Here is a 57,671-nt window from a genome sequence, read left to right on the forward strand (position 1 = left end):
ATGCGCTTTTCGGTGGTAACGCTAGTCCATCGGGGATATCCGAACTGGTCGTATTCCGCGACTCTCTTTATTACCTGTTTTGTCTTCATTGGCACTACTCCTGCTTTTTTGAGTAGTGTCAACTTTTTTCAGTATAAGACACCGCCCTTTCATGGGCAACTTGTAAGTATCCCTTACAAGTTGATGTGTTCATCTCGGCTGCTGTTCCAGCTCAATCCGTTTTTCTTCCGATTTTTTCAGCACCTCTTCTAGTGTGAAATCCTCTTTCGTGAAGAAGAACGTGTTCGTGCCCAGGTCTTTCAGGGATGCCCCGAAATGGTAGGCCGTATCGTCGACAAACAGGAAGCGGTCGTGCATGCCGTAGCTCGGCAAAACCTTGAGCGGGCAGTCGGCATACTGCGCATTGTATGTCGCCAGGTCCACCTCGAAGACCTTGCTCTTGTCGTAAGTGTAGATGGTCGCCGACACGCCCTCGGCGCGTTTGAGCATCATCGCGAGAACCTTCTCGTCCACGTAGCGGTCCACCAAGACAATCCGTCTTTTTGCCTGCTTGATTAACCCGCATACGAACACATAGGCGTCAAACATCTGGTTGTTGTAATAGAGCCCCTTCGACTTGAGCTCGTTGCGGTCCATCGTCTCGAAAATTGTGTCGAATTTATGGTCGTGTTCCAGCAAGCGTGCGTCCTGCTCAAGCATTTTGGACTCCACGTTGGACAGGCGGTTGACCAGACCGCCATTTTGCATCAGGATTTGCCGTGCTGCAACAAAAGCACGCATGATGGCAATGTTCACTCTGATGGCTGTTTCACTTTTTAGAACAGACGAGAGCATCGCGATGCCTTGTTCAGTGAACGCGAAGGATCTAGACGAAGAATGCTTCAGTTTGTTGAACCGGTCGCAATTTGCGACCAGTTCCTTAAATTCAGATTTGTCTATCTGAAAGCAAAAATCCTCAGGAAATCGCTCTTTATTGCGTTTGACCTGCTCGTTGATACGCTTCGTTTCCACCCCGTAGAGCGTTGCCAAATCGCGGTCCAACATGACCTGTTTATCCCGGATGACAAGTATTTGCCGAGCAATCGGCATGTCCTCGGCAGTGGGTTCTAGCGGTTTTTCGCCATTTTTCATCAAAAATCTCCTATTCATCGTTCAAAGTCACAATTTGTGACTTTGAAGCCATTTGGAAATCGCAATCTGCGACCTCCATTTCTCGTATTTCTATATGGGATGCTCTTGCAATATTGTTGGCGGGGGCCTTCCCCGGCGTTACCTGGTGCGGCTTTCGCCACACACTCGAGCAGGCTGCTTCTCCTGCCAGCTATCCAACAACATCAACAAGAAGGTTGATGAACCCCACCGCGGATGCACGTACGGGCGCATGGCCTATGCCGACTGTCGCAGGGATTGTCGTAATCTCAGGTTGGGTGCGCAGAAAGAGGTCTGCACACCCGTTCACTAAATATACATCCTCGCGCGGCACCTGTCAAGAGATTTCTCGAAAATTAATCGTACCGAATTCGGTATAATTAACATGTCATTTTCTGTCACGAACATTATCTATCTTTCGGGGCGGAGGCACTATGGAAAACGACACGTTCGGCGGCGCGATACTCGCATGGGTCAAGAGCGCGAAAGCGTTCCTGAAAGTCCAGGCCGGCACGGGCGACAACCTGCTCGAAGAAGACATTCGGGAAGGGTTCACCGACTATTGCCTATGGTCCACGTTCCGGCCGGAAAGCATCGACACCGACGGCGAGCTTGACATGGAATGCCTGGACAGCGGCATGGTCCTGTTCAGTGAAAACTGCACCCCCGGAGAGGCGCTGGAATCGAGCTACCGGCAAGCCTTCGGCACCGACTTCGACAAGGACAACATCGCGGTACTGATGGAAGAATGACGCCGCCTTTTTACTTGGTGGGGGAAGCCTCCCCCTGCCTGCAGCCGCTTTGTCCGCGGGTTCCGCAGACTGTCATCCCCGCGAAGGCGGGGATCTCCTTTCCAATCCGCGTCCAAACCGTCTTCCGGACACCCCCTCTCCTAGGAGCTCCGCCCCTAAAACCCTGGATGCTGGAGCCGAGCCGCGGAAATTTCTGCATTACAACTATATTTCAGAATATGAGAAGAAATACAAAAATAAACCACTCCTTTCCACAATGCTTAATTAAACAGTGGATAAATAACTCCGTTGATAAATATCCGAATGCATTGCAAATATGTGACAAAGAGCTCAATTTCAGAAGAAAAGAAGCACATAACATCTTCTTTGAGAAAAATCAGTATACGCAAAATACAGAAACACAAACAAGCAAGGATGACGATCTGCTTTTCAAATATATAAGGGAAATCGAAACTGCTGACAACATCAACGAGAAAGCCAAAATCTTTCAGGATATTAGTTTTTTGCAATTGACTTACAAACTCCTCTGCAGGACAAAAACCATAAACAATCTTTTTGTTAAAGAAACTTACGAGAACTTAACTTTTGCAAAGGATCTATATTCGCCCGAGAAAACTTTGCCAAACGGCTTTACTGCTTATAAGCTTTTGAGGCAGACCGTAAACTTCCATTTGCTGGTAGAGGGCAATGACGATTGGGCGAAAATAGATTACCATTTTATGGTTAACCGCACAAACAAAAGGTTTGTCCACGCCGACAATATTAAGAATAAATTAATTATAAGCCTTTCTCCAAATCTCTGTGTCGGTTATTCCTCAAATAGGCGAAATGGCGGCAGAATCTCTGTTTTTACTCACGAAATTGAAGATGAAGGTCTTATTGTAAAACTGAACAAAAGCATGCTGGATGGATGTGATAAATTTGTTGTTTTTTATCAAAAAAGCGATTTAGGGATTGTTTAAGGTTCTTCCACCTTAGACCTAGACCCGAAGCTGGACGTTGATTGAAACAGCGAAAGTAAGAAAAAAAAGATGTAACGGTTTACCTAGAAAGACGAAATATGTATATTAAATTCGGGAAAATATAGGTTAACGACAATATGAGAGCAATTGACTTTTTTTGCGGTGGTGGCGGAATGACCTGTGGTCTGCGTCAAGCTGGTATTGATGTTGTGGCTGGTGTTGATTTTGACGAAGACGCAAAAGAAACGTATGAAGCGAACAACGAAGGCGCTAAATTTGTTCCCGCGGACATAAGTAAACTTGAATTAGACTATTTTGAAAAGGAATTGGGCGTTCGTCGAAATGACGATGAATTGATTCTTGTCGGTTGCAGTCCATGCCAATTTTATAGCATCATTCGATCTTCAAAAGAGAAATCAAAAGCGTCAAAAGACTTACTTTTACAATTTCAAAAATTCATTGGATATTATAACCCAGGATACGTCCTTGTTGAAAATGTTCCTGGGATTATTTCAAATAAGGAAACGGTCCTTTATGATTTTTTAGATTTTTTGAAAGATCACGGATATGGAGCTCCAAAATCAAAGACTTGCAAATATGCTATTATCAATATGAAAGATTACGGTGTTCCGCAAAACCGTCGTCGTTTTTCACTCATAGCTACTAGGCTGGATAGAGAAGTTCACTTGCCAGAAAAAGAGACGGAAGAAATTACAGTAAGAGATGCAATAGGCGACAGAAGAGTATATAGGCGCATAGAAGCGGGACATCGCGATGTTGACAAAAAAAGATTCCACTCTGCAATACAGCTGTCTGAAATTAACCTAGAACGCATTCGAAACACCTCTCATGACGGAGGGAATCGTTTAGAGTGGAGTAAAAATAGACACTTGCAATTAAAGTGTTATCGAGGCAAAGATCACTCTTTTTGTGATGTTTACGGACGAATTTTCTGGGATAGACCGTCTCCGACGATCACAACTAAATTTTTGAGTTATTCAAACGGACGTTTTGGGCATCCTGAAGATGATCGGGGACTTTCTGTTCGGGAAGGGGCGACCTTACAGTCGTTTCCTTGGGATTATGAGTTTAAGACGACAAGATTAGAAGTGGCTGCAAAGCTAATTGGAAATGCTGTGCCACCTGAATACGCCAAGCGGTTGGGCCAGGTGATTTTGGAGGATTATTAATATGAATTCGTCATTTACAATTAATCCTCGGGTGATAGCTCATTTAGGCGAAGCATTGATAAAAAACGAAAGTATCGCCTTGCTAGAATTGATAAAAAATTCATATGATGCTATGGCGTCAACATGTGATGTATTTTTTTATCATGAAAAAAATATTTTGTCTGCAATAACAATAACGGATGATGGCGAGGGAATGGATTTTGACACAATTACAAAAAAATGGCTAGTTATAGGAACAGACAACAAAAAAAGACTTCTAAATGAAGGTATTGAAAAAAAATACAACCGTCTGCCTCTCGGGGAAAAGGGAATAGGACGGTTAGGGGTACATAAACTTGGTAATAAAATAAGGCTGATTACAAGAAAACAAAATGCGGAAGAAATTGAGTTGTCTATAAATTGGTCTGAATTAGACAAAGTTAGCGCAATTGAAGAATTTAAAATTGAAATAAACCGTCATAAGGAACCAAGTTTTTTCAAAGAGAATGCACACGGGACAAGAATAGAAATAAACGATCTTAAACCAGGATGGGATAGACGAAAAATAAGGGATGTTTATAGAAACATTTTATCATTGAATAGTCCTGTTTTTTTTGATGCTAAAGAGAATGTTTCGGAATCATTTTCTGTTCAAACAACCAGTAACGACGAAAGCCTTTTCGAAGGTTTGCCAACATTCGATGAAATAAAATCTGTTGGGATGTATTTTGCACATTGTGAGATGTCTGGGAGTCGTATCACACAATTTGATTATTCCTTCGTACCATGGAAAACACTGGATAGGGTAAAAGGAGGAAGATCTATAAAGGTTGAAGACCTGTCTAAAACAGATTTTTTGACATTAAAGAAAAAAATAGTTATTGAAGAGAATGGTCGAGAAAAACAGAAAGATGTTGATGTTGATTTGAACAAAAATAAAGTGGGAACAATACAATTTGATGTTATTATTTTTGAACCAGACACGCAAATTATCAGTTTAATGAATTTGGAAAAAACAACATTCCGTTCGTATATGAGGGCGAACGGAGGTGTTCGAGTTTATAGAGATAATGTTCGTGTATATGATTATGGCGAGGCGGGGAACGATTGGTTGGGAATAGATGCTGCTAGAATTCATAAACTAGGCGGCAACATTAGTAATCAAATCGTGCTTGGGGCCGTACGAATTCGTAGAGACCAAAGTCTTGGCCTTGTAGAAAAAACAAATCGAGAAGGATTTGTAGAAAATGAGGCTTATGAGGATTTTGTCGCAGCTGTTCAGCATGCATTAAAGTTAATTGTTATTCAGAGAAATATAGACAAAGCTTCTTTATCAATTCTTTATAAAGAAAAAAAAGTTATTGAGCCTGTGTTATCCGATTTAGATGAAGTCATTCAATTGGTTCATGACAAGGTAAAGAATGAACAAGACAAGAATGAAATTTTGAAATCGATTCGTAAGGTAAGTGATCAGTACAAAAGTGTTAGGGAGATTCTTTTACGCAGCGCTAATGCAGGATTGAATTTGGGAGCCATTATTCATGAAATAGAAAAACAAATTTCAATTTTGAAGGGATGTGTCGAGCGAAAAGACACTCAAGGCGTTAGTGAAGTATCTGGCAGATTGGATGTTGTCGTTAGAAATGCAATGTCATTGCTAAGGAAAACGGATGTTAAGCAAAATAATTTAAATGATATTGCAAACGCTGTGTTAAATGGATTTAAATACAGATTTTCTGACCACCATATAACGGTTTTACAGAAAGCAGATTCGACGGATATTACGGCATTTGTCTCGGAATCTAGAGTAAAAAGCATCCTGAGCAATTTGTTTGACAACTCTATTTTTTGGCTTTCTCATGCAAATAATGATGGTGAAAAAATATTATCCATATATGTTACTGACCAAATGAATGATTTTAACAGTATTATAGTTTCAGATAATGGTCCAGGATTCACAATTCCAGAGTCATTAGCGGTAGAACCGTTTGTAAGTGGCAAGCCTGATAATATGGGAACGGGTTTGGGTTTGTATGTTTGTCACGAATTTGTTAAATCAATGGATGGAAAAATGGAATTCTGCAATATAAATGACTATAAACTTCCTGCGGAAATAAAGAAAAGCAATGCAACAAGAGCAATAATTGCTCTTTCTTTCCCCAAAAATAATCCGAAGAAGAAATGATAAGAAGTTTTTTAAATTTTTTAAGAGAGAAGATTGTCTATTTGCTAGATCTGGTAATTTCGCCCCTTAAGAAAAAAACTGCGGAGAATCACTCAATGTTAGAAACAATAAAAAATGTTTTAATAATAGATGACAATTATGACGAAGTTAAAGGTTTGGAAGATGAACTGAAGAAACAAGATGTTGGCGTCATTTGTTTAAATGCAGATGAAGCAATGACAGTAAATTTGAGACCCAAAGATTTATTATTCTTGGATTTTATGTTAGATGATATGGAAGACAAGTTTAAGTCTATTATGTCTGCGAAAATTAGGCCTCTTCTTAACAAGCATTTTTGTAAGAAATCTCCATACGGCATAGTGGTTTGGTCGAAACATGAGGAAAAATTAGATGTTTTTTATGAAAAGTTATACATAGACGCATTAAAAAATAAGGAGTACGATGCCCCTCTATTTGTAATTGTTTTGGATAAAAAACAATATTTACAATCAGGAAATTTCCAAAATATCATGTCCGATATAGAGGAGAAAATAAAACAATCTGCATCAGCCTCTTTTTTCATTAATTGGAACGCAGGTATTTCGAAAGCCTCATACGATTCTATTTCGGATATATATGGCTTAGCATCAAGTTTTGCAGACCATGATGACGAAATAAAAAAAATCCTTTTTAAATTAGCCAAAAGTCAAACAGAAATTCCTAAAAAAGAATTAGAAAAATACATTACAGACAATCTGTTGTCAGATGATGCTTATAAAACTATGGACGAAATACTTTGTTCAAATCTAAAATTGAACGACAGAACGTTCCATGATAATTTGTTTTCTTCGATAATGCCGTCCAAAGAGTCTTTTGAAGAAAAAATAAAAATAGCCTCTCACCTTAATACAAAATTGTTTATAAGTGAAATTCCGCATAATATGACCAATATTGTTCCTGGAAATGTGTATGAAATTTTAGATCCAGCATCCATGCTTAAACTGGACAATGTTCCTTCTAAATGTAAAAAAATTGCCATTGAACTGTCTCCGCCATGTGATGTTGTTAATAAAAGAAAAAATAATAGATTAGTTGGAGGTATTCTACTTCCTGCACCATTGAATGAGGCTGATTACATAAACAAATTTAAGGGCCACTATAACCAGGAAGAACATGTGTATAAACCTGGAACGTATTCAAATGCGTACTATTATGTGTTGCATGCGATGCATCTTCCAAAAAACGAAAGCAAAGCGTTCACGATGATTTTTGATTTTCGTTATTTTTCAAGCGTGCCGGATGCTGATATACAAAACACTTCAAAATATAAACTCCTATTTAAAGCAAAAAATGATTTGTTTGCAGACATCCTACAAAAATTTTCTTCTCATGGAGCAAGGCTTGGCTTGGCAGAAATGAGTCTTGATTAAATAAGATGAGTATTGGTATTTTTTCTTTCTTCGCTGGATCTGGCTTCCTTGACCTCGGTTTTGAAAAATCGGGTTATGACATTAAATTTGTTAACGAGTATTTGCCCGCTTTTATGAGCGCCTATAAGTATTCTCGAGAACAAATGAAATTGGACTGTCCTGAATTTGGTTATCAGAATAACGATATTAATGATTTTCTTAACAATCGAAAAAAAGAATTAAAAGACTTTGTAAGCGTGAGTAAAAAAGAAACTCTTACTGGATTTATTGGAGGCCCCCCATGTCCTGATTTTTCCGTTGCAGGAAAAAACAAAGGACGGGAAGGTGATAACGGCAAATTATCTTTGTCCTATGTAAATTCCATTGTGACGTTTAATCCAGATTTCTTTTTGTTTGAAAACGTGAAGGGGCTTTGGCGAACAGCTCGTCATCGTGCATACTTCGAAGAACTGAAAAAAATGTTACACTTTGCTGGGTATTGTACCACAGAAAGGCTGACAAATTCATTGGAGTTTGGGGCACCACAAGACAGAGATCGCATCCTTCTTTTCGGTATAAAAAAGAAGTATTTAAGGTCTAAGGATTATCATGATGATGAAATTCTGAATTTTCCATGGGAGTCAAAAATGATTTATTCTATGGAAGATATTCAAAAGTGCAAATGGCCTACAGAATCAGTGTTTAAAAAAGACGGAAAATTGTCGCAGCCGAAAAAAATTATTCCAGAACTGACGGTTGAACATTGGTTTAAACAAAATGATGTTTTGAACCACCCTAATGGTAATGATTTCTTTCAACCCAAGGCTGGCTTGGCAAAAATGAAAGTTATTAAAGAAGGTGATGTTTCAAAAAAATGTTTTAAACGGCTGCATCGCTGGAGATATTCTCCAACTGCAGCGTACGGCAACAATGAAGTGCATCTTCACCCTTATAAGGAACGTCGACTTTCTGTTGCGGAAACTTTGGCAATCCAATCGCTTCCTAAAGATTTTATTCTTCCTCCTGAAATGACGCTGACCGACAAATTTAAAACTGTTGGCAATGGAGTGCCGTATTTGATGGGGAAAGGTATCGCGGAAACTATTATTGAATTTTTGGAGGGCTTATGACCTACGAAGAATTTCTTGCCAATGTAAAAAAATTAGACAAAACAAAGGAATATAATTACATTTCTAACAAAGGAAAATTTAAATTAACGGGCGTTGAAAATAGTATTGTAAAAATACTTGTCACTAAAGAAGATTTATCAAAAAAAGAAAGCTCTGTATCAAAAAACATCATCGAAGCTTATCTTACCGAACTGGCAAAAGGATATCCTATTGATTGTGCTAAAGTCAGCGGTGAAAGCGGTAGTAATCGTTCGATTCCTCCGTCTTTATTATGTCTGATGCCGCATATTTTTGCGCTAAAATTAAATAAAAGGGCGCATATTATTGAATTAAAAGAAAAATCGCACAACTTGGGTGAGTTAGAATTTATTAATGAATTAGATATTGCAGAAAAGATAAAATTAGGGGAAAAATCGAATCGTGAAAAAATTGAATCTGAATTTAAAAATTATCTGAAAAATATTGCAAGAAGCAAGCAAACTGGAAAAAAATTAAAAGATTCGTCCATCTCAAGTTATTTACTTTTTCTGAAACCAGAAAAACTGTTTGACTACAATCCTCAAAAATGGTCAAATATAGAAAGCATTTATGATATCACAAGTTTAGATAAAATAAATGAAATTCTGCAGACGCTTTTAAAAGATCCTGTCTTTATCAACAGAAATAGCAGTGATAACAATGGATTTCGGGCTAGATCGTTAAAACAATACAGAGACTTTCTTATACATCAAACAAATGTGTTTGATAATTACGATTTTGAAGAGGGAGTGATGCAAGGAATGAAAAATGAACTATCTCAAAAAATTTTCTTCGGAGCTCCTGGCACAGGCAAGTCTCACAAAATTGATTATGACCTTTTTAAAGATGAAAATGGGAAACCCATTGGAATGGGTATAAAGGAAATTCCTGAGAACCAGAAATTTCGCACCACGTTCCACCCGGATTACGATTATGCGCAGTTTGTAGGTGCATACAAGCCCAAGAAAGAATTAAACAAAACTACAAACAAAGAAGAACTAACCTATTCCTTTGTTCCGCAGGTTTTCGCGAAGGCTTACGCTGCGGCTTGGAAGCTGTATTTAGATGCTAAGGGAGATTCCCGTGATTCTATCGGGGCTTCGCCCCTCCAGAATGACAGCGGGAAAGATATTCAAGTCTATCTCGTTATCGAAGAAATCAATCGCGGAAACTGCGCCCAGATTTTTGGAGACATTTTCCAATTACTCGACAGGAATGACAAAGGTTTTTCTGATTACAGCATCATTATTGACAGTGATTTTGCTGATTGGCTGAAAACGGATTCAAAGGATGGATTGCAAACTGTTTGGAACGATTATATCGGCTTTAGTTATGAGAAAAATGGAGAAGAAATATACCCTGTTTCCGAAACAAACATTGCTCTCCCGCCGAACCTGAACATTCTTGCCACCATGAACACCAGCGACCAGTCGCTGTTTCCCATGGACAGTGCGTTCAAGCGCCGTTTTGACTGGGAATACGTGCCAATCAAATACGCAAAAGATAGTGACTGCGGCGAAGACTGGAATGCCGATAAATTCGCAATCGACGTCAGTGGTTCAACTTACATGTGGCTCGATTTCTTGAAAAAAGTTAATGCCGACATTTACGACGCCACGCAAAGCGAAGACAAGCAGATGGGCGAGTTCTTCATTAAGCCGAAGAGCGATGATTTGAAAATTGCGTTCAATGAATTCCGTTCCAAGGTCCTGTTCTATTTGTGGGATTCCGTGTATAAAGACGAGACTGAACGGCAGGCCGTGTTCCACTTCCCGTATGGGGATGGTGATGATAAAATAAAAAGCGTGACGTTCCAATCGCTTTTCGGTAAAGATGCTGAAGCTATCGTGAACAAGATTATGGAAAATCTGAAAGTTGAGAAAGTGACCGCCTAAAACTTTTTGGTTGTTCATGATTTTCCTGTTCGAAGAATTTGCCTACAGTACCGATTACCTCAAGGAGGTTATCGGTTATAGGGGCAATAGCGATTTCCAGAGCGAGAGCGGTTTTAATACCAAAGCGGCCGACACGGGCGCCAAAATAAATGGCGTCGGTTATTGCTTTTTCAACGGGAATCCTGTATTCGTGCTGCCCAAGGTCTTTCTCGACAGCAACAATACAAGGGCTTTCGGCGTGCCGATTGCCGCCGACGGCAAGGATATTTTCGGTAAGGGCGAGTCGCCCATAAAGAACGTTCAGCGCAGGTTTCTATCGTCGCTTTCGACTTGGCTCTATTCCGCTATCGACAAGTACCGCGCCGACAGCGATATGACTGGCGTCCGTTCCCCGGACCACATGGAACATTCCAAGTTCAGGGGCGATGCCCGCTATGCGACGCTGCTCGATGTCATGAGTAGCATGGAACTGTTCTACAAGAAAAACCAGAACCTGTTCGTCTTTGTCGCCAAGAACAAATATAGCGGAAACAATCGGATTAACTGGCAGCGGACCATCGCGAAAAAGACGCCCTTTATTCAGGGCGATTCGCCAATCTACATGGAACTGGTGAACAAGAAGAAGGTTTTTGATTTGGACGACCGTCTGCTTGTTCTGTATTTCTCCGCGATGAAGTTTATCCAGGACGAGTTCGGGTTTGAAATGCCGCAGAGCGAGTTCTACGTTCCGCTCAAAAGGCAGGAGTTCGCACGCCTTCTGGAATGCGAACGCGGGCTGCGCGAACTTCGCCGTATCAAGTACAAGTATTTCGAAGACCGCCTGCTGAAACTCTATAACATAATGGAGGCGTTTTTCCGTTGGGGCGCCAAGTACACCAACAAGAACGTAAAGGCGAAGGAATACCTGATTGCAAATTCGTTCAACAACGTTTTCGAGGCGATGATAGACAGCCTCATCAGCGACCAGGACGAAAAAGTCACGAAGTTGAAGAAAAACGAAGACGGCAAGATAATCGACCACCTGTACAAGGAAAAGTCTTTGATATTCGCCGACGGGAACGAAAGCATTTGGCACATTGGCGATAGCAAGTATTATAAAGAAGAAAACGAGGTGCTCGGCCAGTCGGTTGCAAAGCAGTACACCTACGCCAAGAACATTGTCCAGGACTTTTTCTCTCCCGATTTTGTCGATGGCAATGACGAATGCTATAGTTCGGGTGTCCATCAAGGGGTGCGCTACAGGGACTCGGTGACAGAAGGCTACAGCGTCACGCCGAACTTCTTTATCCGCGGATTTGTCCCGGAGTTCGAAAACGACGATCAGTACGACGATCCGTATTTTTCGAAGAAAGGCGAATCGAAAGACCCGATCAAGCCCGGCGAAGACATGTGGGGTAAGCGCAACCGTCATTTCCGCAATCGCCTCTTTGACCGCGACACGCTCCTGCTGAAGGTGTACAACATAAACTTCTTGTACGTGCTCAAGACCTACACCTCCAAGCATTCGTCCCTGCGCGACGATTTCAAGAAGAAGACCCGAAAGAGATTCCGCGAAGATTTTTTGGAGCTGCTGGGCGACAATTACTACTTCTGGGCCGTATATTTGCCGGACTGGCAAAAACCCGATTATGCAGAACGGCTCCAGGATTTTGTTGACCGCCATTTCCATGCGCTAGTGGGCCGCGTGTTCCAGCCCGCAGGAACGCCGCACTGCCTGATACTCGCGCTGGAACGGAATGTTGTCGATAAATCAAAAGAAGGCGACAAAGACGATTATCGAGCGATCCGGAAGATTGTCGACGACGCAAAATGCGAAGTCTTTTACGTATGGCCCCATGAAATATGGGAAGACGACGACCTGCGAAATGATAAGTATCGGGGTTGGAATACTGATTTCTAGCATATTTAAATTCTCGATTTTGCGTTAGGGATAGTGACCCGAAGGGCGGCGCTGTGGCGTCGTGAGCGAAGCGAGTATAGCCCGACCCAGCCCTTCGGCAAGCTCAGGGACCTGGGCCGGGGGAACGCCTTGTAAAATTTTCTTACCCCTCTTGCCAATTTTGGGGATATTAGGTACATTAATGCCCGACGTGTTTCTCCGTCTAATGGAGAAATGCGTCTTTTTTTTATTCCGGAATTTCGGGGTAAAGGGGACGCCTCTAACATCAACAAGCCGCAACATGCGGCAAATGGAGGCTAAAATGGCTAAAAAGAAAGACTCGAAAAACGGGTCGATGTTTGTGTTTCGTGATGGAATGGTGGCGGATAGCAGTTATGTTGAATGGTTGTCGGACATAAAACAGCGTTTTCGTCAGAGCCAAACAAAAGCATCAATTCGCGTGAACACCGAAATGCTGGAATTTTACTGGGGGATAGGTCGCGATTTAGTAGCGTTACGCGCTGAAGAACGTTGGGGAACTGGAGTTGTAAAACAGTTTGCGCTTGACATGCGTCGGTCATTTCCAAACGAAACAGGCTTTTCTTTCACGAATGTGAAGTATATGAAGCAATGGTATTTGTTCTATTTTGATCGAATAAAAAAAGGCCAACGGGCCGTTGGCCAATTGGAGATGCCCAAAATCTTTGGTAAGGTCCCCTGGGGACAGCATATAGATATTGTTTCTCGATGTCAATTAATAGACGAAGCAATGTTTTATGTAAATAATGTAGTGAATAATGGATGGTCACGTCCCGCATTAAACGCAAACATTGATGCCAATCTATTTCAAGCAAAGGGAACTGCGGTCACTAATTTCGACAAAACCTTGCCTTCTTCTCAGGAAAAAATTGCAAAGGAAATTTTGAAGGACCCCTATCATTTTGAATTCTTAAAGATGCGGGAAAAATACGAAGAAGGTGATCTTGAAGACGCTCTTATTGCCAATGTAACGCAGTTTTTGTTGGAATTGGGGAAGGGATTTTCGTATGTCGGGCGTCAAATGGAATTTCGAATGCCAGGTGGTCAGGCGTTTTTCCCAGACTTGATTTTTTATTTTATTCCGCAGCATAGATATGTCATTATTGACCTTAAGGTTGTTAAGTATACACCTAAGTTTGCTGGTAAACTCAATTTTTATGTAACAGCAGCAGATGAACTACTTCGTGGTGAAGGAGATAATCCTTCCGTGGGTTTGATTATTTGCAAATCAACAGATAAGACGGTTGTAGAATGGTCGCTCAAGGATATTAACAAACCGTTAGGTGTGGCAACATACAAGTTGAGGGAGGTTGTTGATCGTACTATGGCAGAAATGAAAATGAAGAAAAAAAGGAGGTGACTTGAAATCACAAATTTGGCTTCAAGTTGGATGGCCGGAATACCTTCATGGAATTGCGCACGTGTTGACTTTCCTCAAACCTCTTTGTATATTTATCCCCGTATTACGACAATCCCTGCGACAGTCGGCATAGGCCTTGCGGCCCGTACGTGCATCCGCGGCGGGGTTCATCAACCTTCTTGTTGATGTTGTTGGATAAAAGCATCCCAAAACATAACAAACCCAAATTGTGCCTGCAGTGCAGACGCAATTAAAACCGTTTTTAACGTTCGCTCATGCCGAGCGGGCTAGAGGATTATTATGGCAAGAAAAACTGATAAATTGGCTGTCGCGGAATTCCCGCTTATTGACGAAACCCTGCTCAAATCGCGGATATACACCATTCGCGGGGTCAAGGTGATGCTCGATGCAGATTTGGCCGGGATTTACGGGTATAGCACCAAAGCATTTAATCGGCAGGTCAAGAATAATATCGATCGTTTTGCGGAGGATTTCCGGTTCCAGCTGTCCAAAAGCGAAGTCGATGAATTGCGGTCAAAATTTTTGACCGCAATTACCGGTGCAAATAACACTGAAAATTTGCGGTGCAAAAATTGCACCGCAAATCTCAGCACGATGAGCCGCTCCTGTCCCTTTGTTTTTACGGAACAGGGTATTTATATGCTCATGACAGTGTTGAAAGGTGATTTGGCAGTACAACAGAGTATGGCTCTTATTCGCCTTTTCAAGCAGATGAAGGACTATATCGTTGCTGAAAACCATCAACTGCTCGGAACTGCGGGAATTGCCCAGATTGCGGCGCAGACTGTTCAAAATACACATGAAATCGCGGCCGTTTCCGCCGAAGTAAAGGAACTTTCTGGCGAAGTTCGCGATATCCGGAGCGATCTGGGAAAAATCAATGTGGACCTCCGGATGGTCATGGAAAATTTCGTCAATCCTTCGTCTTTCAGGCACTTCCTGATTCTGAACGGGCACAAGCTGGAGGCGGACGTCGCTTACGCGCAGATTTACGGTATGGCGAAGAGGTCGGTGCTGATAGTCGATAACTACGTGGATATTAAGACGCTGAATTTGCTGCGGAATGTGCACAAAGGCGTTTCCGTCCTGATTTTCAGCGACTTGCTCGGTGGAAGCCGCATGACAGATGACATGCTTGCCGATTATCGGGCCGCCCGCCCGGACGTGTCGATTGACAAGAAACCCGCCATGCACAAGTTCCACGACCGCTACATTCTCGTGGATTTCAAGATCAAGAGCGAAAAGTTGTACCATTGCGGGGCGTCTTCCAAAGATGCCGGCAACAAGATTACGACCATCGTCCAACTCGACGATGTTGATGCATACCGGAACATGTTCGAGGAAGTGTTGGAGCAACCAAGATGACCTTGTATTGGATACGGGAAACTGGTGAAAAAAAACAATTCAGTCAACCAAATAAAGGAAAATTACTGTGAAGAAAAAAGCAGAGAACGAGAATGAATTTGAGTTGCCGAAGGAACTCTTGGAATCAATAGCTGGGCTTAATGAACTTATGAGCCAGCAGCAGGATCAAGCCGCCGCAATGCTGTACAGATTAATGTTTCGCCATGAACGGGATCTCCATGTACTCGACCACTATTCAGATGTCGTACTTGAAGGCGTTTCTGGCATGGGTAGCGAGTTCGCGAAAGAGGATTACAGGAATTTCTTGCAATACCTGTCGTATGTTATTCCTAGCGAATATGCTCCGCATAAGGAAATGTACGAAGAAGAGCTCAGAATCGCCGAAGATGATGATGAGTGAACAGCGTGTATTACAATGTGTATTGCAATGTGTATTGACAAGTGTATATACATTTTCTACAATAGGGAGGGTGTGCAATAACTGTAAGGAGAGCTCATGAAGACGAAGAGCAAAAAGCGCGAGAAGATTAAGCTGCCCAAGGGGTTCAAGCTGGTTGACGATTTCCTGTCTAAAGAGGAAATCGAGGCGCTCGAGAACGATACCACGATGAGGGATCCGATGGTTATCACCGGTGGTCATGAGTCGGAGACGCTAGAGGAATCCATTGCGCGCATCAGTCGCGCAATTGCCGAGGCCAAGGAAGAAAAGAAGATGTATTCCATAAGGCTCAAGGTCAAGACGGTGGAATCGATCAAACGCAAGGCCGCCGCCGCGGGCATCCCTTACCAGACTTACGTGAACGTGTTGCTCGACAACGCCGCGTCTGCCTGATTGTAAAATTTTCTTGCTCCCCTAGCCAACTTTCCGAATATTAGGTACATTAATGCCCGACGTGTTTCTCCGTCTAATGGAGAAATGCGTCTTTTTTTTATTTCGATTTTCGGGATAAAGGGGACGCCTCTAACATCAACCGGCCGTTTTTGCGGCTAAATGGAGGCTAAAATGACCAAAGAAGAAATTCTAGCTGGTGAATCAGAACTGCTTGAGTTCAAGCGGGATGTTCCCGAACAGAGCGTCAAGTATATCAAGACCGTTGTTGCCTTTGCTAACGGCAAGGGCGGCACGATTGTCTTTGGCGTGGACGACAAGACCCATAAAATTATAGGCATAAAAAAGAGCGAGGTCTTTCAGAAAGCCGACACAATCGCTGATACGATTTTCAACAGTTGCGAGCCCAAAATCAGGCCGAGTATCAATCTTCAGGAAATTGACAAGCGCTACATTATCGTGGTGACGGTTCCTTCTGGAATGCAGCAGCCCTATTACATAAAGAGCATGGGCATTACCGAAGGCACTTTTGTTCGCGTGGCGGCAACGACCCGTGAAGCAGAACGATACATGCTCAAGGAACTGCTTCTTGAAGGTGAAAACGAATCGTTCGATCAGCAACCAGCTGGCGAAACCGTTTCGAAGGAAGAAGTCGAAAATCTTTGTGACAAGATTTATGATTTTACAGCCGGGACATTGAGCAAAAAAGAACGTGCAGCATTGCGAAGGCCGACCGTCAACCAGTTGCTTTCGTGGAAACTGTTGAAGAAGGAAGGCCGTTCTTTAGTGGCTTCGAATGGGTTTAAACTTTTGCAGGGGACAAACGGGGATTTCCCTGACGCAAAGATTCAATGCGCCGTATTCAAAGGAAATATCCGGGGCGATTTCTTGAAGCGACAAAATATGGAAGGGCCTCTTTTTGAGCAGATTGAGTCGGCCTACCAGTTCGTAATGCAGAATTTGCCTGTTCAATCCAAGGTAAAGGGGCTTTTTAGGCACGACAGTTCCCTTTTGCCCGAATCTGCCGTGCGCGAAGCCATTGCAAATGCGGTGTGCCATCGCAGTTACCTAATCCCTCGCAAGGTGCAGGTAGCATTGTATGATGACCGCCTGGAAGTGACGTCCCCAGGGACGCTTTGCAGGGATATCACCTTGGAAAAAATGCGTGAAGGCATGTCTAGCGTGCGCAACAAGGGGATTGCAGAAACGTTTATCTATATGCGCATTGTCGAAACATGGGGAAGCGGTATTCCGAACATCTTCAAGGCAATGCAAGAAAGCGGCTTGCCGGAACCCGTGATGCAGGATTTTCATGGGGATTTCAGGATAACCTTATATTGGAAGAAATCCGTCCAATCCCACCCAATCCTACCCAATCCCACCCAATCCCACCCAATCCTACCCAATCCCACCCAATACAGTGAGGTGGAATGGAATCTGCTTAAAATCTTAAAGGACAATCCTAAATTAAGTCAAAGCGAAATGGCCGAAAGAATGGGAATGAAGATAAATCGTCTCAAGTATTACTTAAACGAACTTCGAAAGGCTCCGAATCCAGCAATTCGCCATATTGGCACAACTCGTGATGGCTATTGGGAAATCCTAGTTGATATTAAAGGAGAAATACGATGAAGAAAAAATCAGAAGAAGAGAACAAGAAAGATAATACTGGATGGAATGCCTTTTTGGAATTGCGTAGGCAGGCTCAGCGCGGTATGCTCCGGACCATGCAGCAGCTTTCCGCCGATGCCGAAAAGGTTGGTTCCGCCGAAATGACACTCGACGAAATCAACGCCGAAATCGCCGCAGCCCGGCATGGGAAATAAACTTAACCATAAAAGTGAGGAAAAAAATGAACTACACATTTACAGAAAAAGAAGTTGAAATGATGTATAACTGGGGGATGTACGCTGATGGGGAAAGCGGCTTCAATGAAGAAGAACAAAAATTGTACGATAAATTGGAACGAATATTTACACCATTGCAAAAAGAAAAAAGTGAATCTCGTAAGATTTTAGATTTTTTTGAAGAGGTATGCAGCACATATAAGGGTGTATCATATTCTTTGCGAATCCCCGGAGGGAATTGCATAAGATTCATCGACATAGACAAAGACCTTTGCTTTGACACGGAAAAGTCTAGGTATACGGATGTGGTGCTGGAGGTTTCGAAGGTGATAAATAAATTGAAGTTGAAGAAACGGGAGGTCTAGACTCAATAGGGAACGCACTGCGTTCCCTATTAGCCGCTACTAATATGGCTTTTATTCCGACATTAAAGGCTACAAAAAGCGCAACAATATTTTTGATCTAATTGAATTTCGTAAACGGTGTTTACGAAAAATGATGATGCTCTCAATGGTTTATAGAAAAGTTCGGTGAAACAGAGAGATGATCAGAAATCCCGCTTGTAAAATTTTCAACCGGCCGTTTTTACGGCTAATGGAGGCTAATATGGCTAAAAATGAAGAAGAGCTCAGAATCGCCGAAGATGATGATGAGTTTGCGGATAGGGAGGCCACGTAATGAATCTTGCAAAATTTGAGAATGCCCTGAAGATTGGGGAAACTGCGGCCATAGAGTTCAAACGGGCTGGTGGCACCATTGAAATGGACACCTTTGAAACGGTCTGCTCGTTTTCGAACCGATTCGGAGGAGATATTTACTTGGGGGTGCTTGACAATGGGACTGTTGTTGGCGTTCCTGAAAATGCAGCCCAGCCGATGGTGAAAAACTTTATCAGTGCCATCGGTAATCCGGACTTGTTCAGCCCCACGCTTTATCTTGAACCAGAAATTTTCAAGTACCGCAAGAAAACCTTGATTCATATCCATGTTCCTTCAAGCGGCGAGGTACATTCGTTCAAGAAACGGATTTATGACCGCGTAGACGAGGCGGATGTCAAGGTGACTGCGACAGCAAAAATTGCGCAGATGTATATCCGCAAGCAAGAAATCTACACAGAACGCAGGGTGTATCCGTACGTAAAGTTGAAAGACTTGCGCTTGGATTTACTGCCGATGATACGGATTCTGGCCAAGAACAACGCTGGCGGTAGCCACCTTTGGGAAAAACTATCGAATAGGGATTTGTTGAAAAGTGCAGGGCTTTATGCCGAGGATCATGTTACCGGCAAAAATGGGTTCAATCTTGCCGCGGTGATGCTTCTTGGTCGCGACGAGGTTATTCGCGATATTTGTCCTGCTTACCAGACTGACGCCCTTGTCCGCAAGGTGAATGTCGATCGTTATGACGACCGTTTGACGGTAGTTACGAACTTGGTCGAAAGTTTTGAACTGCTTTTTAAATTCGCGGCGTTGCACCTGCCCGATAAATTCTATGTGGAAGGGGCCGAACGCAAATCTCTTCGGAATATTGTGGCTCGTGAAATGTTGGTAAACACACTGATGCATCGGGAGTATTCAAGTTCGTACCAGGCGAAGTTTGTGATAGAACAGGACAGGATGTATGTGGAAAATGCGAACAGGGCTCGGTTCAACGGTCCGATAACGCTGAGGAATCTTGAGCCGTTCCCGAAGAATCCGCTTATCGCAAGCTTTTTTCGCAATATCGGCTATTCGGAAAAGCTCGGTTCCGGTGCCCGGAAAATGTTCAAGTACGGGAGGCTTTATTCCGGTGTTGAACCTGAATTTTTTGAAGATGATGTTTTTCGCATCATTCAACCGCTGAACGAAAATTATTCGTTTGATGCGGAAAATGAGGCTGGTGGTCAGAATGAAGACTCGGAAACTACCCAGAAAACTGCCCAGAAAACTACCCAGAAAACTACCCAGAAAATACTTGATGCGATATCAAACAATCCTAATGTGACTAGGTTGGAGTTATCGGAAATTTGTGGAATAACTGCTGACGGCGTAAAATGGCAATTGAGAAATCTCACAAAGTCTGGGCGCATTGTTCGTATTGGCGGAGATCGCGGTGGCCACTGGGAGGTGCACGACATGGAGCATCCCAAAACATAACAAACCCTAATTGTGCCTGCAGTGCAGACGCAATTAAAACCGTTTATAACGTTCGCTCTTGCCGAGCGGGCCAGAGGATTATTATGGCAAGAAAAACTGATAAATTGGCTGTCGCGAATATACACCATTCGCGGGGTCAAGGTGATGCTCGATGCCGACCTGGCCGAGATTTATGGATACGAGACGAGATTTTTCAATCGCCAGGTAAAAAATAACATTGATCGATTTGCGGAGGATTTTCGGTTTCAATTGAATGAGGATGAAATGCAAAACTTGATGTGCAAAAAATGCACATCAAGTTGGGGTGGAACACGAAAATTGCCGTATGCCTTCACCGAACAGGGCATCTATATGCTTATGACGGTTTTAAAAGGTGACCTTGCTGTTGATGTTAAAATTTCTACGGCATATTTGCAAAAGTGCCGTAGATTTGTTATATTGTAGGTATGGCAACATACGATGGAAAAGAAGTAAAGATCCCAGAGGGGATGTTCGCCCGTGAAACCATGAGCGCGTACCAGTATCATCAGGCCTTGAAAAAGGTCAAGTCCGGTGAATTGTTCCGCTTGCGTCCGGGCTTTTTTGTCAATGCAAGTGTCCTTGCCGATGTAATGATCGACATCGATGCGCTCGTGCCCGGCGGTGTGCTGTGCATGTATTCTGCTTGGGAGCATTACGAGCTGACGACGCAAATTCCGAATGCCTTCTGTATCGCTATTCCCCGCAAGCGAAAAGTCGTCCTGCCTGAATTTCCGCCTGTCACTCTGTATTTCTGGTCAGACCATTTGCTGGAATTTGGAATCGAACAGGCATCCGTTCATGGGCACAATGTTCGAGTCACAGATTTGGAACGTTCCGTCTGCGATGCCGTAAAATACCGCAACAAAATCGGATTGGACGTTTGCGCCGAAATTCTCAAGACGTATCTGCGCAACCCTAGGCGAAATATTTCAAAACTGATGGAATATGCTAGAAAATTGCGCATTGCAGCAACCCTGAAGAAATACCTAGAAATCGGGGGATAATGTGGTTCAGGATATTGCCAAATCCGTTCGTAATCGTCTTTTGGAACAGACCAGGATCACGCATGGAGACTACTAACAGGTAGTAATACGGTTTGTTCATGAAAGATTGATGTACCGTCTTGTCCAAAGCAGGTACAGACAGTCCTTTTATCTGAAAGGTGGTTCCCTGTTATATGCGTTGAATCCATTAATTGCAAGGCCGACATTGGATGTTGATTTTCTCGGAGTCAATTTTCCGTCGGATCCGGAACGGCTTCGGGATATTTTCGCCGATATATGTTCACAGCCCTGCCCTGAAGATGGCGTACTCTTTGACATTGGTAGCATAAATGTTGAAAGGATTATGGATGATAAGGAGTATAAGCGTCTCTGTGTACAGGTAAAAGCATTGTTAGATACTATTGTTCAGCGAATTTCTATTGATGTTGGGTTTGGCGATGCCGTAGTTGGAGTGAAAGAGATTTCGTATCCCGCTTTGCTGGAAACGTTGCCTCAGGCAAATTTGTATGTCTATTCAATAGAGTCTGTAATTGCTGAAAAATTTCATGCAATGGTCTTGTTGGACGAGAGTAACAGTCGCATGAAGGATTTCTACGATGTGTATCAAATTTTTTCGAATCAAGAAATAGATTATCAAAGCCTGGAAAAGGCGATTAAGGCGACATTCCGAGCGAGGGATGTTGTGTTCAATCCTGAAATAAAACTGTTTGACTCTGATTTCGCCACTGACAAAGTGCGACAGGCGCTTTGGAAAAATTTTCTGCACAAGATTAAGCAAGACAACCGTTTTGATTTTGAAGACGTGATGAAACTGATTCGCGAAAAATTGCAAAAATATTGGATGGATTTGACTGCTTAGGCGACTTTTCTTTGGTCTCTTTGTATATTTATCCCCGTATTACGACAATCCCTGCGACAGTCGGCATAGGCTTTGCGGCCCGTACGTGCATCCGCAGTGGGGTTCATCAAGCTTCTTGTTGATGTTGTTGGATAAAAGCATCCCAAAACATAAACAAACCCAAATTGTGCCTGCAATGCAGGCGTAGTTAAAGCCATTTTTAACGCAGTCCAGGTTATCGCTACGTTATTCCCCAACAGCCTTGAAGCTCTTGGGGATATTCAGGCGCCAGGTGCCCAGGCTGAAGGGTTTTCCGTGGGTCACTTTCTTGATGAAAATTTCCAGAAAGACTTTTCCGTCCCGCTCGAAGCGGATGTTCCTGGGCATGGTGCGGCCTTCGAGGGTCCCTTCGTCCAAAAAGACGGTCTTTTCCGGCTTGCCGTCGCGGCCCGTGCGCAAGAGCCACTGGACGCGTCCGTCTTTTTCGCCGTAGCTGAACAGGCGTCCGGTGGATTCCTTCGCACTCACGACGGTCACGCCCGACGAATCCTTTGACCCGGTTTTCTCGAAGCGCTCCGGAAGAAGCTTGCCTTCGAAGAGGGCCGCGACCTGATGGATATGCACCAGCGGGAGCGTGTTGTCGTTCAAGAGGCCCACCATGTAGCCGTTCCCCTTTACGTAGATTTTTTCTGTCGGGAACACCATCTGCCAGCCTGTTTCGGTCCAGAGCATAGAGGCGACGCCGATTCCCAAGGGTCCCGTCAGCTCGAGCCTGTAGCGTTTTCCAGGCACAGAGAAAAGTACGGCGTCGAACTCCTGGACCTTTCCGTCTTCTTGGGTGATGTTCAGCTGGAATTTAGCCCGCAGACTGTCGGGGCGGGCCTGCTCCTGGACGCATGCCGCAGAACCTTCGCAGGCACCTGCGGTGCCACGGCTCCCGGCGCAGCCTGCCAAAAGGAGAGCAGCAAAAAAAATGAGTATGAATGTTGATGCTTTTTTCAAGCGATGGCAAGAACTGTATGGATCCCATCGCTGCGCTCCAGGATGACGCTGGGAGAAATCCGTGGCTGACGCAGTTGCTCCTGAATGACGCCGTTGTGAAAAGACCCGAAAAGACATAGCGCCTTACTTCTTGTGCTGTTTCAAAAATTCCTTGGCGGCCTTGTTGTTGGGCCTGAGTTTAAGCACCAGCTTGTAAGACTTGACCGCATCGGCGGTCTTGCCGAGCCCCGCCTGTATGGCGCCCATGTGTTCCCAGTAAACGTAGTCTTCCTTGAAATTTTCGGACTTTATCTGCTGCATCACGGCGTAGGCTTCTTCGAATTTTCCCTTGCGGTAGAGCCCCCAGGCCTTTGAATCCAAGAAGGCCTCCGACGGAGCCTTGCCCTTTTCGAGTGCAAGAGCCTTGTCCACCAGCGCAATTCCCTTGTCCACTTCTTCGGGAGAGCGGTTCAGGTCGATAAGGGAGTATCCGTAGTAGTTGTACACTTCGGGCCTGTCCAGCTCGCCCCTGTCGGGAGCGGTCAGCAGGTATTCGAACAGCTTGAAGGATTCGTCAAATTCTTCCATGCGTTCCAGATTCATGGCCATGTTGAAACGGATGAGCAGGCTGGTGGAATCTCCCATCAGCATGCTTTCCCAGAAGAGGTTCGCCTTGGACCGCGCCTCGTGCGCCTGGAAAAGCTTGAGGGAATCGGCCTTGCCGTCGGATTCGATTTCTTGCGCCTGCGCTACCAGAATTTTGGCGTAGGTATGCTGCAAGTGCCTGTAAGTTTTTTGGGCTTCGTGATTCACCTGGGCAACCGACGCGGAATCGGCGATGCCCGCCATGGGCGTCCAGTTGGTCCAGACTCCAAGCAGGGAGTCCAGCAGATAATAGGCCTGCTGGTACTTGCCCGCATAGCCATAGGTCATGGCCAAGAAATCCTTGTCGTTACCGTCCAGAATGGAGTCCGCACGCACGGCGTAGGCAACGGCATCGTCCTTCTTTTTTTCGGTGAGGGCGATTCCGGCCAGAGCCCTGCAGGCCTGGGCCGCAAAGGGCTTGCTCGTGAGACCCTCCAGGGCCTTGTTGTAATGGACCTTCGCGCTGTCCACCTCGTTCTGGGCGTATTCGTAGTTGGCCAAGAAATAAATCAGCACGGGAGATTCCAGATGGTCGGTGTAGATCTTTTTCCGCAAAAAGGCGAGAGCGTCGGCACGGCTGTCTTTGGCGATTACCAGGAGCACCAGGTTGATCATATTCTCTTCGTATTCCGACACGGTGCTGAGGGTATCCACGATGGCACGGGCCTCGGCATTGCGTTTTTGGATGATAAGACCCTGCACCTGCTGGAGCAACATCTTCTTGTCACCGGTAGCCTCGTAGCCCTTGGCAAAAAGTTCCACCACGGCGGAATCCTTGTGCATGTCGATGAGCAAGTTCAGCTGCCGCTGGAAAAGCGAAGAGATGTAGTTCACCTGGGGGAGCAGCAGGTCATAGACCCGCACCAGTTCCTTCTTGTCTTGCACCGCTTCCAGAAACAGGCTGTAATCGTACAGGAGCGTCATGTCCTGGTAGCGCGAAGAATCCAGCGCCAGATTGAAATACCGACGGGCAGAATCGGCAATTCCCGCTTTTACATACAACTTAGCAAGCAGTTCGAACTGACCGGGGTTCGTCTTGCCTTTCAGCTGGTTGGCACGTTTAGCTAGCACCAGCGCGGCAGAATCTTCGCCGTGGGCGGCAATCCTTTCGGCCACGGCGAAGGAGAGGTAGCGGCTTTCGGGATCCGCCTCGAAAGCCCGCTGCCAGAAAATTTCGGCCAGGGCCTTTTCGCCCCGGAGTTCCATTTCCATCGCCCGAATAAACGATTCGTGAGCCACGTCCAGATTCTGGACCGTTGCCGGCTGTTTTGTTTCGGCCTTCTGTGCAACGGCTTTTGCGATGGCGGCAGAATCCGCCGCCGTCAGGGTCGCCTGGCCGCCAGCATCCTTGCGGGGTGCAGAACTGCACGCCGCCAAGAGCGCCACCAGCGCCAACGTCCAGAAAAATGTCAGGCCTCTACGGAACATAACTAGTCGGCAATCACAAAGTCTATCTTGGTGTCGGGCAGCAGGTAGTCACCTTCCTTGGGAGAAGTTTCTATGACGGTGTTCGGGGCTTCGCCATTTTCGGCCTTGACGCGCTTCACGTTGCCTACCTTGAACCCCAGCTGTTCCACTTTCACGAACACGTCGTCGATGACTTCACCTGCAAAGGAGGGCAGCAGCACGCGCCCGAGAGTTTCGCCTGCAGAGATGATGACGTTGACGGTATCGCCTACGCGGGCGGTGTCGCCGGCCATAGGGTCTGTGCGGATAACCACTCCGCGGGGAATGCTCTTGTGGGCGCCCTTGATAATCTGGCCCTGCACAAGGCCTGCGCGGGTCAGCGTTATGGTGGCCTGCTTCTGGCTCTTTCCGCGAAGGTCCGGAATTTCCACCTGACGGAGTCCAAGACTTCTCGTGATCTGGACGGTGCGGCCTACCTTGGCCATGCGACCGGCGGCAGGCATCTGCACCAGCGCCCGACCTGCGGGCACCTGGGCGTTGTAGCGGCCCTCTTCCAACCACTTGGCCTTGAAGCCCACAGCCGAAAGCGCAGCGTCCGCTTCGGCTTCGGTCATGCCTTCCAGATTGGGCACCTCGGCGGTGCTGGTGAACTGTCCGGAGAAAATAGGCAGCGCAATCTTATCTACCACAAGGGCGAGAATCACCAGGAGTACCACCCAGAGGATGAACGCCCTGATGAACGGGGATGTCTTGAACCACTTAAAAAAATTCTTTATCTTACTCATTTCCTTTTTTCACCTTGTCGTCCGGATTCACAATCCGAACTTCAAACTTTTCATTCCTTCGAACTGGCGCTCCCTATCCCCTAAATCCTAGCCTCTAGATCCTAGCCCCTAGCCCCTATCCACCTTCCCGGGGTTTTAGGGGTGTCCCCTAGGAGAGGGGGTAGCTGCTGATGCGGCTAGGTGGCGGGTTCTTTTGATTGCCGCTCTAGGCAAGTTGCCCGCCACGACGCAGCAGCGGCGAGGGGGAGGCTTCCCCCTTTATCCCTTGGCGGCTTTTTCCTGTAGCGACTCCTCGTCAAAGATTACGATGTCCTTGCCCGTGATGGCGATGGCGCCGGCTTTCACCAGGATGGAACTGATGCGGCTCACGGTTTCGCGGGTGGTGCCGGACATGTCCGCCAGCTGCTGCTGGGTGGGACGGTTGTGAATGACGGTGACCATCTTGCCGTTGTCGGTGTGGATGCGCACGCCGCGTTCTTCCATGAGGTTCAGCAGGGTGCCGGCCACGCGGCCGCTGACCGACATGGTGGAGAGGGAGCCGATTTGCTTGTTGGCCTTGCGGAGCCGCTTGCTCATTTCGGAGAGGAGCGACATGGCGAGTTCGGGGTATTGCTTGATGAGCGAGAGGAAGGCGTCGCGGTAGATGATCATCAGCTGGGAGTCGCTGACGGTGCGGACCGAGGCGGAGCGGGGCTCGCCGTCGATGAGGGACATTTCGCCGAAGAAGTCGCCGCGCTCGAGGAAGCTGAGGATGGTTTCGCGGCCGTCCACGCCGGTCATGTACACTTGGACGGAGCCCGAGGCGATGAGGTAGAGCGCCTGGACGGAGTCGTCGCCTTCCAGCACTACGGTTTCGTCGCGGTTGAAGTTCTGCACCTCAACCAGGTCGCCCAGGAGCCTCAGCTGGTCGTCGGACAGTTCCGAGAACAGTTCTACGCCTTTCAGCAGTTCCAATACAGATGCGTCCATGTTTTCCTCTCTTCTTTTGGCCGCGCCGGGGCGGCGGTGGCTTTAGTCCAAATCCACGATGATGCTCTGGTCGCGCTTGGCGCCGATGGAGATCATGCCGATTTTCACGCCCACCAGTTCCGCCATGCGGTTCAGGTACTTGCGGGCGTTTTCGGGCAATTCTTCTAGCTTGCGGCACTTGGTGGTGTCGCACTTCCAGCCGGGCATTTCTTCGTAGACCGGCACGCAGCGGCCCACCTTCGAAAGCTGGTTCGGGAAGTTTTCGATTTTTTCGCCGTCGCATTCGTAGTGGGTGCAAATCTTGATGGTATCAAAGGTGTCCAGCACGTCGAGCTTGGTGATGGCGAGGTGCGTGAGGCCGTTCACCACTGCAGCCTTGCGGACCACCGGGGCGTCGAACCAACCGCAGCGGCGGTTGCGGCCCGTGGTGGCGCCGTATTCGTTGCCGATCTTGCGGAGGGTGTCGCCGGTTTCGTCCAAGAGTTCTGTCGGGAAGGGGCCGTTACCCACGCGGGTGGTGTAGGCCTTGACCACGCCTACCACCTGGTCGATGGCCGTGGGGCCGATGCCGGCGCCGCAGCTGGCGTAGCCTGCCACCGTGTTGCTGGAGGTCACGAAGGGGTAGGTTCCCTGGTCCACGTCGAGGATGGTGCCCTGGGCTCCTTCGAACACCAGGCGCTTGCCGGCCTTCACGGCGGCATAGAGCATGGCGCTCACGTCGCGCACGAACGGCTTGATCTTCTGGCCCAGTTCCAGGTAGTCCTTGATGACCTGTTCGGGGTCGATTTCGGGAACGTCGTACATCACCTTGAATTCTTCGTTGTGGACCTTGGCCATGGCTTCGACGCGGGGGCGCAGTTCGCGTTCGTCCATCAGGTCGCCCACGCGGACGCCGATGCGGTTCACCTTGTCGCTGTAGCAGGGGCCGATGCCACGGCCCGTGGTGCCGATGGCGGCCTTGCCGGCCTTCTTTTCTTTGGCCTTGTCGAGAGCGGAGTGGTACGGCAGCACCACGTGGGCGTTATCGGCAATGAACAGGCGGCCTTCGGGGTTGATGCCCTTGGTGTGCAGGTCGGCGATCTCGGCCAGGGTCTGCACCGGGTCCAGCACCACGCCGTTGCCGATGACGCAAATCTTGTCGTCGTGCATAATGCCGGAGGGAATCAGGTGGAACACGAACTTCTTGTCGCCCACTTCGACGGTGTGGCCAGCGTTTGCGCCGCCCTGGAAACGCACAATGTAGTCTGCGTCCAGCGTCAGAAAATCAACTACCTTGGCCTTGCCTTCGTCACCCCACTGGGAACCGATTACAACACGATTTGCCATATATCCTTCATTCTGTTGGCGGCCCGGCGGCGCAAAACTCCAAAAGGAGCAGTCCCGCGGGTCGATTGCTTGTTAAACGACGAAATTCAAGCGCAGAGGCCTTCCCTGCGCCCTTTTTCGCCTAAAAGATAAAAAAGTGGGCGGGGCGCTGGACCGGAAGGGGCTGGCAATGCGGCAAAAACGGCCAGAAAACGCCCCGGCCAAAACACCGCAAGCTAATCGTCGGCGCGTTCTAACCCACGCAGGCTTTCGTCTATAAAGTTAAACGTCTTTGCGTAGGCTTCGTCGCGCACGCCCTTGCGGGAAAGGTACAGGTCGTGCAAGCCGCCCGCCACCGTTTCCGTCGTTACTTTCGTCCCGACTTTCGGAGCCCACATCTCTATATGCTCCACATCCAGCACGCCATCGCAATGCATTTGGTTCTCTGACCATTCATCGTCATTTTCGCTACAGTCCCCATGCAACACAAGCACCGGTGAATTTATATGAAATCCCTTGTGCAATTCCAGCTGGGCCCTATATACCCCGCGTATCCACCCCAAGAACTGCTCCGGCCGTTCTTCGCTTTTCCACTCCGTATTGTATTGCCACTCGCCATAACGCTCCCTGTTGATCGCGTAAGCGTAATTCGGATTCCCGCTGGACCCAATCGAAAAGTCGGGCAGGTACATGGCCAGCTCCGAAATGACCGGAATCGCGACATTGCGCACAAGCCAGTTGAAATTGAAATCAAAGAAAGGACTGTTCAAGACGAGAGCCGCAAACTTTTCGGCTGGACGGGACTCCGCATAAAACGACACCAGCAAGCCGCCCTGGGAATGCCCTATCAAGACCAGCGGCAGCGAATGCGCATGCCCTGTACGCTCCTTCGTAATCACCCGCGCAAGCTCCACCGCAAAATCCAGCTCCGGAAAAAACTCCCGCATGTTCCGCAGGTCACCCCGACGGTCCCCAGGCGCAAAGGAACGCCCGCAATAATGCAGGTCTATCGCAAAAAAGGCATAGCCCGCCGAATCCGCCTTTTGAGCCATTTCCTTCTGGAAATAATAATCGTTGTAACCATGCACATACAGGATTATCCCCCGCGCAGGCTTGGCACCGGCCGCATTTTGCGCAGACTTGACACCGGCACCCTCCTCGACATCGGTCAACGCGGAGTCACTCCCGACACTGCCATTTCCTGCGGAATCAGCCTCAACGGAATCAACCGCCACCGAACTCCCGAAAGGAAATTCCACCAGAGTCGAACGGAATTCCTTTCCGCCCACATTTGTGCGCATCGCATACTGACGGAAAGGCGCACCCAACGCCACGTCGTCAACACCGTCCGCATAAGCCTGCCACACGTCATGGGCGCTCACCGGAACCTTGACGCCGGAATCAAGCGCTCGCTCCTCTTTCAAAACCCCGTTGGCAAACCCGATGTGGAGCAAAACGGCCACCACAAAAAACAGGCCGAGAGCGTCAAGTCTAAATTTTTTCACAAGAACACCCTGCAAGTGCAAAAACACTCCATAAACACTTCATCCATGCCGTAAATGATAGCAAGTTTTTCCCAAAAAACTACACACGATAAAAATATAGCCTACGGATAGAAATCCGCAAATTAATCTATATTCCTTTTATGCCAGCAAAGACTCCCGACCCAAGCGTCATCCAGCCTATCGCCAACGTGGAGGCATTGACCTTCGTCAAGCCCGCCGTCAAAAACCCAAACATCATTGTGGGCGATTTCACCTATATTGCCGACAAGGACTTTGAGCAGCACGTCACCCACCATTACGACTTTATCGGCGACAAGCTCATCATCGGCAAGTTCTGCCAGATTGCCGCCGGCGTGGAATTCGTGATGAACGGGGCGAACCACCAGATGAACGCGGCCACCACTTACCCCTTCTACATCTTCGGCACATGGGAGCAGCCCGCCCCGGCCCAGAGCGACCTTCCGCTCAAGGGCGATACCGTCATCGGAAATGACGTATGGATCGGGCAGAATGTGACGATTCTCCCAGGCGTCCACATCGGCGACGGAGCCATCATCGGGGCAAACTCCGTCGTAGCAAGCGACGTGGAGCCTTACACCATCGTGGCAGGGAACCCTGCCAAACTCATCCGCAAACGATTCGACGACGAACTTACCGCACTGCTGCTCAAGTTCAAGTGGTGGGACAAGCCCATCGACGAAATCAACAGTCTCATCCCCGTCCTCACTTGCAGCGACCTCAAAAAAGTGAAAGCCGAGCTCAAGGCCCGGCTTATGTAAGTGGAGATCCCGCAACGAGTGCGAGATAACAACGTCGGTTAGAGATGCCCGCGACGCTCCTTACACGACCGCAACGCTCTACCGCAATTGACATGCCTCCGGTCTGAGCGTTGCTCTCGTCGTCGCGGCTTGTTAATACAAGCCGCTTCTCCTCACTACGGCACTTCCACAGAATCGAGAATCTTCTGCACCACGGTCTCGGCGGAGACTTCTTCCGCTTCGGCCTCGTAGCTCAGGATAATGCGGTGGCGGAGCACTTCCATGGCGACGGCCTTCACGTCTTCTGGCGTCACGTAGGCGCGGCCCTGGATAAACGCATGGGCCTTCGAAGCCTGGGCAAGGCCGATGGATGCACGGGGCGAGGCGCCCACTTCCACAAAGCCCACCAGGTCGCTACGCTTGATGCTGCCCGGATCGCGGGTCGCAAGCACCAGGTTCACGATGTATTCGCGCACGCGTTCGTCCACGTACACCTGCTTCACCAGCTGGCGGGCGGCCAGAATATCTTCCTTCGTGGCGACGGCCTGCGGCTGACGGAGCCCCGCACCGGCGACAGCGTCGAGAATCTTCATTTCGTCAGCCTTGTTCGGGTAGCTGACCTTCACCTTCAACAGGAAACGGTCCACCTGGGCTTCGGGCAGCGGATACGTACCTTCCTGCTCGATGGGGTTCTGCGTGGCAAGCACCAGGAACGGCTCGTCCAGCTTGAACGTCTCGTCGCCGATGGTGATGTGGCGTTCCTGCATAGCTTCGAGCAAAGCGCTCTGCACCTTCGACGGCGCACGGTTGATTTCATCGGCCAGCACCAGGTTCGTAAACAGCGGGCCCTTGCGGGTCTCGAACTTCGCTTCCTTCGCGTTGTAAATCGTGGTACCCAGCAAGTCGGCCGGCAAAAGGTCAGGCGTGAACTGGATGCGCTTGAAATCCAGCGACACGGCATCGGCAAAAGCCTTCACCGCAGTCGTCTTGGCAAGGCCCGGCAAGCCTTCCAGCAGCACGTGACCGTCGGCCAAGATACCCGTCAAAATGCTTTCCACCAGAGCCTTCTGGCCAATCACCGTCCCTTCCACTTCACGCAGCAAATTCATGCAAAAAGCACTCTGCTGGCGCACCTTTTCCGAAAGTTCCTGAATATCCATTTAGTTAACCTCTTCTGTTTTCGCGAATTAAGATACAAAATTCCACGAAAAAAGGCAAATTAGTTATGAGTTTTGAGTCATGAGTTATGAGTATGGACGCTAGCAAGACGAGTGATTTATAAAAGGGGGAAGAATCCCCCTGGTTCGCACTCCGTTGCTCTCCACCCCCACGCCTAAGGGCTCCGCCCCTAAAACCCTGTTTTCATTCAACGGGATAATGGAAACTCCACCGAGTCAAAACCTCGTGAACCCCTTTGGTATAAAGAGGCACTTCTTTCCCATCCACTACAAAAACCTTTACATTTTCGACTTTGTCACCATCCGTTTCATAAGTGACGGACATCGACAGAAAGGGAGCACCGCTTTTATACAAGACAATTTCATTGGCTCTTGTCGAAACAGCAAAAGAAATATTAACCCATCGCTTTTTGGTACAAGATTTGCATGTCCTAAGGGTAAACTCATAAGGAACCATTCTAATTCCTATAGAGTCATTTCTATAAATTCCAACCTGAAAACTTTCATATGAAACATCATTGGGAACATCCACCGAAAGAGAAACTTCGTCTTCGTATCCCGAATATTCTTTTTGAAAATCTTCGCCAAGATTTATAATCCAGGTATATTGTTTCGAAGAATCCTCCACCACCGAGATTTCTTTTTCATTGTCGTTCTTATCAAATATAAACGCACGATATCCCCTGCGAGAATCATTGCAGATGATTTTCATTTTTTGATACGGTTTTCCTTTTTTATACCAGACAAGAATATCGTCATCGAAATCATGCGAGCATTTTTCTTTAGTTCCTCGCCAAAAGTCTATCTGACGATTCCGTCCATCCTGATATATTGGTATTGGGACAGCGCCAGCAACCGCAAATTGTCCAGAACAATGTGGACATCTAGGATTCCAACCAACAATAGACTCGTCCTTAAAATCTTCTGTTGAGAGATTATCCTTCACTATGATATGGTGCGGAGTAACACTGCACCCCGCAAGCAGCAGGGCACACACCATCAACACAATCCATAAAATTCCGCGAGCCATTATCTATAAAATAGAATATCTAGGCAAAAACCGAATTCATTCCATCCAACAATTCGTGGACTTCATCAAATAAAACGAACCATTTTCCCAGCACCGGGAAAATGGTTCACTCTATCAAAGCACTAATTTTGCCCATTCGGGAATATCGTCTGAATACTGCTTTATGAGCTTGCCCTCCGCTTTACGGAATAGCAACCTAGCATCAACTCCATCAACGGAGTTATCATAGATATAAAGTCTATCGACAAGTTCCGAAATGCACTTACAGTTGAAGATTGATTTCTGATATCGAGAAATAATTTTTGTGATAGGAACGTCGTGCCCGCCCTGCATCACACGTTTGGCAATTCTTGCCGCGTTAATAGAAGGATGGTTCGTTGCAACAAAGAAAACACGAATAAAGTAACCCAAATCTTTAGCGCGTTTGATAAATTCAACTTTTCCATCCGACGAAAGGACACTTTCAAAAACAAGACTCTTTTGCTGTTTAAGACAGTCCTCACGAAGCGCTTCACAATACTTTACAGCTTTAAGGACTGCATCCGGAGAATTCCAATCACCAAACCGTTCCTGTGCTACAACATCAGGATTAATATAGACAGCATCTTCCATCCATTCATGACGAAGAATTTTTGAAGTAATGGTTGTCTTACCCGAACCATTCGGTCCAGCAATAACAATTAGTACAGGTCGATGTTCTGTCGGTGACATAATTATCGAATGGTTGCTATAGCACGTTTGATTTCATCAAAATAACGGGCTGTTGCCTCTGCATCAGCCTTACGGGCATCGTCAAAAGCCTCCTTCATCAACTGCGCAAGGAGTTCATCCGAGGGCTCTTCGGTGCTCGTCAACTTATACGTATCTAAAGTCATCGGTTCAGGCATAAAACACTCCTCTCCATAATATATACAAATAAAACCTCAAAGGCAAGTCCTTTGTAACCCGCAAAACACTAAAACACACATAAATTTGGCAAGCGACGATTGCCAAATCGGGCAAGCAGTGCTTGCCCAATCTTAAAAAATCAAAAGTCAAAGTGTTTTGCGTTTTTTAATTCTCGAACTTTCATTTTCTGCTGATCCGCGGCCCTTCTCAATTCCTGAAGCTGCCGTTTCTCTTCTTCAATTTCTTCTTCGGTAACAGACCCCTGACTCTCCTTTGTTCGAATAAGCCACTTCACTTTTTCCTTTCGCACATTCAATTCCGAACGCAACACCTCGTACCGATTCAATGCACTTTTCAATTCCAGACGACGTTGTTTTTCTTCTGGAGTTTTTTCCTTCAAACCAAACAAGTAATTCAACGTAAAATAAAAACGATTGTTGGATTTCCCTATTTCCCGCCCATAACGGTATTCTAGCGAAGCACCCCAGAAGGAAACATAAGCACCGACACCATATTCCCCAAAAGCATCAGCAGACCAAAAACTAAGACCACCCAAATTTTCATCGACCTTATAGACGTTACGCGAAATATGTTCACTGGCACCTATTCTAAACTTTTCAGTTATCGGCAGTTCCTCTATTAGCATTACACCCCCATAAAACGAGCCTCCGCGTCCATAGCGTTCTTCCACTGCTCCCATCCCAGTCCAAGCCCATCCTTGCAATCCGACATACTGACTAAGAAAACCTGCATGCAAATTGGGAGTAAAATTTTCAAGCGATAAACCGAACACACCATAATGGATGCGATAAAAAAATGCAAGATCTAAATTCCTTGCTTCTTCAACACAAAAATAATCATTATGATCATAATTATTGCATTTTCCATCATAAAGATCACCTGTTCGCAGTGTTCCTCCAGAACCAAAGCCAAAACTTTTATTTTTCATATTCATGAACTGTGCAGCAGAAGGCGGATGACTCGAGCACCCCGCCAAGAGCAGGGCGCACACCGCCAAGACAATCCATAAAATTCCGCGAAACATTTTCTACAAAATAGAATATCTAGGCAGAACCCGGATTCATTCCATCAGCCTATTCGCGGGCTTCGTCAAATAAAATAGACCACTTTGCTTCTAGGAAGGTGATGCCGGGACAAGCCCGGCATGACAAAATGCCGGTTATTTCTTCTTGGCTTTCGCGGGGGCAGGCAGTTCCGGCAACATGGCTTCGAGCAAGCGAACCAGCAAAGCGCCGTCTTCAATCTGCTCGCTCGTCACGCGGAGCATGGGCTTTGCACCATCGTAGGGCAATTGCTTCTTTGCGCCGGGGAGCATTTCCACGGCCGCGGGCACGGGCTTCACCAGCAGGCGGTCATCGTAAATCCCGCCGAAGATTTTCCCGTCGGCATAGAGGATGTATTCGCCCATCATCTTGCGGGTGGTCACGCGGAAACCACCTTCAACCAGTTTTCCGTTGAACTGTTCCAAAACGTGGTCACGGAATTTTTCAGAACTCGGCATTATTCCCTTATGAGTATTGGCACAATACCCCTAGATTTCACCCATACATTTCATGGCAAGACCCATGATAATCATCTGGAAGGCTTCGCTGTTTTTTACGGAAGCGGCCACAAGGGCCCTGAGGGTATATTCTTTTTTAAGTGTTTTCAAAAAGCACTGCCCCACCGACTTGGGCACGCCATTTTCGTTCAAAAGTTTCAGAAGGTTCTTCTCCACATCGGGAGAATACCCCTCGGGCGTGCACTCGATAATGTAATCTGCGCCCCACGCATTGGAAGCTCCAGGCGCGCCCTCTTCCTTGACCATCTTCGCAAAGCGATCGAAATCCCCCACCACACGGTCGTAGGCGCAGCCGCACACGCTGTTGGCCATCTTTTCGCCAAAAACCGCCTTCGCTTCGGGAGCGCACCCCTTGACAAAATCCTTCTTGGGCAAGTCCTTCTTTATGGCATTAAAAAGCAGCTTCATGTCGTCATCTGAAATTTCCCCGGAGCCCTCGGCCAAGGCATCGCCCACATCGTCGCTAGCCAAGACGCAACTCATTGCAGCGCCCATCATAAAGGAAATGAATTCCGGGTCCTCATTTCCTTCCTGCATATCGGCATTGTGGGCCAGATAGACCTTCTCGCTGTATTTTCCCTGCAATTGGTCCAGCACACAGAGGCACTCCTTCTCGTTTGCCTCTCGGGTACAATCCTGCATAAAGGCCTTGCGGGTAGGCCCGGAATACTCCCCTGCGTAAGCCACAGCAGAGGCCAAGAAAAATCCCAAGAACAGCCACAAGGATGACTTAGTAGTAATTATCATTTTCCGAAACATAGCCACCAACCTTAATCATATCTATGTAATAAAAATCAGAAGGCACGGCACCGTCGGTATACGGAACTGATTCAAAAATTTTAGCCAGGGCCAAGGTGTCGTAGGGCACACTGTTATCGAATATAAAATTACTATAATCCAATTGCTCCCGGATTTGCCTTTCCTCGTCTAGAACGAAAGTCTCTGCCCAAAATGTGGCTAGAACCTGAACAGAATCCTTCTCCGTAGACGATGTAGGATCGTCATAAATGTCAGCGACGGGAATTAAAATGAAGTCAAGGCCAGCGTCATTTTCTTCGTAGCGACGCACATGGCGATATTCGGCCTTACCGTCTTTTACAACCTTTACCCAGATGTTCCTGGATATATTTTTTTCTCCTTTGACCTCCAAAATAAGCCTTCCTCCATGCCAATAAGCTTTGGTGATACGGAATTTTTGAGCCTTCTTGAAGGTTACAGGCTCGGTTTCGTATTTCAGCGAATCTATTTTGGCAGGAACCATCCAACTCTGGTAAGTCAGCGCACAATTCAATGTGGCTGCCGTATCCCCCTGGAGAAAATTTTCAAGCTTTAAGCTATCATGCACCGCCACAAATGCACTGGGATAGTGATAATCATCTTCGGCCAGTTTCTCAAACGTCATATCCAAATCCATAGTATTGGTTGCGGTCTTCAAGAAGCACTTGGAATTCGCGGTGTCGACCCACACCTTATAATTGGGCCAATAGTAAGCCGCATGAACCTTGGCAAAAAAATGTCCCCTGGGGTAAGGCAGGTCGAATCCCTGAGGATCAAACCCTAATTCGGTATAGGCAATCGCGCCAGGCTTTGTGGAGGGAACCAGAACATGGGTTTCACGAATATTTCCGCACAACAGCGAATCCAACTGGATGGTAATGGTATGGGTCTGGTCATAGGCCTTCATAAAGTCCCGGGCCACAAACCCCGTTCCATACGGAGTCGTCTCGACCCCTCCCCCCAAGGGCTTTCCGTCAAACAGAATTTTCGTATTGGAATAATTACATACGGTAGTATCCTTAAAGGGAATTTCGACTAACGCCTGGGCCACATAAGAGGTGATCTCGGTGGTATCAGCCATATCCGTAGTCATACGAGCACTTTGAATATATATCCTGTACCCGTCATTAGGCGTAAAGTCTAGGCGAATGGCTGTCGACCGACCATCGACGATACTGTCCATGATCTGGCGTTCCTCCATTTGTTTTTGGACATTTCGGGAAATTTCCTCATCCGGCGATCCCGAAAAGTCGTCGGAACAGGCGGCAAAAAATAGCGAAACAAGTAAAATGAGCAAAAAAATTGCTTTCAGTTTCATACTAAATCACCCCCCTCTGTCTTTCATAAACATAACAAAAGAAATGGCGACACGGCCTCGTTCATTCTTCTTCCACGCCCATAAGGCGCATGGCCGCTTTCCAGGTTTCCCTGTTCTCGAAACTGTCCCGCTTGCCGCCGCCGTAGCGGGCGTGGGCGAATTCTTCCACAAGGGTTTCCCAGCCTTCTAGCTTGCCTTCTTTTACCAGGTTGTCGAGATTGACCGGGTCGGCGGTCGCCGTCCCGAATTTACGGGCCACATACCCCTTGCAGATACTTTCCAGCTCCAAGAGCCACTCGCGACTATCGGCGGAATTGACGCGCTGTTTCAAGACCAGCATCTGATTACGCAAGGCCTCGTCGGCCGCATTCCTTGCGGCAACGGCCTCACGTGCAGCGGCGCGACGCTTGACACGCCAGAGTCCGGCCAGCAGAACGCAAAGGGCAACAATCCCACCTACCGCAAACGGTAGCGGATTGAAAGGCTCGTCTACGCGCACGTCCACGCTTTCACTCCGCAAGTCAAGGGGCTGGCCCACTTGCGTCGGGATTTCGAACTTAAGGGCGGGAATGTGCAGATTGCCCGTATCCTGTGCCACAATCTTGTATGTAAAGGTAATGGAGGCGATTTCCTTGCCATCCTTTACGGACCGTGCCGACTCCTGGGACACCCCCAGCTGGGTTAAACCCTTCGCGTTGGCAGAACCCGTTGGCACTACCAGGAGAGCGCTTCCCTGCACGCTCCAGGAGACCGTCACCGGAAACTCAAAAGTATCACCTACAGTAATGGCGGGCAGGCCACCTTCGGGCCCCGCCTTTATAGAAATTCCCAGCTGTTCCGGCGTGGGCATTTCCGGCGCAGCGGTAGAATCCAACACCGCAACGGAACTGTCCGTCACGACGGCATCCACACCGCCAGCGTCCATATTCAAAGAATCGTTTTCCATACAGAAAGAATATACAAAAAGAAAAAGGCCCGCCCGTCTGGGCGAGCCTCCATGGAGGTAATGAATCGTGACCTGACTCTGGGAAAGGGGTCCAGGGGGCAAAGCCCCCTGCGTCATGGAGCGGCTATTATTTGTTAATCGTGACCTGACTCTGGGAAAGGGGTCCAGGGGGCAAAGCCCCTTGCGTCGCATGGCAGCGATTTACTTATTAATCGCTGCCAAGAACGCGTCTTTCTTTTCTTGCAGGAATTCCTTGCTGTTGTACTTGCGGATACGGCGAAGCGCCTGGTCGCGCAACTGACGGACACGTTCGTGGGAAATGTTCATGGACTCGCCCACTTCGCGAAGCGTCTGGGGAGCTTCCTGGTTGATACCGAAAATGCCGGTAATGACCTTCGCTTCGCGCTCCGGGAGCTGTTCCATCAGGTCGCGGGCAAGGCTTTCTACACTCTGGATTTCGGAATCGGCCTCGGGATTGGACGCTCCATTGTCGGGGAGCACTTCGGCGTATGTGGCCTTGGAGTCCGCCTTCAGGGGGCTATCGAAGGACACGCCGCGCTGACCGATTTGGATAAGTTCGCGAATCTCTTCGTTAATCTCTTTACCGCGGCTCTGTTCGTGCAGGGCCTTGCGCACGCGCAGGTGCTGGTTTGCCGGCAAGCGGATCAGGTTACCCTGCTCGTTGATGGCGCGGGTAATGTAGGCCTTGATCCACCACACGCCATAACTGATGAACTTGAGGCCGCGGGTGTGTTCAAAGGACTCGATGGCACGCACCAGGCCCATTGCACCCTCGCTCACCAGGTCCGGCAGCGGAATCGGGCAGCCACGGTACTGGATGGCCACTTTCAAAACGAAACGCATATTGGCAGAAATCAGTCTCTTTCTAGCAATCTTGTCGCCTTCCTTCGCCTTCTGGAAAAGAATCTGTTCTTCTTCGCGGGAGAGGGGGGCTGTGCGTCTAATGTCTTCGAGGTATCTTTTTAGGGTTGTATCTGTTGAATCAATATGCATTTCTTTAACCTTGTCTCTCTAAATATCGCTTTTTTTTGAGCAACTTGTATGCCAAAAGAACAAAATTTTACAACTTGGCAAAAAAACGCCCCTTATCGTCCTTAAACCTTGGTCAAAGATACAAATTTTTGTCACAAATTTCAAACATTGTCATCTTTTTATTACAAAATTAAGTAAAAATGACGGAATTCGCCCCAAAGTTTCGTAATTCGTTGATACTCCACAAGATACAATTTCGTATATTTTGCCGGTTATGACAGTAAAAGAACCAGACCAGTCCGTATGGAACCGTTTTTGGAAACAGAAAAACGACATGGACAAGGTGTATCCTTCGTCTCCGTCGGTGCTGAATACCATCAAGAAGAATTTCAAACTCGAAGGACTCAAGGTGCTGGAAGTTGGTGCCGGCACCGGACGTGACAGTGCCGAGCTTGCCCGCCTGGGCGCCGACGTGTACGTGCTGGATTTTGCCGAGAACAGCTTGAAGATTGTAGATGGCCTGCGGGCAAAAGACAATCTGTACGACAACTTGAAACTTATCCGTGGCGACGCCTTCAAGGCGCCTTTCCCCGACAACACCTTCGACCTGGTTTTCCATCAAGGGCTAGCGGAACATTTCAAGGATTCTCTCCCGCTCATCAAGGAAAACTTCCGCATCTTAAAGCACGGCGGGCACTGCCTCTGCGACGTACCGCAAACAGTGCACCCCTACACCATCATCAAGCATATCTTGATTGCCATGGACAAGTGGTTCGCCGGTTGGGAAAAGCAGTTCACCATGCCCCAGCTGAAAAAGCTCATGACCGATGCCGGTTTTGAATGCGTCTATGAGTACGGCGACTGGATGCGCCCGAACCTCTATTACCGAATTCTTCGCGAAATCGGTTTCAAGGTAGGCGTGGAGTTGCCCAAGTATCCGCTGCAGGGAACAGCATACCAGAAAGCGAAAGATAAAATTCTGGATTCTCTGGAAACAAACCCGATCATGCACTATACCCAGCTGTGCATAGGAGTCCTGGGCAAAAAGCCCTAGTCCATGAATATCCTTGTGGTCAATTACCGCGACCGGCTGCACCCTGCCGCAGGGGGCGCCGAAAAGCACCTGCACCGTATCTTTTCACAACTGGTAGATGCGGGCCACAAGGTCGTACTTTTTACGACGGCATTTGCTGGCTGCAAAAGTCGTGAAACCGTCGATGGAATCGAAGTCGTCCGCAAAGGTGGCGACATGCTGTTCCAGCTTACCGTCGCCATGAACATCCGTAAGCTGGACCGGGAATTCAATTTTGACGTGGTGGTAGAAGACTTGAACAAGCTTCCGCTATATACGCCGTTCTGGATTAAAAAGCCGGTGGTGGTGCAGATGCACCATCTGTGGCGCAGCTCCATTTTCCACGAGGCGTTTTTCCCGGTAGCGGCCGTGGTATGGGCCTTTGAACGGACCATCCCCTGGTTCTACCGCAAGCAGCCGTTTATCGTGGTAAGTCCGAGTACCAGGCGCGAGCTCAAGGAAATCGGAATTGACGGCAAGCGCATTTCTGTAATTTACAACGGCTCCGACAGCAAAGGCGCTCCCGATCCATCAACAGAAGTGCCGCCATTAGAAGCCGAGGGTCTGCCCTACTTCTTGTGGCTTTCCCGTGTTCACCGCTACAAGGGAATCTGGACGGCGCTGGAGGCCTTTGAAAAATTTGCGTGGAAGCACCCGGACATCAAGCTTTTGGTGGCCGGAGACGGACCGCTCCTGAAAAAGATCCCCGCCTGGCTAAAACAGCGCAATCTTGAAAATCGCGTGGTGCTTCTGGGATATGTCAGTCCTTCCAAGAAACAGCAGCTGCTTCGTCACGCCGTGGCACTGTTGCAGACGAGCTTCAAGGAGGGCTGGGGTCTTACCGTCGTAGAAGCGGCAAAGCTTGGCACTACCACTATTGCAAGCGATGTGCCGGGACTTCGCGACAGCGTCAAGAACGGCGAAACCGGTCTTTTGTTCCCCATGGGAGATGCCCACACCTGCACCATGGAAATGGAACGCCTTTATGGCGACGACGAACTGCGCTCCAGGCTTTCGCAAGAGGCACGTGTCTATGCCGACGAATTCCGCTGGGATACCGCTGCCGACCTGACGTTCAACCTGCTGCAAGATACCGTCATCCGTCATCGGGTGGCCGAAGGGGGACCCGATGAATAGCCGTCTGAAGTCTTCCCTGATTTTTTTGCTGAAGTTGGTGGTGACCATCGTCCCTGCATATTTTGTCTGCAGGAACATCGTGATGGACCCGGAGTGGAGCGTAGATGACCTTTACCAGCTTTTCGATGCCAAGAGCCTCTGGCCCTTGCTTGCGGCCATCCTTTGCCTTGCGGCGTCCAACTTTACGGCATGCCTCCAGTGGAAACTCCTGCTAGAAAAGCAGAACGTGAATCTCAAGTACGGCCACTTGCTGAAGCTTTACTACGTGGGTCTCTTCTTCAACAACTTTATGCCCGGAAACGTAGGCGGCGACGCCAAGAAAATTTACGATATCCGCATGCAGGGCGGTCAAGACACCGTAGGCGCCGGACTCACCGCCACTTTCTTCGACAGGCTTTTCGGACTTTTCTTCATTACCCTATTCGCCCTGGCGGTTGGTCTCCTGTTCTTTATGCACGACGAGGCCCAGCGGGCATTCATGTGGCCGTCGCTCTGGATCTTTTTGGGATTCTGCGCCCTGTTCGCCTCCCTGTTCAGCCGTAGGCTGGGCAGGCTCCTGTGCAAAATCCTGGAAAAGATTTTCCCCGCCAAAATCAATAGCCGGCTAATCCACATGTTCGAGCGATTCCAGCAGTTCCGCTCGACAAAACTGTGGGCCCGCATCAGTGGACTTTCGGCAGTGACACAGGCCCTCCGCATACTGGTGCACTTCTTCTGCGGTATCGCCGTCGGCGTGGAACTTTCTATCTCCTGGTATTTCTACTACATCCCGCTGGTCGCTATCGTAAGCGCCCTGCCTATTTCTATCGGCGGGTTTGGCCCTAGGGAACTGCTCGCCCAGTCCCTGTTTGCCCGCGCCGGAGTGCCCGGTCTCGAATCGGTGGTAATCCAGCTGCTGGCTTATTTTGTAAGTTTGTTGTTGAGTCTGTTCGGAGGCTTCGCCTTTTTGCTGGGCGGTCACCCGAATGTTTCGGACAAGGAAACCACCTAGTCCCTTTCCCATATCCCGCAGGCGCAAATTTCGGGGCGCCGCATTCCACACGGTAACCTATGGATGCCGAAAGCATCTTGAAAGGTCTGAACGGCGACCAGCGTATGGCCGTCTTGCACGACCATAAACAAAACGGAGCTCTCCTGATTCTTGCAGGAGCGGGCTCGGGCAAAACTTCTGTACTGACCAAGCGGATCCAGTACCGCATCATGAGCGGGGTACAGCCCGAAAAGATTCTGGCCCTTACCTTCACCGCCAAGGCCGCCGCCGAAATGCGGGAGCGGGTAGAAGCACTTTTCCCGAAGGCAGGGGTACGGCTCTGCACCTTCCATTCCCTCGCGCTGTTCATGCTCAAGCAGAAAATCGGAGAGCGATTTGCCTACGAGATTCTCGGGTTCAACAAGATTCCCACTCCCAAGGAAACGGACCAGCGGGAATTCTTGCGGGAACTGGCAAGGCGGAAGATTCCTGCCGCCAAGTTGAACCGGGAGGAACTTTTTTCGGAAGACTTGCCGGGCGCCATCAAGAAAAAAATTTCACCCCTGCAGAAAAACGTTATTTTGTCTGGAAACGTGGTTTTCGAAGACCTGATTTACCTCGCCATCAGGCTGCTTGAAACCTGCGAAAAGGCAAGAGAATACTTTCAGTCCCTGTGGGCCGAAATCCTGGTAGATGAATACCAGGACATCAACCCTTCCCAGTACAGGCTGGTCAAGAACATTCTCGGAAACCGCAAGGACCTGTTCGTGGTAGGCGACGACGACCAGGCCATCTACGGCTTCCGCGGAGCGGACATCGGGAACATCCGGCGTTTCCAGGCGGACTTCAAGGACAGTACCCTCATCCGTCTGGAATGGAACTACCGCTCCGTACCGAACGTGCTGCATTTGGCCAACGATATTTTTGTGAACAAGCCCGTAACATTACGGAAGGTTCTCCGGGCAGGGAACCCCAAGGGCTCCGGTGGCAACAGGATTTTCACCGAAAACCGCAAGCCCGAAGTCTGGGTATCGGACAACCCCATCGAAGAAATCGAAAAGATAAAGACCGCCATTCATTCCCTGCGCGAAAACTACGGACTCCAATGGAAAAACTTCGCCATTCTGGTGCGGTACAACCGGCTTCGGCAATACTTCGAAGAGGCCCTGCGGGAATGCGAGCTGCCCATCGCCGGCGACCCCATGGCAGGCGACGAAGTGCTAGAAGACGGCATCCATATCGAGACGGTGCACGCCTCCAAGGGCCTCCAGTACGCCGTAGTCTTTTACGCGGGACTTGCCGAAGGATTCACGCCGGGCAAGTGCGAAGGTAACCGAAAACAGCGCAAGGCACAGATGGACGAAGAAAGGCGGCTGTATTACGTTGGGGTGACCCGTGCCGAGTCTTACCTGGTTTTGCTATATTGCAAGCAGAGGTATTGGAAAGGGAAACTGCTAAAACTGAAACCATCCAGGTTCCTGCCCCGCTACCCCAAGCAACCCCGATGGACTATGCCTGTTATCTTGTTTAGAATATACGTGGTAATTGTAGTGCTTGGCTATATGCTTGCGCATATTCTCGCGCTGCCCTTTATCTTGGTTGCCTACGGAAAAAATTTCAACACCTGGCTCGAAGGAAAAATCCAGAAGTTCTCCCGATTCTGCATGAACGTGCTGCGGGTTGACCTGGAAATAAAAGACCAGGCGATACTTTCCAAGGTGGACTGGAGCCGCCCCGTGTTTGTCATGGGAAACCACAATTCCTACGCCGACATTCCCGTGATGTTTCTTTCCATCGAACGCATTGTAGGGTTCATCGCCAAGGCTTCGCTCAGGTTCATCCCATTCCTCAATTTCTGGATGCACAAGATCGGCTGCATTTTTATCAACCGCAAAAAAGGTGGCGGCGGAGCGCTGATTCGCGAAGCCATGGCCTCTGGTCGGGCACCACGGCTCTGTCTGTTCCCCGAAGGCACTCGCGGAAAAAGTGAAGCACTCTCGCCCTTTAAGAGCGGCGGTTTCAGGCTTGCGCTAGAGGCACATGCTATCGTGCTCCCTGTGGTTATCCGCGGAACATCTGCCGTGTGGGAACGCCGCAAGAATACCGGGCGCTGCAAGGTGAGCGTACAGATTCTAGAACCCATCGATGCAGGCGAAATCGAAAAACGCCAGGGTGACAACGACCCGAGAAAGGAACTGATGCCCCTGGTCCGTTCCCGCATGGAGGCCGCCCTGTGATAGGCGTCTTCGATTCCGGATTTGGCGGGCTCACGATTTTGCAGGACTTGCGCAAGGCCCTGCCCGAATACGACTTCTTGTACCTGGGCGACAACGCCCGGGCGCCTTACGGGAGCAGGAGTTTCGAGACCATCTTCCGCTACACCCTCCAGTGCGTGCGGGAACTTTTCAACAGGGGCTGCCCCCTGGTGATTCTCGCCTGCAATACGGCATCGGCCCGGGCGCTCCGGAGCATCCAACAGCAGGTGTTGCCCGTAGAGTTTCCGGACAAGCGGGTGCTGGGTATCATCAGGCCCACTACCGAAGAAATCGGCAAGTTCAGCCGCACAGGACACATCGGCATCTTCGCTACCGCAGGTACGGTCTCGTCCAACAGCTACCAGATAGAAATCAGCCATTTCTTTCCGGAACTGAAGGTCACCCAGCACGCCTGCCCCATGTGGGTTCCCCTGGTAGAAAACGGCGAGATGAATACGGAAGGCTCCCGCTTTTTCGTCAAGAAAGAAGTGGACACCCTGCTGAAAAAAGACCCCGAAATAGACACCGTCCTTTTGGCCTGTACCCATTATCCCCTGCTGGAAAAGGAAATCCGGGAGGCACTCCCAGCAGGAGTGCGCCTGGTCATCCAGGGCCAGATTGTGGCGGACAAGACCGTCGACTACCTGAACCGCCACTCCGAGATGGATGCCCGGCTTTCGCGGTCCGGCAAGACCCGCTTTTTGACTACGGACACCGCCAAATTCTTCGAAAAAGGGGCTAATCTGTTCGGAATGAAGGATATTTCGGCAGAAGCCCTCACCCTCTAGCACTGATTTTTGTATTTTGGCAACGTAAATAACGAACCTTTTTAGGTCCGCTGGTTTTTTTATTATGTATCACTTTTTTAGGGGTTGAATAATGCCTAAGACACAAATCAATCTTGAAGGTTGGCAAGACTACCGTGGCAACGCCGCCGGCAGCCTGCTCTATGTGGAGACCAGTCACCAGTCCGAAATGCCCGTCCGCGACCAGCTGAACGAAAACGGCAAGGGTTTCTTCTATGAACCCAACTACGAGACCAGCACCTACGGTCTCATGAGCTGCTGCAACGTGAAAAACATCAACGCCATCGTCCGTGCCAAGAGCCGCTACATTCTGTTCGGCACCCGCTACGAAGGCCTCAGCGATTCCGAAATGCGCAACAAGTACCTGATCATGGGTTATATGCGCATCGACAAGATCAAGGATGTTCGCACCCGCCATATCCAGCGCTACATGGCCAACCCCGAAATGCAGGAACCGGAATGCATGCAGATGGAACACAACTGGGCTGTCTATGGCCCCATGCGTTTCGTGTCTATGGACGATTCCTTCGTGGTCACCGACGAAATCCTCAAGGAATGGGGCTACAAGGGTCACGCCAGCCGCCAACTCAAAGCCGTGTTCAACAAGGAACACCTGGATAAGATTCTTGCCCACCTGGATTCCAAGCCCGACATGATCGACGAATACATCGCCACGGTGGACGAATTCAAGGAAGCCCTGGAAGAAGGGTAATCAAGCTTTTCTTTTGGAAAATCAAGGCCCGCGAAAGCGGGTCTTTTTTTGACCGCTCGGGCTAGATTTTGGAGAACAAGTTCAGGGCTGGCCCTCGCTCTCGCCTTCGGCGACTCGTTAATACGAGTCACCTACGGCTCACATTTGACCGTTCGGGCTAGATTTTAGAGAACTAGTTCAGGGCTGACCCTCGTTTCGCTTTACGCCAAGGAGTATTTCTGGCTGCGGCCGCCCTTCTCGTCGGATTTCAAGATGCCCTTGGCGATGAGTTTCTGGATAGTGCGGAGGGCCGTGTCGTGGCTCTGGTCGATAATTGCCGCCAGTTCCTTGGCGGTAAAACTTGCAGGAAGCGTTCCTGCAAATAGGGCGGTAAACAACTTCTGGTCCTTTTCGTCAAAAGCCTCTCCGGCATGGCGGTTGTAAAAGGCCGTCTTGCGCTGTTCCTTGAGAATGCGCTCCCGAGTGCTCGACATGGCAGCCTGCAATGTTTCGATAAACCAGAGAATCCATTCCGTCAAGTCGCCGTTACCGCGCTGGGTCGCGTTGAGAATCTTAAAATAATCTTCACGGCGCTCCAGAAAAGCCTGGTTCAGGGAGAACTGGCAACGGGTGGTCTGCTCGCTGCGGGCAAGGGCCACGATGGTGAGGAGCCTTGCCAAGCGGCCGTTGGCATCGGCAAAAGGCCTGAGGGTCGCAAACCAGAAATGGGCCACCGCCGCCTTGATGACGCCGTCCATGCTGGAACTTTCCATCCACTGGATGTAGCGCTCCACCTCTTGCTCCAGCCGTTCCGGATTCGGCCCTTCGAAATCCAGCTGGAGCTCACCCTGGCGGTATTGGACCGCACTGGGTACAGCGCGAAAACTGGCCACCTTGTTCTGCCCCATAGCGGCATGCCATGCAAACAGGCGTTCCTGAGTCAACGGATTGAACGCCTTGGTAATGGCGGCGAGATATATGCGTACCGCAGGGTCTGCCGACTGGGCGGAGCCCTCCTGCACAAGAGCCACCTGCTGCTCCACAAAGGCCTTGTCCAGACGGATCCCATCAATGGCAGAATTGGAGCGAATATCCTGAATCAACAGCTCCTGCTCCAAATCCTGGAACCCGCAAGTCTCCATAGCGCCAATAAGCTTGCCCTCTTGCAAGCGGGTTTCGCCAAGAGCGTTCAGGACCTTCCGGGAATCGAACCGAAAATGAGTCCAATCGGGTATTGATGGATATAGAGCATACCTATCCGTAATATACTTTATTATTTTGAGTCTAAGGAGTGATTGTGAGAATTTTTTCGACAACAATGCTTATGCTGCTGATGGCAAGCTACTGCCTGGCTGTCCCGGCAGACGAGGGAACATTCCCCCTGAAACAACCCGACGGCAGCGTGCTGGAAGCCCGCTTTGTTGGCGACGAAAAATTCCATGTGTTGCAGACCGAAGACGGTTACTTTTTGAAAGAAGACCTTCTCGGGTATTACACCTACATCAACAACGAAGGCGAACCTTCTGGAATATACGCCCGCAACTCGAATGAACGCAGCGATTCCGATGTAGAATTTTTGGCAAGTCTTGACCAATCCCGCATCTACGGCTTGCTGCTCAAAAAAAATCCCCCTATGGAACCTATGGACTACCGGGTGCCGGATTTCGCCTATCGCGAAGTGATGCGCATGCCCAGCTATAATCCCAAAGTTACGCAAGGCGACGTTCGCGGCATAGTAATCCTCGTACAATTTCAAGATGTCAAGTTCAAGAGTGCCGACCCCAAGTCCCAATTTACGGACTACATGAACAAGGAAGGGTACAACGAATATTACAACCTCGGAAGTATTCGCGATTATTTCGTCAAGAATTCCATGGGTCTTTTCCGCCCCACCTTCGACGTCTATGGGCCCGTGACCATTTCTCGGAATAGAAACGACTACGGAACGACATCCAGCGGTAACGACGGCAGAAACTACGAGGGGGCACGCTCCGCACTAATAGAGGCGCTAGATTCCTTGAAAAAAAAGGAGAGCATTGACTATTCCAAATACGACAACGATGGCGATGGAGAAATCGATTTTACCTATATGTTCTATGCAGGAGTGGGCGCCAACAATTCCGGCGTAGTGGGCGCTATCTGGCCCCACGCCTGGTACATCGGCAATTCTGTGAACAAACGATCTGGAAAGAATATGGGGAACGACATTTACGCCAACCGCTACGCCTGTTCCAACGAAATTGACGGATACGCCTACAAAAAGGACAATTCCACGGATATCCTGGGCGGGATAGGAACTTTCGCTCACGAGTTCAGCCATGTTCTCGGGTTGCCTGACATGTACGATTTAAAGGGAAACAATCCTCGCAAGACGCCTAAAAAGTGGGACGTGATGGACAACGGCAATTACAACTGCCCTTACAATTCATACGGAACACAAAACTGCGCACCGCCTTTTTATTCTGCCTTCGAGCGGATGTCCCTGGGGTGGATGAACCCTACGGAACTCTATGCCGTAGGCCAAGTAAAGCTTGATAAAATCGACGGTAACAACGCCTATAGCATTACTAACCCGAATAACCCCGATGAAATGTTCCTGCTAGAATACAGGACGCAAAAAGACTGGGACGTAGGGCAACCCAATTCGGGAATGTTGATATGGCATATTGACTATGTGGCATCTGTCTGGAAAGAAAAAACGGTCAACAACAACGGCGATCACATGCACGTGGATATCGAAGAAGCCGTTCCCGAAACGGACAAGTACGCAAGAGCCAGCGACGCTTTCCCCGGATCAGGAAAAGTGACGGACTTTGACCAATTTATATTCTGGAGCGGTTCAGATATGGAAATCTCCCTGTCGGAAATCACCGAAGCTACCGACAAGGAGTACATTACCTTCGTCGTGAATATGTCCGTCTCGTCTTCCGAAACGGTGTCGTCCAGCTCCGTCGAAGAAATATCGTCCAGCTCCGAGATGGAATCCTCGTCTTCGACGGTAGCAAGCTCTTCAAGCGCTCCTCGCTCAAGCTCGAGCATGTCTAGCTCCAGCGCAGCTCCAACCGCTATAGCCTTTAACAACGGGCTGTTGCAAGTCCAGGCTCACGGGCCAAAGACCATCCGGATATTCTCTCCTCACGGAAAACTGTTGTACGAAACCATCGTTTACGAAAAAGGGAACCTATTCGCAGTACCTCGCCAGTTCAAGAACTCGAAAAACATCATCACCATTTCGCAAAACGGGAAAGCCCTGTTTACTGGCGTCCTGGCGACTATCCCTAGATAAACCGTCTAGACAAATTGTCAAGGTTTTTTGTTTTTCTCCTCAAAAAATGATTAGGGCAAGGTGTTATTTTTGAGAAAAAGAGGAGACGTTCGGATGAATTGCAGATTAAACTTTTTCGCCTTATCAGTTTGCGCTTTCGCGGCACAGTCTTTTGCCGCTGACTGGTATGCGAAAGATAATTTGCAACCTGGTCACGACCCGAGCATGGTACGGTTCGAGGACGGCTACGCCCTCATGAGCACGAATAACAATCTGCAACTGTGGACCTCGGAAGATGCCTACAACTGGCAGAACCACCGCTCCACCGTGAGTGCCATTCCGCAGTGGGCCTTCACCTACGCGCCCAAGACCGAGGGCATCTGGGCTCCGGATATTTTCTACATGAACGGCGAATTTCGCGTTTACTATTGCGTGTCGGAATTCGGCGTGCGCAATTCGGCCATCGGCTATACCGCAACGACCTCAATTGTGCCGGGAACAACGGGCTACGGCTGGAAAGACCACGGCCATGTTTTCCATACCAAAGAAGGAACGGACAAATACAACGCAATTGACGCCGACGTGGTGCGTGACACCGAAGGCAATTACTGGATGGCGTTCGGTTCGTTCGGGCTCGGCATCCAGCTAATCAAGCTTGACGCAACTACGGGCTACCAAGCGAGTGACGACAAGACCGTCTACAACATTGCGCGCCGTACGAGCAGCGCGAGCGGTGGAGCCGAAGAAGGCCCGAGCCTGATTGAGCATAACGGTCAGTACTTCCTGTTTACCGCATGGGACAAGTGCTGCATGCAGGGCCCGGATATCGAGCAGACTACCTACAAGACGGCTTACGGCCGCGCCGACAAGGTGACTGGTCCGTATGTTGACCGCGCCGGTTATACCATGGCGAACGGCGGCGGCACAATTCTGTTGGAGCGTTACGGGCGCTATGTGGGGCCAGGTGGCGGCGAGGCTTTCCAGGACCTGAACCGCGTGCGCTTTGTGCACCATTATTACGATTTGAATGGCGACAAGTACAACCATATTCACATTCGTGACGTCGTGTTTACCGACGATAACTGGGCAGAGATGGGACAGCCCTTTCTCGGCCGTTATTTGAGTGCCGAAGTCGAACACGGCGCGCTGACCCGCGCAGTGTCGAGCGACCTTGTGATTTCTTCGAGCAGTACTGCGTCGAACGGGGAATACCTCGCTTACGTGAATACCGAAGGTTCCAAGATTCTCCTGCCCATGAACATTATGCAGGCGGGAGATTACCTGCTGCGTTACCGCTACGCCAACGGAGGCGATGCGGCCGCGACGCACAAGGTGACGGTGAATGGCAAGTCACAGACGGTAACGCTCCCGCCCACAGGTTCCTGGGGCACATTCCCCGAAAAGTCTGTGATGATGGTGCCCGCGAAACTCAAGCGGGGCGGTAACTTCATCGAACTTGAACCATTGCCTAACGGAAATTTTGCGGAACTGGACCGCATCGACTTCTTGCGCATTATCCGCGATACGATTCCCGCGAACGGCTTTGACAACGGCATCCGCGTGCGTTTGACTGCTGACGACGAGTTCGCCATCAAGGACGGCGGCTACGCGATTTTCGAGAACGTGGTGTTGGATTCCATTACGAGCACGGAAGTGGCTATCGAGGTGAAGAGCCTTACGGGCGGCAAACTCAGCATTCGCGACGGCAAAAAGGACGGGACCGTTCTTTCGGAATGCGAACTGGTGGCAGCCAATGCAAAGTCGGTGGCTAACGGTTGGACAACGGTGTACTGCTCGGACCTCAAAAGCCTCGGTGGCGTGAAGGACTTTTACCTGACGGCGTCCGGCATCTCGGGCGAAGCGATTGTCAAGAACATCGTACTTGCAAGTTCGCCGGGGACGAATGTTTGCAATCAGGAACCGTGCGGCGACCCGATTTCCAGTTCCAGCAAAATTCCAAAGGTTTCGCTCAACAGCCATCACTCCGTTTTATTAGATAATGGCGTCTATACGGTTCACTTCAACAAACCAGGAAACTATGAAGTCTTCGCGATCAATTCAATTGGACAAGTGATGGCTCGCCGTAGTACAAATGGTGTTGCCGACATTCAATTTAATAGACTTCCGAAAGGGAAATATTTTTTTAAGGTAAATACGCAGTAAGGCAGAATCTCTTACGTGTTGAGCAATATTTTTTTTCACTATGCGTGTGACGCATAGTGAAAAACTTATATTCTCACGCTGAGCACGGCGCCTTTGGTGTCGCTGTAGAATAGCGGGGCGATGGTGACCTTGGGCGGGGTCTGCTTTTCGCCGGCTTTTTCCTTGTAGAACACGCTGCCGATGTACCAGCCGATGGAGGCTCCCATCAAAGTTCCTGCGACGGCGTCGGAGAACCAATGGGCCTCCCCTTTTGCGCCGAGCACCATGCTTGTCGCGATGTAGCCCGCATACAGGGCGCAGCCCGCCACGACGAGGGGCTTGTCGCGGTTGTAGCTTGCGATGCTCATGGCCATGGCCGCGTTGGTCATGGAATGCCCCGAGGGCCAGCCGTAAAAGACTCCGCGCCTGAAGAACCCCCACTTGAAATCGCGGGAACGCTCGCCGCTGTTGAGTTCTGCGTCAGGGTGCTCGCGTGCCGAAATCGCCTTGAGAATATTGTTGTAGAGGAACGCCACGGCGGTGGCCTGCACGGCGACGGCACCGGTGTTGTTCAGCGCGCGGTTGTCGCTGATAAAGTACATGTAGCCGGGGACGAGTATCGGGAAGAACGTCCCCATCATCATGCCGGGAGTGAACGCGATGCCGTACGTGAGCTGGTCCTGACGGGCTGCAAAACGCGCCACCATCAAGTCGTTATTTTCCATCGAGAACTTGTACGTAAGCGCTCCACCGAGCATGTGGAACCCGAGCGGCCAGCCGAACGCACTCAGCAACATGTTATGGCCCAAGTGATCGAACGGGGAAAGCTTTTGCGCGGTATCGACAGTCACCGAGGTTGTTACGGAATCTGCTTCGACAGCAGCGGAACCCGTGGCACAAGCAAAAGCCAAAACCACCATCCAACGAAGCGCTATTTTGTCTAGACGAAAAATCAAGATTTGACCTCGTTTATTATTTCGAGAGCGCCTTCACCCAATCGCGGACAACGTTTTCGGAATCCTTGACCTTGCTTCCGCGCACAGAAAGGGCGGCCTTCTTGTCGAATGCAGCACCCTTCGCCTGCATTAACTTTTCGAGCGTAGGTAGGCTCCCGGCACCGTCAGAGGAGCCCTCGTGAGAGAAGAACGCATAGACGTTTTTGCCTTGCAGGTTCGCCTGCTTCAGGAATGTCATCACGGGCATCGGCACGTCGTACCACCAGACCGGAAAGCCGACAAACACCGTCTTGTAACGTTTCATTTCTTCGTCGCTCAAGGAGAGGTTTATCTCGGGATAAATATTTCCGTCCTTTTCCTTTTTGGCGACATCGACTGTTTCGTTGTAGCTAACAGGGTATTCTTCCTTGCGCAAGATGCGGGCGTAATCGGCTCCGACTTCGTCGGCAATCCAGTGCGCCATGCTCCGCAAGTGCCCAGACCAGGTGAAATACACCACCAGCACATCGCCTTTTTTCGAGAAATCCGCATCGGCGTTTTGGTCGGCCCTGTTGCGCTCGGCACAGCCCACCAAGGAGAGCAGGGCCAGCGCAAGCGTTAAGACAAGAGTAAAAATTCTAGCGAGTTTTTTCATGGAATGTTCCTTTTGGGCTATCTTTCTTAAATACAAATTAGATAAAACATCACCGATTCGCAATAGTAAAAATACGGCCGAAATTAACGATTTTACAGTTCGGAAATTTTTATAATTACCGGTTTGCGACGGGAACACCGACTAGAGCACTAGAAGAGAGACGTCACCACCTCGCCGATATCGCCGTCGACGCATAACGAGCGGGGCCCGATGTCGTCGGGAGCGTAGGCCTGTCCGTAGTTGATGCAGGCGTAGGTGGCGTTCGAATTCAGGGCGGTCATTTGCCAGAACGGGTACTTGATGATTCCGGGGGTGTTCATGCCTACGCCCAGTTCCAGGAACAGCACGTTTCCACCGCGCATGGCGTTACATCTGTCGAGAAATTCGCGGTAACGTTTTGCAGCACGGTGCCAGCCGTCGTCTTCTACGAAGGTGGAATCGGAACGCAGGTTCATGGACATGGGGCGGCCGCAAATGGGGCACCTGGGCAACAGTTCCGCAGGGACGGTCATGGCGCCGAACAAGCCCGTCTCTTTTGAAAAGCCCTGGGCGTCGAACATGGCACGAATCTGCTTTTCGTTGTCGTAGGTGCAGGGGTGGCACGGCTTGCTGCATTGGAAAAGCCCGTAATCGCCCTGGGTGTAAAAGAGCCGTTCCTTGTCAAAGCCCGCTTTCTGGAAACAATGGTCCACGTTGGTGGTAAGGACAAAGTAATCCTTACACTGTAGGATTTTCAGGAGGTTTTCGTAGACGGGTTTCGGGGCGGCCATGTAGCGGTTTATCGTGACATAGCGGCTCCAGAAGGCCCACATTTCTTCGGGAGTCCCGTAAGGGAAAAAGCCGCCGGAATACATGTCCGAAAAACCATACTTTACAGAAAAGTCGGCGAAGTACTTGACAAAGCGTTCCCCGGAATAGGTAAATCCCGCCGATGTTGAAAGTCCGGCGCCCGCGCCCACGACGACGGCCTCCGCCCTTGCCAGCGCCTTTTTCAGTCTCGATACTTCGGCAGAAAAATCATCCGTTGATTTTTTCAAAAATCCACGCATAGATAGCCTCGTCCTTTTCGCTGAAAACGTTGAAGACAACCTTCATGGGGTTTTGCGTACGGCGTTTCCATTCCAGCACCGTATCCACCGCGATTTGGGCGGCACGTTCCGGCGGGAAACGGAATACACCTGTAGAAATACAGCAGAAGGCAATAGATTCAACACCGTTCCGGGCCGCAACTTCGAGGCAGTTCCTGTAGCACGATTCCAGCAACTCGCAGTCCCGTTCCGTAAGGCCGTAGCCCACGATTGGCCCCACCGTGTGCAGCACGTATTTGCAGGGCAGGTTGTAGGCCGGCGTGATTTTCGCCTGTCCCGTAGGTTCGGGGTGCCCTTGCCGTTTCATCAGGGCGTCGCAAGCGCTACGGAGACGAACTCCCGCGAAAGTGTGGATGCAGTTGTCGATACAGCTGTGGCAAGGCTGCCAGCAACCCGTCATGCCGCTGTTTGCCGCATTCACGATTGCATCCACCCTGAGGGTGGTGATGTCGCCGTGCCACAGGAACAAGGAATCGCCAAACAAGTCTGGCGCACCCGCACTGAACCGCCTGCCAACACTTTCGATGTCCGCAATGTCCGTTATTCCGCGGTCACGGATGGATTCCTGCAGGTATTCGTCCTGAATCCTGTAGAATTCATCGCTTGCGGGGGCGGCCTCCCGCACGTTCATCAAGGAACGTAGCAGGATTTTCTGTCCTTCGGCGTCCGCGGGGATGGTCGTGCCGCTGTACCTGGGACTTTCCGCCAATAGATACTTTATCAGGAATAGTCTGCGCTCTGCTTGGTTCATGTTTCCTCCCGGACGGTTCAGGGGCGGTCTTGAGTTGTGCGGCGAGACCCTTCAGGGTCGTCTTCTCCAGTTCCATTTCCAGCGCCATCTGCGCCGAATTCAGGGCCGGGTCCAGCAGGCGGTGGATGTTCTTGCCTACGGGGCACAGCGGATTCGGTTCCGGGTGGAAACTGAAGACGATCCGTTCCTCGTCGTTATCGTTGATGGCCTTGTAGACATCCAGGAGCGTTATCTTGTCGGCAGGACGCGCAAGGTGAGAGCCCCCTACGCCAGGAGCCGTCTCTACCAGGCCCGCCTTTTGCAACTGCAAAAGGACCTTGCGGATGATGACCGCATTCACGCCGGTGCTGCCCGATATGAATTCCGAGGTCACCCGTTCCGAACCCTCGAAGAAGTGGATGCAAAGCAAGGTATGGACCGCCGCCGTAAAACGAACGCTGACTTTCATAATCCACAATTTAACAATTGTTGCCCGCGTTCACGCGTGCCTTGGCCTATTTGTAGAACATTCCTGCCGTCATGTCCAGGTAATTTTCGCCGGAGTAGTTCGCGAATTCCTGCTTCATGGCGCTCTTGAATGCCGCCGGGTTCACGTTCTTGAGGGCGATATTCTTCATCACCTTCAGGTACTGGATTTTTGCACGGGCATCTTCCAGATTTTCCACCGTGTAGTGTGACGTGAGAATCAGGGAAATTCCGCGGTCGATGTAATCCGTGAGCTGCGCGATGATGGCATCGGCGTGCTTGCTCCCTGCCACGATGGAATGGACGTCGTGGCCCATCATGTGGGTGTAGACAACGTTGATTTCGGGAAACTCGATATCGAATGCCTCCTGGGTCGCGACAATGCGCATGTCGATGTCCGCCAAATTCAAAGTCTCGCCTTCGATAAAGTCTGTCGTCGCGTAGATGGAACAGTCGAACGCATCGCCAAAAGCCGCCGTGAAATTCTTGACCAGGGCCGCACCTCCCCCGTTATGGTTGTAATCGTCGGCATGGCGGGTGCTGTACACGGGAGCCCCCTTCATGAAAGTCGCGCCCGCGCCATGGTAGGCAATCACCGTGCCCACGAATTCAACCGAAAGGCCCTTGATGTAGGCCTCCAGTTCCTTGATGTTGTCGAAGAAACAGGGGGCTTCGACCATGAACATCTTGCCGCCCTTTTCCAGCAAGAAACATTCGTCGGTTATCAGGTCGTTTGTCTTGTAGGCGTGCAGCTTGACCGCGCCGAAATCGTAGACTTCCACGACGCCCTTGCCAAGTTTTACGGTCTTGAAATTGTTCTTTTCCATTTTGAATCTCCTTGGGCCAAGCCCGTTTTTGTTTGATTTTAATCAGTTGTTCTTTAATTGTTACAACACAAAATATATCCAATTATCGTTGTAATGTCAATAGAACAACTAGAAATTTAAAGTAAAAATTTGGTTACAAAAAAGAACAAGGGGTAGTTAGAGTTTTCGGACGTTTATTCCACCGAGAATGTCGCCTTCACGTTCCCTTTTCCGAGGATTTCTTTGAGGCGTTTCTTGTTCACGTTGTCGATACGGGCGAGGCGCGTGAAGTTCCAGGAGTTCTTGTCGTAGTAGATGGTGATGGAGTTGCCCTGATAAAGGATGATGTCGCCCGCGTCGGTGTCGATTTGCGTGTCGTTGCGCGGAAAACTGCGCGGCAGGTCGGCCACCTTCTCGAAACTGCCGTAGTCGTGCATGTCGAGCGTGAGGTCGCCCTGCGCAAGGAATTCGGCGAAGGCCTTGGCGGAGGAATTTTCTTCGAACGTTGCCGTGAAGGCGGTATCGTTCACATGGATTTTGAGTTTCACGGGAGCCTCCCCCACTTTAGATGTTGAACTGGCCGATGAACTTGCGGGCACTGCGTCGGGCGTTTTACTGGCGGACGATTTCGGCGTCTGGGTTTCGGGTTGCGTCGAATGGCTTGCGGCATCGCTGCAGGCGACCAGAAAGAACAACGCTATAAGTACAATGTTTCGCATACACACAATATAAATAATTGTGCGAGCGATTCAAAATACTTATTTGCTATGACTCACTATGCCTTTTGCGCATAGTGAACCGCTGGCGAGAACCGAAACAAGCGTCAAAACGGCACCCACAACAAGGACAATCAAAACGCTCGTGGCAATGTCCCCCATGCCGACCAGCGGAGAGACGATTCCGCCCATCAAGAAGCCCGATGCCCCGATGGCCGCTGCAGCGGTGCCTGCATTTGCGCGTTCCGCATTCAATGCCAATGCATTTGCGGGGGGTTGACTCATGCCGAACATGAACGTAAGCCCCATGAAGGCAACCTGCACAAGCGGGAGTAAAGCGTGTGTCAAGAGGGCGGCAGCGACGGCAATCGCGAAAACGAGCATCCCCGCGCCCGCGATTTTAAGAGCCCTGCGTTCGCTGCCGACTTTACCCGACAACGCACAACCGAACGCCGTAAACAACGCGTTCAGCGCAAAGCAGAGACTGAAGCCTACAGGCGAAAGTCCATAGATTTTCTGGTAAATGAACGGCGAAGAGGCGATATACCCGAACAAAATAATCATTGGGAATGTGCATACTAGAAAATACAAAACGTAGGTGCGGTTCTTGAACACTTTTGTATACAAGCTAAAGCTTGCCAAGACGGATTTTTTGCTGCGGCGCTTTACCGGGAGCGATTCCTGAAATTTTCCTGACATAAAGAGCAGCAGAGCACCATACAGGAGCAACACCGCGAAAGTCCCTTTCCAGCTCATGAAATTCAGCAAGAAACCACCCAGCACGGGGGCTACAATCGGGGCGACTCCGTTCACCGCGCTCACCATGGCAAGGAACTTGGTGAGCACCGGGCCGCGGTAGGAATC

The 57,671-nt window shown here is 49.1% G+C and carries 53 protein-coding genes and 1 pseudogene (1 of these 54 running past the window's edge); 29 read left to right on the top strand and 25 right to left on the bottom strand.

Going from position 1 to position 57,671, the window contains the following annotated elements; genetic code table 11:
• Positions 1 to 189: 189 nt before the first annotated feature.
• On the bottom strand, positions 190 to 1,149 hold the full coding sequence (locus tag IKB43_00005) for an ORF6N domain-containing protein (protein ID MBR2468529.1): 960 nt from the start codon (positions 1,147 to 1,149) through the stop codon (positions 190 to 192).
• Positions 1,150 to 1,583: 434 nt separating this feature from the next.
• On the opposite strand from IKB43_00005, the gene IKB43_00010 reads away from it, so the two are divergent.
• From IKB43_00010 to IKB43_00100, 19 genes are all read left to right on the top strand, one after another.
• Positions 1,584 to 1,901: a hypothetical protein gene (locus IKB43_00010; GenBank protein MBR2468530.1), complete on the top strand. Its 318-nt coding sequence runs from the start codon at positions 1,584 to 1,586 to the stop codon at positions 1,899 to 1,901.
• A 218-nt stretch (positions 1,902 to 2,119) separates the two neighbouring features.
• Positions 2,120 to 2,863, top strand: a complete 744-nt coding sequence (locus tag IKB43_00015; protein ID MBR2468531.1) for a hypothetical protein — start codon at positions 2,120 to 2,122, stop codon at positions 2,861 to 2,863.
• 137 nt (positions 2,864 to 3,000) lie between these two features.
• Entirely contained in the window at positions 3,001 to 4,053 is a 1,053-nt protein-coding gene (locus IKB43_00020) for a DNA cytosine methyltransferase (GenBank protein ID MBR2468532.1), read from the top strand.
• Between the two features lies 1 nt (position 4,054).
• Entirely contained in the window at positions 4,055 to 6,217 is a 2,163-nt protein-coding gene (locus IKB43_00025; GenBank protein ID MBR2468533.1) for a sensor histidine kinase, read from the top strand.
• Complete coding sequence (locus IKB43_00030; GenBank protein ID MBR2468534.1) at positions 6,214 to 7,626, top strand: hypothetical protein; 1,413 nt, start codon at positions 6,214 to 6,216, stop codon at positions 7,624 to 7,626. Before IKB43_00025 ends, IKB43_00030 begins: the two co-directional genes overlap by 4 nt.
• 5 nt (positions 7,627 to 7,631) lie before the next feature.
• Entirely contained in the window at positions 7,632 to 8,735 is a 1,104-nt protein-coding gene (locus tag IKB43_00035) for a DNA cytosine methyltransferase (GenBank protein MBR2468535.1), read from the top strand.
• Positions 8,732 to 10,648 (top strand): hypothetical protein, encoded by a 1,917-nt coding sequence (locus tag IKB43_00040; protein ID MBR2468536.1) that lies wholly within the window; start codon positions 8,732 to 8,734, stop codon positions 10,646 to 10,648. The genes IKB43_00035 and IKB43_00040 overlap by 4 nt, the downstream gene beginning before the upstream one ends.
• A gap of 16 nt (positions 10,649 to 10,664) precedes the next feature.
• Positions 10,665 to 12,548, top strand: coding sequence for an LlaJI family restriction endonuclease (locus IKB43_00045; GenBank protein MBR2468537.1), 1,884 nt, complete (start codon positions 10,665 to 10,667; stop codon positions 12,546 to 12,548).
• A 334-nt stretch (positions 12,549 to 12,882) separates the two neighbouring features.
• Positions 12,883 to 13,926, top strand: a complete 1,044-nt coding sequence (locus tag IKB43_00050) for a DUF1016 family protein (GenBank protein MBR2468538.1) — start codon at positions 12,883 to 12,885, stop codon at positions 13,924 to 13,926.
• 300 nt (positions 13,927 to 14,226) lie between these two features.
• The gene (locus IKB43_00055) at positions 14,227 to 15,312 is read left to right on the top strand and encodes an ORF6N domain-containing protein (GenBank protein ID MBR2468539.1); all 1,086 of its coding nucleotides are present in this window, start codon (positions 14,227 to 14,229) and stop codon (positions 15,310 to 15,312) included.
• A 67-nt stretch (positions 15,313 to 15,379) separates the two neighbouring features.
• Positions 15,380 to 15,712 carry a hypothetical protein gene (locus IKB43_00060; protein ID MBR2468540.1) on the top strand — a complete coding sequence of 111 codons (333 nt, stop codon included), beginning with the start codon at positions 15,380 to 15,382 and terminating at the stop codon, positions 15,710 to 15,712.
• Positions 15,713 to 15,808: 96 nt separating this feature from the next.
• Positions 15,809 to 16,144, top strand: a complete 336-nt coding sequence (locus IKB43_00065; GenBank protein MBR2468541.1) for a hypothetical protein — start codon at positions 15,809 to 15,811, stop codon at positions 16,142 to 16,144.
• A gap of 171 nt (positions 16,145 to 16,315) precedes the next feature.
• Positions 16,316 to 17,773, top strand: coding sequence for a putative DNA binding domain-containing protein (locus IKB43_00070; protein ID MBR2468542.1), 1,458 nt, complete (start codon positions 16,316 to 16,318; stop codon positions 17,771 to 17,773).
• Complete coding sequence (locus tag IKB43_00075) at positions 17,770 to 17,967, top strand: hypothetical protein (protein ID MBR2468543.1); 198 nt, start codon at positions 17,770 to 17,772, stop codon at positions 17,965 to 17,967. Before IKB43_00070 ends, IKB43_00075 begins: the two co-directional genes overlap by 4 nt.
• A gap of 26 nt (positions 17,968 to 17,993) precedes the next feature.
• Entirely contained in the window at positions 17,994 to 18,353 is a 360-nt protein-coding gene (locus IKB43_00080; protein MBR2468544.1) for a hypothetical protein, read from the top strand.
• 312 nt (positions 18,354 to 18,665) lie between these two features.
• Positions 18,666 to 20,123, top strand: a complete 1,458-nt coding sequence (locus tag IKB43_00085; protein MBR2468545.1) for a putative DNA binding domain-containing protein — start codon at positions 18,666 to 18,668, stop codon at positions 20,121 to 20,123.
• 144 nt (positions 20,124 to 20,267) lie between these two features.
• Positions 20,268 to 20,567, top strand: a complete 300-nt coding sequence (locus IKB43_00090) for an ORF6N domain-containing protein (GenBank protein MBR2468546.1) — start codon at positions 20,268 to 20,270, stop codon at positions 20,565 to 20,567.
• Positions 20,568 to 20,569: 2 nt separating this feature from the next.
• A complete protein-coding gene (locus IKB43_00095) occupies positions 20,570 to 21,148 on the top strand; it encodes a hypothetical protein (GenBank protein ID MBR2468547.1) in 579 nt (192 codons plus the stop codon).
• A 109-nt stretch (positions 21,149 to 21,257) separates the two neighbouring features.
• Positions 21,258 to 22,007, top strand: coding sequence for a nucleotidyl transferase AbiEii/AbiGii toxin family protein (locus IKB43_00100; GenBank protein ID MBR2468548.1), 750 nt, complete (start codon positions 21,258 to 21,260; stop codon positions 22,005 to 22,007).
• A 225-nt stretch (positions 22,008 to 22,232) separates the two neighbouring features.
• Here IKB43_00100 and IKB43_00105 read toward each other — a convergent pair whose 3' ends face one another.
• Positions 22,233 to 22,940, bottom strand: a complete 708-nt coding sequence (locus IKB43_00105; GenBank protein ID MBR2468549.1) for a hypothetical protein — start codon at positions 22,938 to 22,940, stop codon at positions 22,233 to 22,235.
• A 29-nt stretch (positions 22,941 to 22,969) separates the two neighbouring features.
• Here IKB43_00105 and IKB43_00110 point away from each other — a divergent pair, with 29 nt between their 5' ends.
• Positions 22,970 to 23,107 (top strand): hypothetical protein, encoded by a 138-nt coding sequence (locus IKB43_00110; protein ID MBR2468550.1) that lies wholly within the window; start codon positions 22,970 to 22,972, stop codon positions 23,105 to 23,107.
• A gap of 4 nt (positions 23,108 to 23,111) precedes the next feature.
• Here IKB43_00110 and IKB43_00115 read toward each other — a convergent pair whose 3' ends face one another.
• The 5 genes from IKB43_00115 to IKB43_00135 all read right to left on the bottom strand — a co-directional run bounded on the left by IKB43_00115 (position 23,112) and on the right by IKB43_00135 (position 29,583).
• The gene (locus IKB43_00115) at positions 23,112 to 25,040 is read right to left on the bottom strand and encodes a hypothetical protein (protein ID MBR2468551.1); all 1,929 of its coding nucleotides are present in this window, start codon (positions 25,038 to 25,040) and stop codon (positions 23,112 to 23,114) included.
• Between the two features lie 2 nt (positions 25,041 to 25,042).
• A complete protein-coding gene (locus tag IKB43_00120; protein MBR2468552.1) occupies positions 25,043 to 25,804 on the bottom strand; it encodes a PASTA domain-containing protein in 762 nt (253 codons plus the stop codon).
• A 258-nt stretch (positions 25,805 to 26,062) separates the two neighbouring features.
• Complete coding sequence (locus tag IKB43_00125) at positions 26,063 to 26,773, bottom strand: Crp/Fnr family transcriptional regulator (GenBank protein ID MBR2468553.1); 711 nt, start codon at positions 26,771 to 26,773, stop codon at positions 26,063 to 26,065.
• 42 nt (positions 26,774 to 26,815) lie between these two features.
• Positions 26,816 to 28,099, bottom strand: a complete 1,284-nt coding sequence (locus IKB43_00130) for an adenylosuccinate synthase (protein MBR2468554.1) — start codon at positions 28,097 to 28,099, stop codon at positions 26,816 to 26,818.
• A 215-nt stretch (positions 28,100 to 28,314) separates the two neighbouring features.
• Positions 28,315 to 29,583 carry an alpha/beta hydrolase gene (locus IKB43_00135; protein MBR2468555.1) on the bottom strand — a complete coding sequence of 423 codons (1,269 nt, stop codon included), beginning with the start codon at positions 29,581 to 29,583 and terminating at the stop codon, positions 28,315 to 28,317.
• Positions 29,584 to 29,723: 140 nt separating this feature from the next.
• On the opposite strand from IKB43_00135, the gene IKB43_00140 reads away from it, so the two are divergent.
• Positions 29,724 to 30,362: a CatB-related O-acetyltransferase gene (locus IKB43_00140; GenBank protein MBR2468556.1), complete on the top strand. Its 639-nt coding sequence runs from the start codon at positions 29,724 to 29,726 to the stop codon at positions 30,360 to 30,362.
• 155 nt (positions 30,363 to 30,517) lie between these two features.
• On the opposite strand, the gene IKB43_00145 is transcribed toward IKB43_00140, so the two are convergent.
• From IKB43_00145 to IKB43_00190, 10 genes are all read right to left on the bottom strand, one after another.
• Positions 30,518 to 31,501 carry a MoxR family ATPase gene (locus IKB43_00145; GenBank protein MBR2468557.1) on the bottom strand — a complete coding sequence of 328 codons (984 nt, stop codon included), beginning with the start codon at positions 31,499 to 31,501 and terminating at the stop codon, positions 30,518 to 30,520.
• Between the two features lie 202 nt (positions 31,502 to 31,703).
• Entirely contained in the window at positions 31,704 to 32,549 is an 846-nt protein-coding gene (locus IKB43_00150; GenBank protein ID MBR2468558.1) for a hypothetical protein, read from the bottom strand.
• A gap of 114 nt (positions 32,550 to 32,663) precedes the next feature.
• On the bottom strand, positions 32,664 to 33,260 hold the full coding sequence (locus IKB43_00155; protein MBR2468559.1) for a zeta toxin family protein: 597 nt from the start codon (positions 33,258 to 33,260) through the stop codon (positions 32,664 to 32,666).
• Positions 33,261 to 33,262: 2 nt separating this feature from the next.
• Positions 33,263 to 33,436, bottom strand: coding sequence for a hypothetical protein (locus tag IKB43_00160; protein MBR2468560.1), 174 nt, complete (start codon positions 33,434 to 33,436; stop codon positions 33,263 to 33,265).
• A 140-nt stretch (positions 33,437 to 33,576) separates the two neighbouring features.
• A complete protein-coding gene (locus IKB43_00165) occupies positions 33,577 to 34,482 on the bottom strand; it encodes a hypothetical protein (protein MBR2468561.1) in 906 nt (301 codons plus the stop codon).
• Positions 34,483 to 34,617: 135 nt separating this feature from the next.
• Positions 34,618 to 34,959, bottom strand: coding sequence for a TfoX/Sxy family protein (locus IKB43_00170; protein ID MBR2468562.1), 342 nt, complete (start codon positions 34,957 to 34,959; stop codon positions 34,618 to 34,620).
• A gap of 30 nt (positions 34,960 to 34,989) precedes the next feature.
• A complete protein-coding gene (locus tag IKB43_00175) occupies positions 34,990 to 35,766 on the bottom strand; it encodes a hypothetical protein (protein MBR2468563.1) in 777 nt (258 codons plus the stop codon).
• The gene (locus IKB43_00180) at positions 35,750 to 37,114 is read right to left on the bottom strand and encodes a hypothetical protein (protein MBR2468564.1); all 1,365 of its coding nucleotides are present in this window, start codon (positions 37,112 to 37,114) and stop codon (positions 35,750 to 35,752) included. Before IKB43_00180 ends, IKB43_00175 begins: the two co-directional genes overlap by 17 nt.
• 61 nt (positions 37,115 to 37,175) lie before the next feature.
• Positions 37,176 to 38,060, bottom strand: coding sequence for a hypothetical protein (locus IKB43_00185; GenBank protein ID MBR2468565.1), 885 nt, complete (start codon positions 38,058 to 38,060; stop codon positions 37,176 to 37,178).
• Positions 38,061 to 38,261: 201 nt separating this feature from the next.
• A complete protein-coding gene (locus IKB43_00190; GenBank protein MBR2468566.1) occupies positions 38,262 to 39,074 on the bottom strand; it encodes a sigma-70 family RNA polymerase sigma factor in 813 nt (270 codons plus the stop codon).
• A 253-nt stretch (positions 39,075 to 39,327) separates the two neighbouring features.
• Between IKB43_00190 and IKB43_00195 the strand changes: the two genes are divergently transcribed.
• The 6 genes from IKB43_00195 to IKB43_00220 all read left to right on the top strand — a co-directional run bounded on the left by IKB43_00195 (position 39,328) and on the right by IKB43_00220 (position 46,005).
• Complete coding sequence (locus IKB43_00195) at positions 39,328 to 40,107, top strand: class I SAM-dependent methyltransferase (GenBank protein MBR2468567.1); 780 nt, start codon at positions 39,328 to 39,330, stop codon at positions 40,105 to 40,107.
• 3 nt (positions 40,108 to 40,110) lie between these two features.
• Positions 40,111 to 41,262: a glycosyltransferase family 4 protein gene (locus tag IKB43_00200; GenBank protein ID MBR2468568.1), complete on the top strand. Its 1,152-nt coding sequence runs from the start codon at positions 40,111 to 40,113 to the stop codon at positions 41,260 to 41,262.
• On the top strand, positions 41,255 to 42,253 hold the full coding sequence (locus IKB43_00205; GenBank protein MBR2468569.1) for a flippase-like domain-containing protein: 999 nt from the start codon (positions 41,255 to 41,257) through the stop codon (positions 42,251 to 42,253). Before IKB43_00200 ends, IKB43_00205 begins: the two co-directional genes overlap by 8 nt.
• 59 nt (positions 42,254 to 42,312) lie before the next feature.
• Positions 42,313 to 44,469, top strand: coding sequence for a UvrD-helicase domain-containing protein (locus IKB43_00210; protein MBR2468570.1), 2,157 nt, complete (start codon positions 42,313 to 42,315; stop codon positions 44,467 to 44,469).
• On the top strand, positions 44,466 to 45,275 hold the full coding sequence (gene murI / locus IKB43_00215; GenBank protein MBR2468571.1) for a glutamate racemase: 810 nt from the start codon (positions 44,466 to 44,468) through the stop codon (positions 45,273 to 45,275). Before IKB43_00210 ends, murI begins: the two co-directional genes overlap by 4 nt.
• A gap of 91 nt (positions 45,276 to 45,366) precedes the next feature.
• On the top strand, positions 45,367 to 46,005 hold the full coding sequence (locus tag IKB43_00220; protein MBR2468572.1) for a hypothetical protein: 639 nt from the start codon (positions 45,367 to 45,369) through the stop codon (positions 46,003 to 46,005).
• A 200-nt stretch (positions 46,006 to 46,205) separates the two neighbouring features.
• On the opposite strand, the pseudogene IKB43_00225 reads toward IKB43_00220, so the two are convergent.
• Positions 46,206 to 47,236: pseudogene (locus IKB43_00225) on the bottom strand (Fic family protein).
• Between the two features lie 45 nt (positions 47,237 to 47,281).
• On the opposite strand from IKB43_00225, the gene IKB43_00230 reads away from it, so the two are divergent.
• Together IKB43_00230 and IKB43_00235 are read left to right on the top strand one after the other, a co-directional pair.
• Positions 47,282 to 49,270, top strand: a complete 1,989-nt coding sequence (locus IKB43_00230) for a M6 family metalloprotease domain-containing protein (protein MBR2468573.1) — start codon at positions 47,282 to 47,284, stop codon at positions 49,268 to 49,270.
• A gap of 93 nt (positions 49,271 to 49,363) precedes the next feature.
• Entirely contained in the window at positions 49,364 to 51,412 is a 2,049-nt protein-coding gene (locus tag IKB43_00235) for a family 43 glycosylhydrolase (protein ID MBR2468574.1), read from the top strand.
• 65 nt (positions 51,413 to 51,477) lie between these two features.
• On the opposite strand, the gene IKB43_00240 is transcribed toward IKB43_00235, so the two are convergent.
• The 7 genes from IKB43_00240 to IKB43_00270 form a co-directional block, all read right to left on the bottom strand.
• Positions 51,478 to 52,347, bottom strand: coding sequence for a phosphatase PAP2 family protein (locus IKB43_00240; GenBank protein MBR2468575.1), 870 nt, complete (start codon positions 52,345 to 52,347; stop codon positions 51,478 to 51,480).
• 16 nt (positions 52,348 to 52,363) lie between these two features.
• A complete protein-coding gene (locus tag IKB43_00245; GenBank protein ID MBR2468576.1) occupies positions 52,364 to 52,981 on the bottom strand; it encodes a hypothetical protein in 618 nt (205 codons plus the stop codon).
• Positions 52,982 to 53,130: 149 nt separating this feature from the next.
• A complete protein-coding gene (locus IKB43_00250) occupies positions 53,131 to 54,030 on the bottom strand; it encodes a hypothetical protein (GenBank protein ID MBR2468577.1) in 900 nt (299 codons plus the stop codon).
• Positions 53,999 to 54,820: a protein-ADP-ribose hydrolase gene (locus IKB43_00255; protein ID MBR2468578.1), complete on the bottom strand. Its 822-nt coding sequence runs from the start codon at positions 54,818 to 54,820 to the stop codon at positions 53,999 to 54,001. Before IKB43_00255 ends, IKB43_00250 begins: the two co-directional genes overlap by 32 nt.
• A 494-nt stretch (positions 54,821 to 55,314) precedes the next feature.
• Entirely contained in the window at positions 55,315 to 56,112 is a 798-nt protein-coding gene (locus IKB43_00260; GenBank protein MBR2468579.1) for a hypothetical protein, read from the bottom strand.
• A gap of 173 nt (positions 56,113 to 56,285) precedes the next feature.
• Entirely contained in the window at positions 56,286 to 56,639 is a 354-nt protein-coding gene (locus IKB43_00265; protein ID MBR2468580.1) for a hypothetical protein, read from the bottom strand.
• A gap of 210 nt (positions 56,640 to 56,849) precedes the next feature.
• Positions 56,850 to 57,671 carry the 3' portion of a Bcr/CflA family efflux MFS transporter gene (locus tag IKB43_00270; protein ID MBR2468581.1) on the bottom strand. It continues 369 nt past the right edge of the window, so the window shows 822 of its 1,191 coding nt (coding positions 370-1,191); its start codon lies off the right edge, out of view; it ends in the stop codon at positions 56,850 to 56,852.

This window comes from Fibrobacter sp., assembly GCA_017503015.1.
In the GTDB taxonomy this organism is placed as follows: Bacteria; Fibrobacterota; Fibrobacteria; order Fibrobacterales; family Fibrobacteraceae; genus Fibrobacter.

Bases quoted from the DNA above. Each gene is read 5' to 3' on its own strand.
- IKB43_00045 (MBR2468537.1), top strand. From the start codon at position 10,665: ATGATTTTCCTGTTCGAAGAATTTGCCTACAGTACCGATTACCTCAAG.
- IKB43_00065 (MBR2468541.1), top strand. From the start codon at position 15,809: ATGAAGACGAAGAGCAAAAAGCGCGAGAAGATTAAGCTGCCCAAGGGG.
- IKB43_00200 (MBR2468568.1), top strand. From the start codon at position 40,111: ATGAATATCCTTGTGGTCAATTACCGCGACCGGCTGCACCCTGCCGCA.
- IKB43_00190 (MBR2468566.1), bottom strand. From the start codon at position 39,074: ATGCATATTGATTCAACAGATACAACCCTAAAAAGATACCTCGAAGAC.
- IKB43_00075 (MBR2468543.1), top strand. From the start codon at position 17,770: ATGAAGAAAAAATCAGAAGAAGAGAACAAGAAAGATAATACTGGATGG.
- IKB43_00210 (MBR2468570.1), top strand. From the start codon at position 42,313: ATGGATGCCGAAAGCATCTTGAAAGGTCTGAACGGCGACCAGCGTATG.
- IKB43_00090 (MBR2468546.1), top strand. From the start codon at position 20,268: ATGCTCGATGCCGACCTGGCCGAGATTTATGGATACGAGACGAGATTT.
- IKB43_00070 (MBR2468542.1), top strand. From the start codon at position 16,316: ATGACCAAAGAAGAAATTCTAGCTGGTGAATCAGAACTGCTTGAGTTC.
- IKB43_00175 (MBR2468563.1), bottom strand. From the start codon at position 35,766: ATGATAATTACTACTAAGTCATCCTTGTGGCTGTTCTTGGGATTTTTC.
- IKB43_00155 (MBR2468559.1), bottom strand. From the start codon at position 33,260: ATGTCACCGACAGAACATCGACCTGTACTAATTGTTATTGCTGGACCG.
- IKB43_00110 (MBR2468550.1), top strand. From the start codon at position 22,970: ATGTTGATGCTTTTTTCAAGCGATGGCAAGAACTGTATGGATCCCATC.
- IKB43_00260 (MBR2468579.1), bottom strand. From the start codon at position 56,112: ATGGAAAAGAACAATTTCAAGACCGTAAAACTTGGCAAGGGCGTCGTG.
- IKB43_00235 (MBR2468574.1), top strand. From the start codon at position 49,364: ATGAATTGCAGATTAAACTTTTTCGCCTTATCAGTTTGCGCTTTCGCG.
- IKB43_00185 (MBR2468565.1), bottom strand. From the start codon at position 38,060: ATGGAAAACGATTCTTTGAATATGGACGCTGGCGGTGTGGATGCCGTC.
- IKB43_00180 (MBR2468564.1), bottom strand. From the start codon at position 37,114: ATGAAACTGAAAGCAATTTTTTTGCTCATTTTACTTGTTTCGCTATTT.
- IKB43_00205 (MBR2468569.1), top strand. From the start codon at position 41,255: ATGAATAGCCGTCTGAAGTCTTCCCTGATTTTTTTGCTGAAGTTGGTG.
- IKB43_00165 (MBR2468561.1), bottom strand. From the start codon at position 34,482: ATGTTTCGCGGAATTTTATGGATTGTCTTGGCGGTGTGCGCCCTGCTC.
- IKB43_00080 (MBR2468544.1), top strand. From the start codon at position 17,994: ATGAACTACACATTTACAGAAAAAGAAGTTGAAATGATGTATAACTGG.
- IKB43_00015 (MBR2468531.1), top strand. From the start codon at position 2,120: ATGAGAAGAAATACAAAAATAAACCACTCCTTTCCACAATGCTTAATT.
- IKB43_00025 (MBR2468533.1), top strand. From the start codon at position 4,055: ATGAATTCGTCATTTACAATTAATCCTCGGGTGATAGCTCATTTAGGC.
- IKB43_00150 (MBR2468558.1), bottom strand. From the start codon at position 32,549: ATGGCTCGCGGAATTTTATGGATTGTGTTGATGGTGTGTGCCCTGCTG.
- IKB43_00255 (MBR2468578.1), bottom strand. From the start codon at position 54,820: ATGAACCAAGCAGAGCGCAGACTATTCCTGATAAAGTATCTATTGGCG.
- IKB43_00050 (MBR2468538.1), top strand. From the start codon at position 12,883: ATGTTTGTGTTTCGTGATGGAATGGTGGCGGATAGCAGTTATGTTGAA.
- IKB43_00250 (MBR2468577.1), bottom strand. From the start codon at position 54,030: ATGCGTGGATTTTTGAAAAAATCAACGGATGATTTTTCTGCCGAAGTA.
- IKB43_00020 (MBR2468532.1), top strand. From the start codon at position 3,001: ATGAGAGCAATTGACTTTTTTTGCGGTGGTGGCGGAATGACCTGTGGT.
- IKB43_00160 (MBR2468560.1), bottom strand. From the start codon at position 33,436: ATGCCTGAACCGATGACTTTAGATACGTATAAGTTGACGAGCACCGAA.
- IKB43_00220 (MBR2468572.1), top strand. From the start codon at position 45,367: ATGCCTAAGACACAAATCAATCTTGAAGGTTGGCAAGACTACCGTGGC.
- IKB43_00005 (MBR2468529.1), bottom strand. From the start codon at position 1,149: ATGAATAGGAGATTTTTGATGAAAAATGGCGAAAAACCGCTAGAACCC.
- IKB43_00055 (MBR2468539.1), top strand. From the start codon at position 14,227: ATGGCAAGAAAAACTGATAAATTGGCTGTCGCGGAATTCCCGCTTATT.
- IKB43_00195 (MBR2468567.1), top strand. From the start codon at position 39,328: ATGACAGTAAAAGAACCAGACCAGTCCGTATGGAACCGTTTTTGGAAA.
- IKB43_00035 (MBR2468535.1), top strand. From the start codon at position 7,632: ATGAGTATTGGTATTTTTTCTTTCTTCGCTGGATCTGGCTTCCTTGAC.
- IKB43_00120 (MBR2468552.1), bottom strand. From the start codon at position 25,804: ATGAGTAAGATAAAGAATTTTTTTAAGTGGTTCAAGACATCCCCGTTC.
- IKB43_00095 (MBR2468547.1), top strand. From the start codon at position 20,570: ATGGCAACATACGATGGAAAAGAAGTAAAGATCCCAGAGGGGATGTTC.
- IKB43_00085 (MBR2468545.1), top strand. From the start codon at position 18,666: ATGAATCTTGCAAAATTTGAGAATGCCCTGAAGATTGGGGAAACTGCG.
- IKB43_00115 (MBR2468551.1), bottom strand. From the start codon at position 25,040: ATGTTCCGTAGAGGCCTGACATTTTTCTGGACGTTGGCGCTGGTGGCG.
- IKB43_00130 (MBR2468554.1), bottom strand. From the start codon at position 28,099: ATGGCAAATCGTGTTGTAATCGGTTCCCAGTGGGGTGACGAAGGCAAG.
- IKB43_00145 (MBR2468557.1), bottom strand. From the start codon at position 31,501: ATGGATATTCAGGAACTTTCGGAAAAGGTGCGCCAGCAGAGTGCTTTT.
- IKB43_00140 (MBR2468556.1), top strand. From the start codon at position 29,724: ATGCCAGCAAAGACTCCCGACCCAAGCGTCATCCAGCCTATCGCCAAC.
- IKB43_00030 (MBR2468534.1), top strand. From the start codon at position 6,214: ATGATAAGAAGTTTTTTAAATTTTTTAAGAGAGAAGATTGTCTATTTG.
- IKB43_00125 (MBR2468553.1), bottom strand. From the start codon at position 26,773: ATGGACGCATCTGTATTGGAACTGCTGAAAGGCGTAGAACTGTTCTCG.
- IKB43_00100 (MBR2468548.1), top strand. From the start codon at position 21,258: ATGTACCGTCTTGTCCAAAGCAGGTACAGACAGTCCTTTTATCTGAAA.
- IKB43_00170 (MBR2468562.1), bottom strand. From the start codon at position 34,959: ATGCCGAGTTCTGAAAAATTCCGTGACCACGTTTTGGAACAGTTCAAC.
- IKB43_00010 (MBR2468530.1), top strand. From the start codon at position 1,584: ATGGAAAACGACACGTTCGGCGGCGCGATACTCGCATGGGTCAAGAGC.
- IKB43_00040 (MBR2468536.1), top strand. From the start codon at position 8,732: ATGACCTACGAAGAATTTCTTGCCAATGTAAAAAAATTAGACAAAACA.
- IKB43_00245 (MBR2468576.1), bottom strand. From the start codon at position 52,981: ATGAAAAAACTCGCTAGAATTTTTACTCTTGTCTTAACGCTTGCGCTG.